Source organism: Brevundimonas sp., from assembly GCF_024711105.1.
GTDB lineage: Bacteria > Pseudomonadota > Alphaproteobacteria > Caulobacterales > Caulobacteraceae > Brevundimonas.
In genome coordinates this window covers 1-55,054 of the sequence record NZ_JANJTL010000137.1, presented here as the reverse complement: position 1 = coordinate 55,054, position 55,054 = coordinate 1, and the positions used below count along the sequence as shown (strand labels likewise).

Sequence of the window (55,054 nt, the reverse complement as noted above, 5' to 3'; positions counted from 1 at the left end):
GAAGGGGTCGGAAGACCAGGCCTCGGTCGGGCCGGTCGGGACAACGTCGGTGTGGCCGGCGAAACAGAGGTTCGGCGAAGCGGTCCCGCGCCGGGCGTAGAGGTTCTCGATCCCCTCGAAGGTCATCCGTCGGCACGCGAAGCCGAGCGCCTCCAACTCGGCCTGGACCAGGTCCATCGCCCCTTCGTCGGCGGGCGTCACGGACGGCTTGCGGATGAGCGCGCGGGTCAGCAGAACAGGATCGACAACGGCCATGCTTCGGCTCTTAAGCCGAGCCGCGGAGCGAGAGAAGGCTCATGCCCAAGATCGACATCGAAGCCGCGCCGAGCCGTGACGGCACGGCCTATCCGGAACCCTTCGATCAGCCATGCCGGGCCCGGCGGCGAAGGAAGCTGGGCGACGCCGCGGGCCTGACCCAGTGCGGCGTCAACCGGCTGGAGCTGGACCCGGGCGTCTGGACCTCCCAGCGTCACTGGCATGCGGCCGAGGACGAGTTCGTCTGGGTGGTCGAGGGCGAGGTGGTCCTGATCGACGATGGCGGTGAGACCGTGCTGCGGGCCGGCGATTGCGCAGGCTTCCCGGCGGGTCAGGCGAACGGCCATCACATCGTGAACCGAAGCCACCCGACGGCCGTTCTGCTCGAGGTCGGGACACGCCGCCCCGCCGAGGACCGCGTTGAGTATCCGGACATCGACATGACCTACACCGGCGGCGAGACCTTCTACCGGCGCCGCGACGGCACGCTCTATCCCGGCAGCACCGGCCGCAAGACGTGACCGACGCGCCCGAGGCCTCGCGGCCGGTCACACCGGAGACGGCCGAGGCCGTCCACCTCAGTCCGGACCCGTTCCGCAATCGGGACTTCCGCCTGCTGTGGTTCGGGCGGATGATCGCTGTCCTGGCCATTCAGATCCAGTCCTCGGCCCTGCTGTGGCAAGTCTATGAGATCGCGCGGCGCGATCATCCGGTGGAGCAGGCGAGCCTCTATCTGGGGCTCGTGGGCCTGGTGCAGTTCCTGCCGCTGCTCGCCCTGACCCTCCCGGCCGGAGACCTGGCTGACCGGACGGACCGCAAGCGCACCGTGCTGGCCTGCATCGCCGTCGAGGCCCTGTGCGCCGTGGCCTTCCTTAGCCTGGCGATCCACGGCGCGCCGGCGCTGTGGATGCTGCTGTCGGTCGCGGCGCTGTTCGGGGCGGCCCGCGCCTTCCTGGCCCCCGCCAGCCAGGCCATGCTGCCGCGCATAGTGGGGCGCGAGGCCCTGCCGCGCGCCATCGCGGCCCAGTCCCTGGCCTTCCAGCTTGGCGCGATCGCGGGGCCCGCCGTCGGGGGCCTGCTGCTCGGCATCTCCATCCCCTTCGCCTATGGAACCTCGGTGGTCATGTTTCTCGTCGGGGTGACCTGCATCGCCCTGATCCGCACCGACACCCGGCCCCGGCCGCGCGAGGCGGACGAGAACCGCTTCCACGCCATGCTGGAGGGCCTGAGGTACGTCTGGCGGACCAAGATCGTCATCGGGGCCATTTCGCTCGATCTGGTCGTGGTGCTGCTGGCGGGCGTGGCCCTGCTGGCGCCGGTGTTCGCGCGCGACATCCTGCACGCTGGGCCGGAGGGCTTCGGGCTGCTGCGAGCCTCCTTTGGGGTGGGGGCGCTGGTCATGGCGCTCTATCTGAGCCGCTGGCCTATCCGGCAGAGGGGCGGCCTGTGGATGTTCGCCGCCGTGGCCGTATTCGGCGCGGCGACCCTGCTGTTCGGCCTGTCGCGGACCGTCTGGCTCAGCGCCCTGCTGCTGCTCATCGGCGGGGCGGCGGACATGATCAGCGTGAACATCCGCCAGACCCTGATCCAGTTGGCCACACCGGACGAGATGCGCGGCCGGGTCAGTTCGGTCTCCATGCTGTTCATCGGGGCGTCCAACGAGCTGGGCGAGTTCTACTCGGGCGTCATGGCCCGGCTGCTCGGGCCGGTCGGGGCGGCGGTCTACGGCGGGATCGGCGCGCTGGCGGCCACGGGCCTGTGGGCCTGGATGTTCCCGAGTTTGCGCAAGGCGGATCGGCTGAGCTGAGCCTGAGGTTCTCGCGGTCCGGTCCACGATCAGGCCGCCGGCTGCGCCGCCATTCTCGCGGAACAAGCGCGGCCGTTCGGCGGTTAGGCCCCCGACTGCGCCGGCCTTCGCCGGCTCTCGCCTGGAGACCGCTACATGAACGAACCAACCCGCTACGAATTCATCGGCTGGGAGCCGCTGCTGGAAGTCTGGGCGCCGAGGGTGCTCGGCGCGATCCTGATTCTCGTGGCCGCCTGGTTCATCGGCAAGGCGGTCAAGCACGTGCTGGCCAAGGGCCTGAACAAGCTCCCCGGCGCAGACAAGGCCAATGAGGGCGCCGAGCCGCGTCACACCCTGGGCGCCCGCCTGGGCGAGGTCGGCTTTTGGCTTATCCTGCTGTTCGGCGTCGTCGCGGCGCTGGGCGTGCTGAACCTGCGCGGCGCGGTCGAGCCGCTGAACACCCTGCTGACCAATATCGCGGCCTTCATTCCGAGCATCCTCGGGGCGGCGCTGATCTTCTTCATCGGCTTCGTCGTGGCGACGCTGGCCAAGCGGCTGACGGTCGCCGCGCTGGACGCCGCAGGGCTGGATAACTGGGTCGAGAGGGCGGGCGTCACGCGCTCCACGGGGTCCACGGGCCTGACCAATGCGCTGGGCACGCTGGTTTTCGCGGTGGTCATCCTGTTCGCCTCGATCGCGGCGCTGCAGACCCTGAACATCACCGCCATCAGCGAGCCGGCGACGGCGGTGCTGACGACGGTGCTCGACGCCCTGCCGCGGGTTCTGGTCGCGGCGCTGCTGCTGGCGCTCGGTGTCTTCATCGCCCGCTGGGTGGCCTCGGTCATCGAGCGGGTGCTGCCGGCGACGGGCTTTGACCGCAGCATCTCGGCGGTTACCGGCCTGACCTCCATGGGCAAGCCGCCGGCCGACGGCGCCAGCGCGGCCTCGACGGGGCCTGGCCCCTATCCGGGCGCCGTGTCCTCGGCCTACGCCGCCAAGATGACCGGCGAGGGCGCGGCGCACACGCCGATGACGCCGTCCAAGCTGGTCGGCTGGGTCGTGGGCGTGGCCATCGTCCTGTTCTTCGCCATGGAGGCCCTGCGGCTGGTCGAGTTCGGCGCGGCCGCGGCCATCGTCCAATCGGTGCTGGAGCTGGCCGGTCGGGTGCTGGTCGGCGGGATCATCATCACCGCCGGCGTCCTGATCGCCGACGTGCTGGCCAATCTGATCAACCGAACGACCGGCGGGGCGGACCGCTTCGCCTCGACATTGGTGCGGTGGGCGACCATCGCGCTGGCCACGGCCATGGGCCTCAGCTTCATGGGCATCGCCGACGAGATCGTGGTGCTAGCCTTCGGCCTGATCCTCGGCGCCGCCGCCGTGGCCGCGGCGCTGGCCTTTGGGCTGGGCGGCCGGGAGTGGGCCGGCCGCATGCTGGATCAGTGGACCGGCAAGGCCCAGAAGATGCGTGGTGCGGCCAGCACCGACCGCGCTCCGCGCGGCAAGACCTCCATCGATCCGGAGCCCCGCCCCTTCAACGCGGAGCCGCCGCAGGACCGGGTCTAGCCTTCCAGGTCATCCGACCTCGACGCCGCCCGCCGGGATACCGGCGGGCGGTTTCGTTTCGTTCAGCGGCGGCGCGCCCGCAGCCAGCCGCCGAGCAGCACCATGCCGGTCTGGACCAGCAGGACGAAGCCGACGATAGCCGGCAGGTCCCAGCTGCCGTCCCAGGCCGCGAGCATCCAGCCGCAGAAGCCGAGACCCAGCACGAGCAGATTGACCGCACCGACCCAATCGGCCGCGTGCATGTCCCTGGCCGCCGCTCCGGCCACGATCCCCAGCACCGGCCCGGCAAGGCACAGCCCCATGGCCAGGGCGCGGGCCCGCCCGAGCTCGCCGGGGTCGTTGAACAGCGTCAGTCCCCAGGCCGCCGCGACGCTGGCGGCGGCGAGGAGCAGGCCGAGAGTCACGGCGCTGCTGAGAGGGCTCTGACGCACGTTCGGCTCCTTCAGATCAGGGGGCAGGCGGTGGCCCGAACTCGTTCTCGCCGACGTCGCCGAGTCGAGCTGAACCGCTAGGCCGTGCAGGGTACCGGAGAACAGCGGAGGCGCCGACGAACCCTAGCGTCCAGACCATGACCACCCAGAAGGCCCATGGCGGCGCGTCCGGATACACGATCAGTAGGGCAAGCGGTCCAAGCAACATCACAAACCAGAGCAGTCCCTTAAGGGCCTCCTGATGCATGTGGCGGCCAACGTCGTGGAGGCGGCGGGTCATGCCCGATGCCAGCAGAAGGACCGCGATCGGAATCACAGCGAGCGGAAGCAGCGACGCCGGGCGAGGCGCATCTGCCATGACCAACAGGATTGCGCCGAAGAGGCCAAGAGCTCCGAGAGCGAGCGCGAGGACCTGCCGCCGTCGCCATGCCGCGCGGCTTAGTCGCCCTTGAAAGCTGAAGAGGTGCATCAAGCCAGCCATCGTCGCCAGCTTAGCCTTCCCCTTTGGGGATCACCTAGTCCCGCAGCAGCTCGTTCACACCCGTCTTGGCCCGGGTCTGGGCGTCCACGCGCTTGACGATGACGGCGCAGTAGAGGCTCGGGCGGCCGTTGGGGTCGGGAAGGGCGCCGGGGACGACGACGGAATAGGCGGGGACCTCGCCGCGGAAGACCTCGCCGGTCGCGCGGTCGACGATCTTGGTCGAGGCGGACAGATAGACCCCCATGGCCAGCACCGCGCCTTCGCGGACGATGACGCCTTCGGCGACCTCGGCGCGGGCGCCGATGAAGCAGCCGTCCTCGATGATGGTCGGATTGGCCTGGAGCGGCTCGAGCACGCCCCCGATGCCGGCGCCGCCGGACAGGTGCACGTTCTTGCCGATCTGGGCGCAGGAGCCGACGGTGGCCCAGGTGTCGACCATGGTCCCTTCGTCGATGTAGGCGCCGATGTTCACGAAGGACGGCATCAGCACCACGTTGCGGCCGACGAAGGCGCCGCGGCGCACGATGGCGCCCGGCACAGCGCGGAAGCCCGCGTCCTCGAAGCGGCGCGCGTTCCAGCGGTCGAACTTGTTCGGGACCTTGTCGAACCACGGGCCGACCGAGGAGTGATTGTGGGTGTCGTCGGTCCCGCCCATCACCGCGTTCGGGTTCAGGCGGAAGGACAGCAGCACCGCCTTCTTGAGCCACTGATGGGTCGTCCAGGTCCCGTCGGCCTCGCGCTCGGCGACGCGGAAGCGGCCGTCGTCGAGCAGCTCAAGCGCGGTCTCCACGGCCTTGCGCGGGGCGCCGCGCGTCTCGGGCGAGAGATCGGCGCGCGCCTCCCAGGCGGCCTCCACATCGGCCTTGATCGCGGCGAGGTCGGTCATGCGGGCTCCGTCAGCGGCAGGGATTGCAGAAAGGGCGTCAGCCTCGGCGTGCGATGATGCACGAAGGGCGCGGTGGAGGCGAACGCGTGCGGGCCGACCAGCACGGTGGTCATGCCCAAGTCGGCGCCGGTCTTCAGGTTGCGCTCGGCGTCGTCGAAGAAGACGGTCCTGACCGGCTCGAAGGCGAAGACCTCCACGACCCTGGCGAAGGTCTCGGGCGCGGGCTTGGGGATCAGTCCGGCGGACTCGATGTGGAAGATCGCCTCGAACCGGTCGGCGATCCCCAGGCGGTCCAGCACGCGTTCGGCGTGGCCCGACGAGCCGTTGGTGAAGACCAGCTTGCGCCCCGGCAGGCGGTCGAGGATGCGGCCCAGCTCATCGTCCGGGGCGATGGCGTCCAGCGGCACGTCGTGGACCTCGTCGAGGAACTCCTGGACCGAGATGTTGTGCTCGGCCAGCAGGCCCGGCAGGGCCGCGCCATGGCGCTCGAACCAGCCGCGCTGGACCGCGCGCGCCTCGTCGCGCGGCAGGCCGGTGACGCGCATGACGAAGCCGGTGATCCGCTGGCGGATCAGATGCATCAGCTCCGTCTCGGCCGGATAGAGGGTGTCGTCGAGGTCGAAGAGCCAGGTGTCTATTTCCGGCGACCCCTCTCCCAGAGGGAGAGGGCGGCTCCACGCCGAGGAGCGCTGAAGGCGCGACGCGTCTTGCGTGGAGGGTGAGGGGTTTGGGCCTTGCCGGATAGGACTTACGCCCTCATCCCCCGCGCGGGCCTCCGGGCTGTCGCCCTCCGGTGCGCGGGTCCCCCTTCTCCCCTCGGGAGAAGGATTCATCGGGCGCACACGAGCGTTCCGGCGCCGTGCTCGGTGAACAGTTCGACCAGCATGGCGTGGGGCCGGCGGCCGTCCAGGATGACCACGGCCTCGACCCCGGATTCGATGGCGGCCATGCAGGTTTGCAGCTTGGGGATCATGCCGCCGGAGGCGACGCCCTCCTCGATCAGCCGACGTGCGTCCGCGATGGTCATCTGGCGGATCAGCTGGCCGTCGGCGCCGCGAACGCCCTCGACGTCGGTCAGCAGCAGCATACGCTTGGCCTTGAGCGCGCCGGCGAGCGCGCCGGCCACGGTGTCGGCGTTGACGTTGTAGGTCTGGCCGTCTTCGGCCACGCCGATCGGGGCGATGACTGGGACCCAGTCGGCGTCGGATTCCAGCATGCGCAGGATAAGCTTGGGATCGACGTTGGTAGGCTCGCCGACGAAGCCGAGGTCGACCTCGTGCTCGATCATGCTGTCGGGGTCGCGGCGGGTGCGGCGGGTCTTCTCGACGGTCAGCAGGCCGGCGTCCTTGCCGGACAGTCCGACGCCGCGCACGTCGGCGCCCTTGCCGGCCATGGTGATCAGGTGGGCGATCTCCTTGTTGACCGCGCCGGACAGGACCATCTCGGCGACCTGCATGGTGTCGGCGTCGGTGACGCGCAGGCCGTCGACGAAGCTGGACTTCACTCCGGCCTTTTCCAGCATGGCGCTGATCTGCGGACCGCCGCCGTGGACGACCACGGGGTTCACGCCCATCAGCTTGAGCAGGACCACGTCGGCGGCGAACTGCTTCGCCACCGCCGTCTCGCCCATGGCGTGGCCGCCGTATTTGATGACCACCGTCTGGCGGTCATAGATCTGGATGTAGGGCAGGGCCTCGGCCAGGGTCTTGGCGGTCCCCCAGGCGCGGTCTTCGGATTGGCGTTCGATCTCGTCCATCGGCGCGCGTTTAGGCGAGGGGAGGGGTCCTGTCACGCGGCAACCCGCCTCGGCGCCGGACGTTCCCGCATGCATGAAGGAACACGAGATCGACGACCGGGAGCTGGGCCCGACCGACCCGGCCGATCCGACCACCATCCAGGGCGTCGATCCGACCCAGTGCGCCGAGTGCCAGGGCGTCGGCAGCCTGCCGACCGGCGAAACCTGTCCGGTCTGCGAAGGCACGGGCAGGGCGAGCTATCGGACGGGTGGGGGCTAGGGCTCGCCAGCCCTGCGCTCGGGCGATAGGTTCGGGCGGTCACACGGAGGGCTCAGATGTTCATCTTGGCTTTCGCCGCGGTCGTCGCCGTACAGGACGCACCGCAGCCGGATCCCCAGACCTGGTACTGGCAGGCGGGAGGCTGCGCCGCCTCGGCCGCAATCGAAAGCGAGCACGCCGGGACCGCGCTGAGCGAAGCGGAACGCAGCGCCCTGACCGCCGAGATGATCGGCGGCGGCATGGTGATGGCCCAGATGGGTCCGGACATCGGCCGCACGCCTGAACAGATCGACTCGCAGGACGGCGAGGCGATGATGTCCTTCTTCGACATGATGCGGGAGCATCGGCGCGAGGCCTTTGACGCCCACCGCGCCTACTGCCGGGCGCTGCTGGCGCGCCGGCCCTGATCAGGCCTGGCAGGCCGCCAGGATCTCGGCGCGCAGTTCGGCCATGCCGAGGCCCGTCTCGGCGGAGGTGACCTGCACGCGCGGGAAGGCGGCGGGGCGTTTGGAGACGCCCTTCAGCGTCTTCTCGGCCATGGCGGCGGCCTCGGACGGCTTCATCTTGTCGGCCTTGGTCAGGACGATCTGGTAGGAGACCGCGGCCAGGTCCAGCGCGTCGAGCGCCTCGGCGTCGACGGATTTCAGGCCGTGGCGGGCGTCGATCAGCAGATAGACGCGCTTCAGGTTCACCCGGCCGCGCAGATAGTCGCGTCCCAGGTTCTGGAACTTCTTCGTCACCTGCTTGCCGGCCTTGGCGAAGCCGTACCCTGGCAGGTCCACCAGCCGGAACTGGCCGTCGGCCACGAAGAAGTTGACCTCCCGCGTGCGGCCCGGCTCGGACGAGGAGCGGGCCAGCTGCTTGCGGCCCGCGAGCGCATTGATCAGGCTGGACTTCCCGACGTTGGACCGCCCGGCGAAGGCCACCTCGGGCAGGTCCGGCGGCGGCAGCTGCTCGATCTTGGCCGCGCCCATCATGAACTCGACGGGCCGGGCGAAGGCGACGCGGGCCGCCTCCAGCTGCTCGTCGGTGAAGACGTCGGTCACGCCGGCTTCTTCTTGATGTAGCGGTCGATGAAGGTGTCGATCGGGTTCTCGGCCTTGTAGCGGTGCATGATCACGTACTGCTGGATGATGGTCAGCACGTTGGACCAGGCCCAGTAGAGGATCAGTCCGGCGGCGAACGGGGCCATGATGAAGGTGAACACGAACGGCAGGAAGGCGAAGATCTGACGCTGGGTCGGATCGGGCGCCGGCGGGTTCATCGCCTGCTGCAGCCACATGGTCAGGCCGTAGACGATGGGCAGCACGCCCAGATGCAGGGCGCCGTCCAGCAGGCCGCCGATGAGCGGCGCCGAGGCGGGGTTCCAGGGGATCAGGCCGAACGCCGTCCAGATGCTGGTCGGGTCGCGCGCGGACAGGTCCTGGATCCACAGGGCGAAGGGCGCGTGCCGCATCTCGATGGTGACGAACAGCACCTTATACAGCGCGTAGAAAATCGGCATCTGGATCAGCAGCGGCAGACAGCCGGCCAGGGGATTGATCTTCTCCCGCTGATAGAGCGCCATGATCTCCTGCTGCTGCTTGGCGGCGTCGTTGGCGTGCTTGGCCTTGATCTCCTCCATCTTGGGCTGGAGGTTCCGCATGCGGGACATCGAGGCATAGGCCTTGTTGGCCAGCGGGAAGAGCACGAGCTTGACCACGATGGTCAGCAGCAGGATGGCCACCCCGAAGTTGCCGACCAAACCGTAGAACCATTCCAGCACCATGAAGATGGGCTTGGTCAGGAACCAGAACATGCCCCAGTCGATGGCGTCGTTCAGACGCGGGGCGCCCAGCCGTTCGCCATAGGCCTCCAGCACCTCGTTGCGCTTGGCGCCGGCGAAGAGGTGGGCGGTTTCGGTGGCCGAGCGGCCCGGCTCGATGGTCCAGGGGCGGGACTGGAAGACGGTCTCGAAGACGCGCACGCCGCCCCGCTCAGCAGTGCGGAACTGGGCCTGGATCCGCTCGTCCTGCTCGGGCACGAAGGCGGTCAGCCAGTACTTGTCGGTGATCCCGACCCAGCCGCCGCGCGAGGTGAAGGACTCCGGCTCCGCCTCGTCTTCCCAGTCACGGTACTTGGCCTGGTGAAGCTGTCCGTCGAAGACGCCGATGGCGCCCTCGTGGATGATCATCTGGCGGCCCAGGTCATTGGGGATGCCGCGCCGCTGGACGGAGCCGAAGGGCGCGAGCGTCACCGCCTGGCCGGACCGGTTGTCGACGCGGTCGGTGATGGTGAAGAGGTACTGATCGTCCACCGCGATGGTGCGGGTGAAGGTCAGACCCGCGCCGTTGTCGTGCGTCATGACGATGGGCGAGCCCGGGGCCAGCCGCTCACCCGAGCGCAGCACCCACCGGGTGTCCGGCCCCGGCAGGTTGGCGATGTTGTCGCCGCGCCAGCCCGTATAGGCGAAATAGGCGTGCTCGACGCCCTCGGGGCGCAGCAGCTCGACGTTGGTGTCGCTGTGCAGCGTCTGGGCGTAGTCGTTCAGATAGAGGTGGTCGATGCGGCCGCCGGTCAGGCTGACGCTGCCCGGCAGGGCCGGGGTCTCGATCGGCACGCGCGGCGAGCGGGCCAGGGCCTCGCGCTCGCTGACGATCTGGGGCGTCGGGCCGCTGTCGGACGTCGTGCCCGGCTCGGCCGCCACCGTCTGGGTCTGTTCGGCCGCGGCGCGCGCGGCGGCCTGGCGGCGCTCGGCGGCCGGCTGGAGGACGAGGAGCTGGTAGCCGATCAGGATGGCCACGGCGCAGACGATGAAGATGATCGTGTTGCGCGTATTGTCGTGCTGCATGGGTCGCTTTCGCGTCGGACCGTTGAGCGCCCCCGGGATCACCGTCCGGCGCGTCGCCCTGGACGGGCGTCAGGTGAGGGGCTGCTTGTCGGCGGCGAGCCTTATCAGCGCGGTTTTCACATCGTCAAGCAAACGGGGCCATGGGCGCTCTGTGAGGCTCTGGCGCGCGATCAGCACATAGTCATGGCCGGGCAGGGCGTGGGTGGGCAACAGCAGGCGCGCGGCCTCGCGCAGGCGGCGCTTGGCGCGGTTGCGGACCACCGCCCCGCCGATCTTCTTCGTGGCCGTGAAGCCGACGCCGATGGCCGGGTCGCCGTCCTGGCGGTCGCGCATCTGCAGCAGCACCGAACCCGAGGGCCGCGCCTGGGCCTTCTGGCAGGCCAGGAACTGGGGACGGGTCTTCAGCCGACGCAAAACGACGCGCCCGGGGCCGGGCGCGTCGCTGGAATTCGTTGCGATGTCGTCCATCGGCCTTCGCGGCCGAACGGCCTTAGGCCGTCAGGCGCTTGCGGCCCTTGGCGCGGCGGCGGGCGACGATCTTCTGGCCGTTCTTGGTGGCCATGCGCGCGCGGAAACCGTGGCGACGGGCGCGCACGAGCTTGGACGGTTGGAAAGTCCGCTTCACGGGAAGGCTCCGAAGGCAATAAGCTGACGAGCGTCCGGACCGGAGTCCGTCGCAGGAGGCGGCGCGTATAGGCCGGGAGGGGCGTGGGTGTCAACCGGTGGAGGCGCCTGCCAGGCTATAGTCGGTCTAATGCCACCGCCACAGCGCACAGGGCGAAAGACGCCAGCCAAAGGGTCAGACCCACTCGTATTGGCTTCCTACCTAGACCCACTCCCCGTAGCCGGGCGAGAAGGGCCTGCCGCCAGGCCAGGAGCCCTTTAGGCTGGTCAGCCGCGCTCACGATGTGCACCGCAGCCAGAATCAACAGCAGTCCGGCGGCCTGCGCAAAAATCGCCAACATGAAGATCGACACGATGAGAGCTGGCGAACTCTCCATGCTGCCTGCTCCGCTGCGACTTGTGGGGGCGGTCTCGACGCCGCCTCGCCGCTAATACAGCACTCTGAACCGCAGTGCGCCGTCCACCGCCTTCAGGCCCTCCAGCGCCGCCGGGTCATAGTCGCCCTCCACATCCACGATGACGTAGCCGGTGCGGTCGTCGGTCTTGAGGTGCTGGGCGAGGATGTTGAGGCCGCCTTCGGCAAGCGCCCGGTTGATGGCGGCGAGCACGCCGGGCTGGTTGCGGTGGATGTGCAGCAGCCGGTGGGCGCCGGTGACTTCGGACAGGCGGACGTTGGGCAGGTTGACGCTGAAGGTCGTGTCGCCGCGGTTGAGGAAGCCGAGCAGCCGCTCTGAGGCGAAGTCGGCGATGGCCTCCTGCGCCTCCTCGGTCGAGCCGCCGATGTGCGGGGTCAGGATGACGTTGGGCAGGCCCTGAAGCGGTGTCGTGAAGCCGTCGGAGTTGGCCGCCGGCTCCTCCGGGAAGACGTCCACCGCCGCGCCGCCGAGCCGGCCTGAGCGCATCGCCTCTGCCAAGGCCTCGATGTCCACGACGTGGCCGCGCGACAGGTTGATGAACAGGGCGCCGGGCTTCATCCGGGCGAACTGGGGCGCGCCGATGAGGTTCGCATTCTCACGCCGGCCGTCGACGTGGACGGTGAGGACGTCGGCCTCGGCCAGGACCTCGTCCAGGCTGCGCACGCGCCGCGCGTTGCCGAGCGCCAGCTTCTCGTCGAGGTCGTGGAAGACGACCTTCATGCCCATGGCTTCGGCCAGGACCGAGAGCTGCGAGCCGATGGCGCCGTAGCCGACGACGCCGAGCGTCTGGCCGCGCAGCTCGTGGGCCCCGTCGGCGGTCTTCTCCCAGCGGCCGGCGTGGAGCGCCGCGGACTTGTCGGCGACCCGGCGGGTCAGGGCCACGGTCAGGCCGATGACCAGCTCCACCACCGAGCGCGTGTTGGAATAGGGGGCGTTGAAGACGGCCACTCCCTTCTCGGCGGCGGCGGCCAGGTCGATCTGGTTGGTGCCGATGCAGAAGGCGCCGACGGCCAGCAGCCTGTCCGCGGCGGCCAGAACGCGGGCGGTCACCTCGCTCTTTGAGCGAACGCCGAGCACGTGCACGCCCTGGATGCGCTCGATGAGGCGGTCCTCGGTCAGCGCGCCCTTCAGCGTCTCGACGGCGTAGCCCTCGGCCCTGAAGCGTTCGACGGCGCGCGGGTGGACGTTCTCAAGCAGCAGCACCTTCATCCGCCCGCGCGGATAGGAGAAGCGGGCCACGAAGCCTTCGGCGTGCAGGATCTCGTCCAGCGTCGAGGCGACGGCATCGGCGCGCTCCACCACGCGGTCGCGCGTCACGACCTCGGTGTAGGCCCAGAAGCGGTCGGCCAGGCCCGCCTCGCGGACGCGCCAGTCGCCCCAGCCGTCCCCGACCATGACCACCGGCCCGTCGAGCGCCAGCGCCCGCACCGCCTCGATCTTGCCGTCCTCGAAGGCCAGCGGATTTGAGCCGTCGGCGCCGACGACCCGGCCCGCGCCGTCATAGGCCAGGTCGTTGCAGTGGACGTGAGCGGGGTCGAGCCCCATGGCCTCGGCCACTGGCGCGATGATCTCGCGAAAGCCGGCCGACAGGATGTGGACCCGATCCGCGTGGCGGCGCAGGGCATCGAGGTTGCGGCGGACCGACGGGGTCAGGGCCGCGACCGCTTTGGCGGCCACGGCCTCCACATGGCCGCGGTCGGCCTCGACCAGGGCTAGTCGCTGCGTCAGGGCCTCGTTGAAGTCGAGGCGGCCCTCCATCGCCTCATCGGTCAGGCGCGCGATCTCGGCCCGGCGCGTATCCGCGTCCGGGCGGCCCTCGAGCGCGACCTCGGCCAGGGCCTCGAGGGTCTCGAAGCCGACCAGGGTGGAATCGAAGTCGAGCAGCAGGATGGGGAGGCGCCGCATCCGGCCAAGCTGGACCGCCGTTCGTCCGGCGGCAAGCCGGTATCAGCGGAAGCGGTCGCGCTCGTTCAGCGCCAGCGCCACGGCGCCCGCGACGGCCGCCAGCGCGGCCAGGGTCCCGACACCCTCGGCGGCGTGGTCCTTGGCGTAGCGACCGGCCCGGTCAAGCGCGGGCCGCGCCCGATCCGCCAGGTGCAGGTCGCAGAAACGACCGCCCAGGTCCAGGTCGCGCACGCGATCGCCGAGCCCCTCGGCCCAGCCCTCGGCGCGCTCGCGCCAGGCCTTGAGGCCCGTCGCCGGCTGGGCCTCGCGGCCGATCAGGCGCTGGGCCGCGACGACGCCGGCGGCGATCAGGAACACGCCGAACAGGCCGCCCACGGTCATGCGCGGATGCATCCGCGCCTGGGCCAGCAGACTCGAGCGGCGCACGAAGGGGTAGGCGGTCTCTTCCATCAATCCGTCCTCAGTCGGGTCCCACAGGGCGTCCTCGACCGGCCGCGCGCGTGCGCCGCGATCGAGGTGCATGAGGGGAGCGAGCAGGGCGAAAATCGGTTCCGCCACGCCGGGCAGAAGATGATGGAAGGCGGCCATGGCGCGCCCGCCGCCGCCGACAGTGATCTCGCGCACCGGCTTCTGGGCGCAGTGCAGGATGACGTCGGCCACCACGTGCGCCGCATAGACCGGCCCCGGATTGCGCATCGGCGCGCCGGTCAGGTTCAGGGCGTGATCCTTGTATGGGGTGTCGATGGCCGCCGGCTTGACCAGGGTCATCGAGATCGGCGCGCCCTCCCGCATCAGCTCCATGCGGAACGCGTTGATGAAGCCGCGCACCGCGTGCTTGGACGCCGAATAGACGCCCTGGATCGGAATCGGCGCGTCGCCGAGCACCGAGCCGACGGTGATGATCGAGCCGCCGCCGGGACGGTCGCGAAGGCGTTCTGCGGCCAGCAGCGTCCCGTTCACGACGCCCCAGTAGTTGGTCTCGAACAGGCGGCGGTGGTCCTCGGGCCGGGTGTCGCGGATGGGGCCGTAGATCGAAACCCCGGCGTTGTTCACCCAAGTGTCGAAGCCGCCGAACAGCCGCTCGCACTTGTCGGCGGCGGCGCGCAGGCCTTCGGCGTCGGCCACGTCGCAGACCGCATAGGCCGAACGGGCGCCGCGCGACTGGAGCTCTTCGCAGAGCGCCCGCAGGTCCTTCTCGCCGCGCGCGATGAGGAACAGCCGGGCCCCGCGCTCGGCGGCGCGCCGGGCGGTCGACAGTCCGATGCCCGAGGTCGCGCCGGTGATGACGATGGTCTGGCGCGCGAGCGGCTTGAGGGCGGGACGGCTCATGAGCTTGGCGGTTTCCAGCGAATGCGAACGAACGGGCGGGCGCGGAACCGGGTTCCGGCCTGTCCCCTTACCAGATGGACCCGCGGACCCTATCTGGCGCCGATGACCTTTTCGAGCACCCCGCCGTCGGACGACCTGACGGCCCAGTTCATCCTCCCCGGCCGGCCGGTGGTCGGGCGCCTGGTGCGCCTCGGCCCCCTGGCGAACGAGATCCTGAACCGTCACGACTACCCGGAACCGGTCGCCAACCTGCTGGGCGAATCGCTGGCGCTGGCGGCGCTGGTGGGGGCCTCGCTGAAGTTCGAGGGGCGGCTGATCCTGCAGGCGCAGGGGGACGGGCCGGTGGCCTATGTGGTCGTCGACTACGACACCAACGGCGCGGTGCGCGGCTACTGCAAGTTCGACGCGGAGCGGGTGACGGCCGCCAGCCAAGGCTTCGTGCGCCCGGGCGCCGAGACCCTGCTGGGCAAGGGCGCGTTCGTCATGACCATCGACCGGGGCCCCGACCTCGGCCGCAGCCAGGGCCTGACGCCGATCGAGGGCGAGACCCTGGCCCAGTGCGCCGAGCGCTATTTCGAACAGTCCGAGCAGTTGCCGACGCGGGTGCGGCTGGCCGTGGGCCAGGTGACCACCGCCGAGGGCACGGTCTGGCGGGCCGGGGGGATCATGGCCCAGATGGTCGCGGCCGACGACACGCGCGGCTCGACCGAGGAGGCCTGGGACAACGCCCGCGCCCTGATCTCGACCGTGGCCGACGACGAGCTGGTCGACCCGACGCTGGCGCCCGAGGCGTTGCTGTTTCGCCTGTTCCACGAGGAGGGCGTGCGCCTGCTGCCAGGCAAGCCGCTGCGCGCCGAATGCCGCTGCTCGCGCGAGCGGGTCGAGGTGATGCTGCAGGCCTTCGACGCCTCGGACATCTCCGAGATGGTCGAGCCGGACGGCCTGATCCACGTGACCTGCGAATACTGTTCGCGGACCTATATGCTGACGCCCGAGGCGGCCTCCGCCAGCGCCTGAGCCAGCGGGCTGACCGCCGGATGGGGCGGAACCGTCCGGCCATCCAGGCTGGCGACGGGCCGCACGCCTATCAGGCTGTTGGTCAGGAACAGGCCGGTGGCGCTCTCCAGCGCGGAGGATTCCAGGTGGCCCTCGCGCACGGCCAGGCCTGACTGGATCGCCAGGGCGATGATCCGGCCGCGCACCACGCCGTCGAGCATGCCGCAGTCCAGGGCCGGCGTGGTCAGGATGTCGTCCTCGAACCAGAACAGGTTGGCCGCCGTCGCGCACGCGACCTGGCCGCGGGTGTTCAGCATGACCGCTTCGTCCGCGCCGGCGTCCCGAGCCTCGCGGCGAGCCAGGACATTGTCGAGATAGGCCAGGCTCTTCAGGCGCGACGCGGGCGAGCCGTCGTTGCGGCGGAGGCTGGAGGAGATCAGCGCGGCCGGGCTCATCGGCGGCTCATAGGCCGTGGCGGAGACCAGCAGGCGGCCCTCCGGCGCATGGGGTCGGTCCAGCCCCCGCCCGCCGCTGCCCGCCGTCCAGGTCAGGCGCAGGGCGCCGACGGGGGCGAAGACGGACTGCAGCGCGTCGCGCGAGCGGGCCAGCGCCTCGCTCTCATCCGGGACGGGCAGTCCCAGCGTCGCGCAGCCGCGCTTCAGCCGATCCCAGTGGGCGTCCCAGTCGAGGATCAGCCCGCCTTCGGCCCGCAGGGTCTCGAACAGGCCGTCGCCCAGTAACAGACCGCGGTCGTCCTCGGGGATCATGGAGCCTCCGTCAGCGCCCGGCGCAGGCCGGCGATCTTGGCCTCGGTCTCCAGCCGCTCGGCCAGGGGTTCGCTGTCAGCAGTTATGCCCGCGCCGGCAAGGGTGCGGAAGCGCCAGCCGCCCGCGTCCTCGACGAAGGCCGCCGTGCGGATCAGCACCGAGGAGTCCATCGACCCGTCCGGATCGACCCGGAACAGCGAGCCGCACCAGGGTCCGCGCGGGCCCTCGAGCGCCGATATGACCCGCATGGCCTGGGTCTTGGGCGCCCCGGTGATCGAACCCGGCGGGAAGGTCGCGGCCAGCAGGTCGGCGGCGTCGGCGCCCTCGCGCAGATCGCCCTCGACGGTCGAGACCAGGTGCCAGACGTTCGGGAAGGCTTCGACGGCGAACAGGTCGGTGACCTCGACGGACCCGGGTTCGCAGACCCGGGCCAGGTCGTTGCGCATCAGGTCGACGATCATCAGGTTCTCGGCGCGGTCCTTGGCGCTGGATGACAGTTCGGCGGCCAAGCCGGCGTCCTCGTCCGGTGTGGCTCCGCGCGGACGGGGGCCCTTGATCGGCCGGGTGCGGACGCGGCGGCCCTGCAACTCGAGGAAGCGCTCGGGCGAATGCGAGACCAGCGCCCGATCCGGCAGCCGCCAGAAGGCGGCCAGCGGCGCCGGGCTGGTCGCCGCCAGCCGCTCGAAGGCGCCCCAGGGCGTCGCGCCGACCGCCAGTTCGCCTCGCCAGGCCTGGGCGATATTGGCCTGGAACAGCTCGCCCTCGCCGATGCGGCGGACCACGTCGGCCACGGCGGCCTCAAAGGCCTCGGGTCGAGCCTCCGGCTCGAAGGTGGCAGCAGGCGAGGCGGGGGCGTCAGCGGTCGCGGCCAGCCAGGCCAGGGCCGCCTCTGGGTCTCCGCCGCGGCCCGACACCGTGCCCGCCGCATGGTCGAGCTCCAGCCAGGCGGGATAGTGCCCCAGGATCAGGTCGGGCCAGTCGGGATCGCGCGGCAGAGCCACCGGCTCGACCCGCGCGCCGAGCTCGTAGGCGGCGAGCCCCAGGACCATGCCCGTGGACGAGGCCAGGAAGTCGCGGATCGTGGTCTGGGCGTCGGAGATGTCGTCGGCGGCCAGCGTCAGGGTCCGATCCGGCCGGCGCAGCAGGAAGGAGCGCGTCGCGCCTTCGGAGCCGTCGGACGCCAGCAGCGCGGCCCACGGCTCGTCGCCGAAGGGGCGCATGGCCGTCACCGGATCGATCGGCGTCAGGCGCACAGCCTTTCCGCCACTCGCGCGCGTGTCGCGGCGTCCAGGCCCAGGGCCTGTTCGAAATAGGCGTCCAGCGAGCCCGACACGCGGTCGATCTCGGCGAAGGCTTCTTCCAGATAGACGGCCTCAACCCCGAGGAAGGCCACGACGGCGTCGTGGGAGGGGCGCCGGCCGGTGAACTTCTCCAGCCGCTCGGCGATGTCCGGCGCCCGGTCGGCCAGCCGCACGGCGGTGTTGGTCAGCAGATAGTCCTCGACCATGTCGTCGGGATGCACGCCCACCATCCGGTGGGTGAGGGCCGCCAGGATGCCGGTCCGGTCCTTGCCCGCCGCGCAGTGGATCAGCACCGGTCCGTCGCCGTCGGCCAGCGCGCGGAAATAGCGGCCGAACAGATCCAGATGCGGCGTCTCATAGGGAATGCGGCGGTAGGCCTCCAGCATGAAGCGCCGGCCGCTGTCGAGCGTCAGGTCGGTCGACTTGAGGAACTGGATGTGCGGCGCCTCGGTCAGGTCGTCCTCATGGGGCGGGGCCTCGACCACCACGCCTGAAAAGGCCGCATGCCGCCGCGACGGCTGGCGCTCGCGTTCGACCGCGCGACGCAGGTCGATGACGGTGGCGACGCCGAAGCCGTGCAGCCGCTCCAGGTCCTCGTCGGTGGCCTCGGCCCAGTGGCCGGAACGGAACAGCCGCCCGCGATGCAGGCGGCGGGCGGCGGCGGTCGAATAGTCGCCGTAGTCGCGGACGTTCTCGACCTTGGAAAAGGGATGGATGCGCGGTCTCACCCGCGCATCCTTAGCCTTATTGGGAGGCGTCCTCCACCAGCGCCGTCATGGCCTGGAGGTAGCGGCCGAAGGCGGCCCGACCTTCCTTGGTGATCTTCGCCTGGGTGAGCGGCTTGCGGCCCACGAAGCTCTTGATCACCTCGACGTAGCCGGCCTCCTCGAGCTTTCGCAGATGAACCGACAGGTTGCCGTCGGTGACCTGCAGCCGGGCCTTGAGCGTCCCGAAGTCGGCGCTGTCGGCCCCGGACAGGAAGGCCATGATCCCGAGCCGGACCCGGCCGTGGATGACCTCGTCGATGGACTCGATGTCGAAACCGTCGCCCATGCTCACACCACGTCCGAGGGTTCCTGACGCATCAGGATGACGCCGGGCACGATGGTCAGCAGGACCAGGGCGGCCGCATAGGCCAGGTACTGGCTCGGATCGCCGGTCAGAAGCGCCAGCACGGGCGCCGCGACCCAGCCACCGATGGCGGCCACCCACAGCCACTTCTGCCGCGACATGGCCGCCGACACGGCCCAGCCGGCGCCGTAGAGCGCGGTGATCAGAGACGGGAAGAACAGCAGCGGAACCTCCGTCCCCGCGCGCCAGGCGAGGATGGCCATCGACAGGCCGAGGACGAAGCAGCACAGGCCCACGCCCATCCAGGCGGTTGAGGAGGCGCGGTTGGCCGGCGAGAAGGCGCCGGGGCGCGAGCCCAGCCGCGACTTGAGGACGAACAGCGCCGCCAGGAAGATGACCACGGCCCCGATCCAGAGGTAGCCATACGCTTCGGGGCCGACCGCCAGGACCTGGGTGTCGATCATCCAGTGCACGATGGAGGCGGGCGCGAAGATCAGCCCGGCGGCCACGAGGATGGCGCCGCCCAGCAGCGGTCCGCGCGAGCCCTCGTCGGCCAGCGCCTTCATGTAGGTGATGTCGTCCCTGAGGGACTTGATCTGGTCGTCGGTCACGGTGGTGTCTCCCGGTGGATGGCCTCGATGTAGCAAAAGCACTTTACGATGTAAAGTAGATTTGCGCGGGCGGCTCGCTAGGGTGTGCGAATGCTCCAGATGAACCACGTCGCCTACGCCCGGATGGACCTCTGCAATCCGGTCAGCGCCTCGGCGCTGGAGGCCATGCTCGACCGCACCGATCTCGGGTCCGGCGACCGGGCGGCCGAGCTGGGCTGCGGCAACGGGGCCGCCGCCGGCCTGCTGGCGGCGCGGGGGCTGGCAGTGGAGGCCTTCGAGCGCGATCCGGTGCTGGCCGCGATCGCGCGAGACCGCTCGCAAGGCGTGACGGTGCGCGAGGGTGAGGCCGACGTGCTGGCGGCCGAAGGGGCGCCGTGGCGCCTGCTCGCCGCGCTCGGCTCGACGGGGCTGGGGAATTTCACTCGGCTGGCGGCTTGGCTGGAACCGGGCGGGTGGCTGCTCTGGGGCGACCTGTTCTGGAAAGGCGAACCCGATCCGGCGCTGAACGCCGTCATGGGACGTCCCGACTACGCCACCGACGCCGGCTGGCGGGCGCGGGGGCAGGCGGCGGGGCTGGAGCTTGTGGCCGCGCGCATCAGCCCGGACGAGGATTGGGCCGCCTACACCGGCGCCCTCGAGGCGGCGGTGGCCGGCTGGGCGGCGGAGACCCCGCACCACCCCGACCGGGAGCGTGTCCAGCAACGGGCCGCCCTGTTGCTGGACTACTGGCGCTCGGCCGGCCGGCCGGCCCTGGGGTTCGGCCTCTACCTGTTCAGGAGGCCCTGATCCCAACCCTTCGTTAACCACGCGCCCGGCAAAATCCGCCGGGTTCGTCGGGAGTGAAGCGTGAACGGGGTCGAGGTTCTGGACGTTGGGCGTGACGCCCTGTGGCTGACCATCCAGCTGTCGGCGCCGGTGCTCATCGTCGGCCTGGTGGTCGGCGTGGTCATCGGCCTGATGCAGGCCCTGACCCAGGTTCAGGAAGCCACCCTGATCTATGCGCCCAAGATCCTGGCGATCTTCGTGGCCCTGCTCGTCTTCCTGCCGCTGATGGGCGCGCTGCTCGGCGGCTTCTTCCAGCAGATCGCAGGCCGCATCGCGGGCATGTGAGATGGAGCCCTACGCGGCGTCCGAGGAGGTCTGGCGCGCGGCCCTCATCTTTTCGCGCGTGGGCGCGATCATCATGCTGCTGCCGGGCATCGGCGAGTCCTACGTCCCGCCGCGCATCCGTCTGGCCTTCGCCCTGCTCCTGACCCTGGCCCTGACGCCGGTGATAGGTGTCGGACTGCCTGCGCTGCCGGAGACCACCGGCGGAATGTTCGGGTGGATCCTGCGCGAGCTGATCATCGGGCTGATGATCGGCTCGGTGATCCGCATCTTCCTGTCGGCCCTGGGCGTGGCGGGCGAGGTGGTCGCGCTGCAGTCCACCCTCAGCTTCGCCCAGACCGCGAACCCGCTGCAGGCCCAGCCCGGCACGACCCTGGCGGCGTTTCTGACCCTCCTTGGCGTGGTGCTGATCTTCGCGACCAACCTGCACCACCTGTTCATCGCCGGCATCGCCGGCAGTTACCGGCTCATCACGCCGGGTGAGCCCCTGATGATGGGAGACGCCGCCGAGCTGGCGATTCGGACCGTGGCGGATTCCTTTGCGCTGGGCATCCAGCTGGCGGCGCCGGTGATCGTCTTTGGCCTGATCTTCAACCTCGCGGCCGGACTCGTCGGCCGGGTCATGCCGCAGTTTCAGATTTTCTTCGCAGCCGCGCCGCTCAATATCCTGCTCGGCCTGTCCGTGTTCGCCCTGTCGCTGGGCGTGCTCGGCATGGTGTTCATCGACCGCTACCGGGCCTTCCTCCAGCTGTTCGCGGGGGGCTAGGCCATGGCGGAAGACCAGGACCCAGCATCAAAAACAGAAGAAGCAACCCCACGGAAACTCGAGGAAGCCCGCAAGAAGGGCGACGTCGCCAAGACCCCGGACCTCGCCAGCTGGCTTTCGCTGGCGGCGGCGACCGGGGTGATCCTTTGGACCGGCGGCTATTTCGCCCTGGGCCTGGCCGAGCAACTGGTTCCCTTCATCGCCAGCCCGCACGCCATGCTGGGCCTGCTGGACTCCGGCGGCGGGACGGAGATCGCCCGCATGGCGATCTTCGCGGCGGCTCCGGTGCTGGCGGCGGTCATGGGCGCGACCATCCTCGCCGGCGCCGGGGGCAACCTCATGCAGTCCGGCTTCCTCTGGACCTCGGACAAGCTCAAGCCCGACCTCAGCCGCGTCTCGCCCATGAAGGGCTGGCAGCGCATCTTCGGGCCCGACGGCCTGGTCCAGTTCCTCAAGACGCTGCTGAAGCTGATCGCCACGGGGGTCATCGCCTGGTTGACGCTACAACCGCACGCGGCCGAGCTGGCCGGACTGGCGGCCATGCGGCCCGCCTCGGTCCTGCCCTTCGCCCTGGAGATGGCCGGCAGCCTGATGACGGCCATCCTGGCCTTTCTGGGGGTCACCGCCGGCCTCGACTGGCTGTGGCAGCGTTTCCGCTTCGCCCAGAAGATGCGCATGAGCCGCGAGGAGCTGAAGGAGGACTTCAAGCAGTCCGAGGGCGACCCGCACGTCAAGGCGCGTCAGAAGCAGATCCGCATGGAGCGGGCGCGCCGGCGCATGATGGCCGCGGTGCCCGAGGCCACCGTCGTCATCATGAACCCGACCCACTACGCCGTGGCGCTCAAGTACGAGGCCGGCGAGACCCCCGCGCCGATGTGCGTGGCCAAGGGCGTCGACAGCCTCGCGCTCAAGATCCGCGCCGTCGCCGAGGAGGCGGGCGTGCCGGTGGTCGAGGACGCGCCGCTGGCCCGCGCCCTCTACGCCACGGTCGATGTCGACCAGACCATCCCGCGCGCCCACTTCGAGGCCGTGGCAAAGGTCATCGGCTTCGTGCTCAGCCGTGGGCGGAGGAACCGGTGATATGATCCCCAAGACCGATTCGCCCGGGCGAGGCCGATGAGCACCAACGTCAAGAAGGCTGGCGTCGACCCGTGGCTGTTCGCCGCCGCGCCGCTGTTCATGCTCGCGGTGGCCGCCGCCGCCTATCCGGCCTTCCGCGCTGACCCGGTCTCCGCGCCCGGCATGATCCTGCTGGCCGGACTGACGGCGACCGCGCTGATCGGCCTGTTCGCCTTCGGCCGGGTGTCGGAGGCCACGCCCGAGCTCGAGGCCGACGACCTGCTTTCGGCCCTGGAAGAGCCCGCCGCCATATGCTCGGCGGACGGCCGGGTGCTGGCGTCCAACGCCGGCTGGAAGATGACCGCGCCGGGCCTGCGGCGGCTCCCGCGGGGCCGCGCCGCGCCCGGCCTCTACATGGCCTTCGGAGAGGCGCGCGAGGGCCGCACCGGCCGCGCCTCGGCGCGACTGGAGTCCAACGAGCTGGAGCTGCTGGTCTCGGCCGCCGGGGTCGACCGCTATCTGGTGCGCGCCGCGCCGGAAGGCGTCTTGTCCCCGGCCCTGCCGGTCATCGGCCAGGACATGACCCGCACGCCCGACACCGCCGGCGCCCGCGCCGCCGCGGCCGGCGCCCCCTTCGGCTCGGCGGTGGTGCGCGGCCTGGACCTGTTCGACGGCGACATCATTGAGGCCAACGCCGCCCTGCCGGTGCTGCTGGGTCCCAAGGCCCGCAACGGCGCGCGTCTGTCCGACCTGTTCGAGGCGGCGGGCCTGGCGGAAGCGCGCGAGAAGATCGCCGCCGGTTCGGTGGGGCCACTGGAGCTGACGGCGCTGGGGGCCGGGCCCGCCCGCACCCTGCACCTCTACATCGCGCCCGAGGACGGCGACCGCCGCGTCTGGCTGTTCGACGTCTCCGAACAGAAGGCGCTGGAGCTGCAGCTCGGCCAGTCGCAGAAGATGCAGGCCATCGGCCAGCTCGCCGGCGGCGTGGCCCACGACTTCAACAACCTGCTGACCGCCATCCAACTGCGCCTGGACGAGCTCCTGTCGCGTCACCCGGTGGGCGATCCCTCCTACGAGGGGCTGAACGAGATCCGCCAGACAGGCGTGCGCGCCGCCGACCTGGTCAGGAAGCTGCTGGCCTTCTCGCGCAAACAGACCGTGCGCCGCGAGCGGCTGGACGTGGGTGAGCTGATCTCCGAGTTCGAGGTCCTGCTGCGCCGCCTGCTGCGCGAGGACGTGAAGCTCGAGACCGCCTACGGCCGTGACCTGCCGGTGGTACTCGCCGACAAGAGCCAGCTGGAGACGGCGGTGATGAACCTCGCCGTCAACGCCCGCGACGCCATGAAGGGCCATGTCGGCCCGGGCGAGGCGGTGGTGCGCATCCGCACCTGCCGGCTGACCCCGGCCGAGGCCCGCGCCCAGGGCTGGGCCGACGCGCCCGAGGGCGACGTGGCGCTGATCGAGGTCTCGGACAACGGCCCCGGCGTGCCGGCCGAGCTGCGCGCCAAGATCTTCGAGCCCTTCTTCACCACCAAGGCGGTGGGCGAGGGGACGGGCATGGGCCTGGCCACCGTCTACGGCATCGTCGAGCAGGCGCGCGGCCACATCGCGCTAGGCGAGGCCGAGGGCGGCGGCGCGGCCTTCCGCATCTTCCTGCCCGCCGCCAAGGCCGCCGAAGAAGGCGAGATCAAGCCCGCCGCCAAGGCCAAGCCCCAGCCGCGCGACCTGTCCGGCGCCGGCCGCATCCTCTTCGTCGAGGATGAGGACATGGTCCGCGGCATGGCGGCCCGCCTGCTGCGCGCACGGGGCTACGAGGTCATCGAGGCCGCCGACGGCGAGGAGGCCCTGCTGCTCGCCGAAGAGCACGCCGGCACGATCGACATGCTCATCTCCGACGTCATCATGCCCGGCATGGACGGCCCCAGCCTGCTCCGCAAGGCGCGCGGCTACCTGGGCGACGCACCGGTGATGTTCATCTCCGGCTACGCCGAGGCCGAGTTCTCGGACCTGCTCGAGGGCGAGGAGGGCGTCTCCTTCCTGCCCAAGCCGATCGACATCAAGACCCTGGCCGAGCGCGTGAAGCAGGAACTGCGCGCGGCGTAATCTAACGACGTCATCCCGGACGGCCCGCAGGGCCGATCCGGGACCTAAACGCAGGCGGAGCCGTGGCCTCGTCCGAAAAGCTGTTCACCGTCTATCTCATGACGCACCGCCCCCGGGGCGTGTTCTACTTCGGTGTGACCTCCGACCTGCTGTCACGAGTTCTCCAGCACCGCGCCGGCGCCTACGAGGGCCACAGTCGCAAATGGCGCTGCCGGCGACTGGTCTGGTACGAGACCTTTCCCGATGCAGACTCTGCGATCTCTTTCGAAAAGCGCCTCAAACGGTGGCGGCGCGAGTGGAAGATCGCCATGGTCGAAAAGACCAACCCCGACTGGTGCGATCTCGGTCCTGAGATCGGCGCCGGAGAGGCCAGCGTTTAGGTCCCGGATCGGCCCCATGGGCCGTCCGGGATGACGGAGAAGATGATGTCGCATCGCCTTGGATTGCTTTTCGCCACAGGCCTATTCCTGCCGGCCGCCGCGCTGGCGCAGGAGATCGATCCGGACCGGCTGAACGCCCACACCCGCGAGCTGGCCTCGGACGCCTTCGCCGGCCGGGGGCCGGCCAGTCCGGAGGAGCACCTCACCACCGACTACATCGCCGAGCAGTTCCGCGCCCTGGGCCTCGAGCCGGGAGGGGACGACGGGACCTTCTTCCAGGTCGTGCCGCTCAGCCGCACGCAGCAGTCCGGACCCGCTGTCATCACCGCCGAGGGGCTGAACGGCTGGACGCGCGCCTTCGAGCGCGGGCCGGACATCCTGGTGGCCAGCGACCGGCCCGTGCCGCGCATCACCCTGACCGACGCGCCGGTGGTCTTCGCCGGCTATGGCGTGGACGCGCCCGAGCGGGACTGGGACGACTTCGGCGACATGGATCTGACCGGAAAGATCATCCTGGTCATCGTCAACGACCCGGACTTCGGCGCGCCCGAGGGCCACCCGGTCGAGGGCCTCTTCGACGGCCGGGCCATGACCTACTACGGCCGGTGGGTCTACAAGTTCGCCGAGGCCGCCGAGCAGGGCGCAGCCGGTGTGCTGGTCATCCACGACACCGCCGGCGCCGGCTATCCCTGGTCGGTCCTGCAGAACTCCTCGGCCGCGCCGGACTTCGACATCGTCCGCGAGAACTGGGAGGCCGAGCGCGTCCCGGTCCAGGGCTGGATCCAGAGCGAGGCCGCCGCCGAACTGGTGGCCGCCGCCGGGCTGGACCTGGCGGCCCTGCGCGAACTGGCCCGCAGCCGCGATTTCGAGCCGGTGGAGCTCGAGGGCGTCACCCTGTCGATCGACTTCGGCCAGACCTTCGACCGGGTCGAGACCCGCAACGTCGTGGCCGTCCTGCCCGGCGACACGCATCCGGACGAGACCGTGATCTACGGCGCCCACTGGGACGCCTACGGGCGCGGCACCCCCGACGCCTCGGGCGACGACATCTATAACGGCGCCGTGGACAACGCGACCGGCGTCGCCGGGCTGATCGAACTGGCCCGCGTCTTCGCCGAAGGCGACCGCCCCGAGCGCAGCCTGATGTTCATGGCCTGGACGGCGGAGGAGGCCGGCCTGCTCGGCGCCTATCACTACGCCGCCAACCCTCTGCGGCCCCTGGAGACCACGGTCGCCAACATCAACATGGACTCGCTCCTGCCCGGAACCGAGACGCCGCCCGAGGTGGTGGTCATCGGCCTGGGCAAGTCCAGCCTGGACGGCCTGCTGGCCGAGCACGCCGCCGAGGTCGGCCGGACCATCATCACAGACCCCGCGCCCCAGGCGGGCGGCTTCTACCGCTCGGACCACTTCCCGCTGGCGCTGCGCGGCGTGCCGGCCCTGTTCGCCGCCGCCGGCTTCACCGGGTCGACCCCCGCCAGCCAGGACTATGTCCAGAACCGCTATCACCAGCCGTCCGACGAGTGGGACGAGACCTGGACCATGGAGGCCGCCGCCCGCGACCTGACCCTTCTCCACGCCGTCGGCCTGCATCTCGCCAACAGCCGCCTGTGGCCGACCTGGAACGAGGGCGCCGAGTTCCGCGCCGTCCGCGAGGCGTCCGCGGAACAACGCGAGCCGTGACGGAATTCTTCCGTCCGTGCGTTTGACCAGCACACAAATCGGATCGTCCCTGATGAAACTCACCCGCCGCGCGCTCGCCGCCGGAGGCGCCCTGTTCGGCATCGGCCTGGGCCAAGCCGCCCGCGCCCAGTCGACCGGCGCCTTCGCCGCCGCGCGGGACTATTCCGAGAGCCGCGAGGGGGTCTCCCTGCTGATCGAGCAAGGCGGCCAGACCCTGTTCGAAGCCTATGCGAACGGCGGCGGGCCGGACCAGCCCTGGGAGCTGGCTTCCGGCACCAAGAGCTTCTCGGGCGTGCTGGCCTGTTCGCTGCAGGCCTCGGGCCTGCTCGACATCGACCGGCCCTGCGCCGACATCCTGACCGAATGGCGCGACGATCCGGCCAAGGCGACGGTCACCACCCGCCAGCTCCTGACCCTGACCGGCGGCGTCGTGTCCGGCGGTTTCGGGCGTCCCACGCGTTACGAGGAGGCGGCCGCCGCTCCGCTCGCCTTCGCGCCGGGTGAGCGGTTCGAATACGGGCCGGGCCCCTATCAGGTGTTCGGCGAGATGCTGCGCCGGATCCTGCGCCGCGACGGCTATGACGAGGACGTGCTGGGCCTCATCCGGGCGCGGGTGCTCGACCCTGTGGGCGTGCGCGATCGCGGCTGGCGCCGCGTCGGCGGCCAGCCGACCCTTCCGTCGGGGGCGCAGCTGACCGCGCCGGACTGGGCGAAATGGGGCCGCTGGGTCATGGACGGGGCCGGCGGCCTGGACTTGGCGCCCTGTTTCCAGGGGACGCCCCAGAACCCGGGCTACGGCCTGACCTTCTGGCTGATGCGCCCCGGCCTGATCGCGCCGCGCCGCCGCTACGGCATGGGCGAGGAGGCCGCCGGGATCGCCGACCAAGGCGAGGACATCCGCGCCGCCGCCGGCGCCGGAGACCAGAAGCTCTACCTCATCCCCGACCGCGACCTGGTCATCGTCCGCCAGTCCCGCGCCGTGCCGTTGGCCCTGCGGGGCCGGGCGCCGCAGTGGTCGGACCTGGATTTCCTTAGGCTGGCGCTCAACGACCTGTAGTAGCGTCAAATTCTCCCGCTCACCCCGGCGAAGGCCGGGGTCCAGATCATAGGACGCCGGCGGATGGCCTTCTGGGTCTACATCATGGCCAACCAGCGCAACGGCACGACCTACATCGGCCACACCGACAACCTCTACGTTCGGACGCTGCAGCATCGCGATGAGACCTACGGGGGCTACACCGCCGAATACGGCTGCAAGCTCCTGGTCTGGGCCGAAGAGCATCCGAGCCGCGAGAGCGCTTTCACCCGCGAGCGGCGCTTGAAGGAGTGGAAACGTCCGTGGAAACTGCGCCTGATCGAGGAGAACAATCCGACTTGGCGGGATCTCTTCGATGAGATGTTCCGGGTCGGGAAAGATCCGGATGAGTGGGAACCTCCCTCAGACTGAGCCTTACGATCTGGGCCCCGGCCTTCGCCGGGGTGAGCGGTAGGTCGAGGGAGACCGCCCTACCAAGCTTTCACTCGTCTAAGCTGCGCCGGGGGCCTAACGTCCGCCGCGCTCTGGCAGCTGGGAGGCTGAAAGCCATGTTTGATCGTCGCCGATTCCTCATGACCGCCGCCGCCGGCGCGGCGCTGGCGGGCGTGTCCGGCCAAGGCGCCCTGGCGCGCCAGACGGCCTCCGACCCGGCGGTGGCCGCCGCCGCCAACGATCTCTACGAGCGCATCTTCCAGCAGGCCCTGTCGACGAGCCCCGAGGGCCTGACCAGCCTGGGCCTGGACCGCACGCCCGAGTTCGCCTGGGCGCGCACCCGGCTGGACGACCGGACCGAGGCCGAAATCCTCCGCCAGGCCGAGATCAACCGCGGATTCATGGCTGAGCTGAACGCGCTCGACCGCTCGCGCCTGCACGGCATGGACGCCATCAACTACGACACGGTGAAGTTCACCGGCGACACCGCCGAGGAAGGCTTCCGCTTCCCGTACGGCGCGCGCGGCTTCCCGCAGGCCTATGTCGTGAACCAGCTGGCCTCGGCCTACACCAGCCTGCCCGACTTCCTCGACAGCCAGCATTCCATCGAGAACGCCGCCGACGCCGACGCCTTCCTGGCGCGGGTCGAGGCCTATGGCACGGCGCTCGACCAGGAGACCGAACGCGCCGTCACCGACGCGGGCCGCGGGGCTCCTCCGCCCGGTTTCGTCATCGACAAGGCGCTGCTGCAGCTGCGCGAGGTCCGGGCCGTTCCGGCGGACCAGTCGGTCCTCGCCCAGTCCATGGCCCGCCGCGGCGCCGAGGCCGGGCTGGACGCCGGCTACGCCGAGCGCGCGGCGCGGCTGGTCGAACAGGCCGTCTATCCGGCGCTGGACCGCCAGATCGCCGCGCTGGAGGCCATGCGTCCGACCGCGACCCACGATGCCGGCGTGTGGCGGCTGCCCGACGGCGAGGCCTATTACGACTGGGGCCTGAAGTACTTCACAACCACCAACATGACCGGCGAGCAGGTCCACGAGATGGGCCTCCAGCAGGTGGCCGAGATCGAAGGCCGCATGGACGCCCTGATGCGCGAACAGGGCCTGACCCAGGGCACGACGGGCGAGCGCCTGTCGGCCATGGCGCGGGATCCGCGCTTCCTCTATCCGAACACCGACGAGGGCAAGGAACGCCTGCTGGCCGACCTGAACCGGCAGATCGAGGCGATCACGCCGCGACTGACGCCCCTGTTCGGCCAGCTGCCGCGCGCCTCGGTCGAGGTCCGCCGCGTGCCGCCGTCGATCGAGGCCGGCGCGCCGGGCGGCTACTACCAGGGCCCCGCGCTGGATGGCTCGCGGCCGGGCGCCTACTACATCAACCTGCGGGACACGGGCGAGAACCCGACCTGGACGCTTCCCACCCTGACCTATCACGAGGCGAATCCGGGCCACCACTGGCAGATCGCGCTCGCGCTCGAGGCCGAAGGCATACCGATGCTGCGCAAGGTGATCGGCTTCTCGGCCTATTCGGAGGGCTGGGCGCTCTACGCCGAACAGCTCGCCGACGAGATCGGCATGTACGAGACCGACCCCTGGGGGCGGATCGGCTACCTGCAGTCCTACCTGTTCCGCGCCGTGCGCCTGGTGGTCGATTCCGGCATGCACAAGCACCGCTGGAGTCGCGAACAGGCCATCCGCTACATGACCGAGCACCTGGGAGAGCCGGAAAGCCCCTGGGTCACCGAGATCGAGCGCTACTGCGTCTGGTCGGGCCAGGCCTGCTCCTACAAGGTCGGCCAGACCGTCTGGCTGAACCTGCGCGAGGAGGCCCGCGCCGCCATGGGCGACCGCTTCAGCCTGCGCGGCTTCCACGACCAGGGCCTGCTCGCCGGCGCCATGCCGATGGCGGTGTTGGAACGCCGCATCCGCGAGTGGTCGGGGGCTTAATCCAGGTTCTTCGCCCCGTCAGGGGAGAAGAGGGCCCCGCGCACCGGAGGCCGTAGGCCGCAGGTCCGCGCGGGAGATGAGGGCCTTAGCCCAGCCCAGTGGAATTTCCCTCACCTCCCGCCCAATCGCTTCGCGTTCCGCTCAGCGTGGCGGGGCCCTCCTCTCCCGCTGCGCGGGCGAGGGATGGCTAAAGCCGCATCCCGTCGGCCTGGCACAGGCGGTTGTGGATGTCGGTGGCGGCGATGGCGGCTTCGGCGGTGGCGACCGCGATCTGGTTGAGGCCCAGCACCACGTCGCCGGCGGCGTAGAGGCCGGGCACGCTGGTTTGCATGTGGTCGGTGACGACCAGGCGGCCGTCCTCGCTGCGCTCGGCGCCGAGCTGCACGGCCAGCTTGACGTTCGCGTCGGTGCCCAGCGCCGAATAGAGGACGTCGAAGCTGCGCGCCTCGCCCTCCCAGGACAGGGCGGTGATGCGGTCGTCCTCGATGTGGACCTCGTCGAAGGCGGTGTCGATCACCTCCACGCCCAGGGCCTCCAGGTCGCCGCGCCGGGCCATATCCTCCGGCTCGCCGACGTGGATCAGGGCGACCCGGTCGGAATAGGTGCGCAGGAAGGCGCATTCGCGCGCGCCCTTCTCGCCGCGGGCGATGACCGCGATGGACTTGCCGGTGGCCTCGTAGGCGTCGCAGATCGGACAGATGCGGACCAGGCCGCGTTCGATGGCGCGCTCGACGCCGGGCAGGGGCGGGCGGCGGTCCTCGACGCCCGTGGCCAGCAGCACCGCCCGGGCCCGCACCTCGCCGCCGTCCTCGAAACAGCCGACGAAGCCGCTGTCGTCGCTGACGGTCAGCTTGCGGATGCGGCCGGGCCGGATCTCGGCGCCGTAGCGTTCGGCCTGGTCGCGCATGCGCTTCAGGATGGTCTCGCCGCCCGCACCTTCCGGGAAGGCCGGCATGTTGTGGCTGAGCGGTATCCAGGCGGCGCGCGGCTCGCCTCCGTCGGCCACCACCGCGCGCCGGTGGAACCGCCCCAGATAGGTCGCGGCCGTCAGGCCGGCCGGGCCCGCGCCGACGATCAGGACGTCCGTCTTGACGGCGCTCACTTCTCGTCGGCCCAGACGGTCTTGTAGAGGTCGAAGCGGCGGTCCCTGAGGTTGCGAACGGTCCCTTGCGACTTGGCCCAGGCGAGGTCGGACAGGTCCAGGTCCGCGACCGTGACGGTCTCGACGTTCTCGCTGGCCTCCGCGGCTACGCCATCGCGCGCGAAGGGGAAGTCGCAGGGCGTCAGGATGCAGGACTGGGCGTACTGGATGTCCATGTTCTCGACGTTCGGCAGGTTGCCGACATTGCCGGACAGGGTGACGTAGCACTGGTTCTCGATGGCGCGCGCGGCCGAGCAGTAGCGCACGCGCAGATAGCCTTGCCGGTTGTCGGTGCAGAACGGCACGAACAGCATCCGCGCGCCCTCGTCGACGAGGCGCCGGGCCAGTTCCGGGAACTCGGAGTCATAGCAGATCAGCACCCCGATGGGCCCGCAGTCGGTGTCGATCGCGTGGACCCGATCGCCGCCCTTGATGTTCCACCAGTGCCGCTCGTTGGGGGTCGGGTGGATCTTCTCCTGCTCGTGGACCGACCCGTCGCGCAGGAAGACATAGGCCACGTTCTGGATGTCGCCGTCGTCGGTCTGGGTGGGGTGCGACCCGCCGATGATGTTGATGTTGTAGCTGACCGCCATCTGCCGCAGCGCCTCCACGAAGCGCGGGGTGTAGCGGGTCAGAGCCTCGATCGATTCCGCCGGCGTGAGCCGCTTGGGCTCCAGCGACAGCAGCTGCAGGGTGAACAGCTCCGGGAAGATCACGAAGTCCGAGCGGTAGTCCGAGGTGATGTCGACGAAATATTCGACGTTGGAGATGAACTCCTCGAAGCTGGCTACCTTGCGGGCCTGCAGCTGGACGGTCGCGACGCGGACGTTCTCCTTGACTGCGAAGGCCGCGCCCTTCTTGGCGTCCTGCTGCACGAAATAGGGATTGCGCCAGACCATGTGGGCCGCGTGTCCGTTCGATTCCGCGTCCGACGGCAGATAGCCCTTCAGCACGCCGACGGGTTCGAAGCCGCTGCGCAGGTGAAAGCCGATCACCGGGTCGTTCATCCGGCGCGCGGTGACCGCGTCCAGATAGGCTTCGGGCTCGGGATAGGGGTTCTTCTTCTTTGACAGGCCCGGCATGCGGCCGCCGAAGACGATGCCCTTCAGGTTCTGGGCCTCGCACAGGTCGCGGCGGGCGTCGTACAGCCTCTGGCCGATCCGCAGGCGGCGCCGGTCCGGGTCGACGCAGACCTCCATGCCATAGAACCAGTCCCCGTTCGGGTCGTGCCGCGCGGCGTAGCCGCCGCCGGTGATCTGGGTCCAGGTATGCGGCGACATCGCCGTCTTCTCGTCGATGCGGAATCCGGCCGCATAACCGACGATCTCGCCCTCGTACTCGACCACAAACTGGCCGTCCGGGAAGGCGGCGATCTGGCCGCGCAGCATCCCCGGCGAATAGGCCGGCATGGTCTTGTAGACCTTCGCCACCAGGGCGGAGATGTCCTTGACGTCTGAGGCGCGGGCGTTGCGGATCGTCAGGACGGCGGCTTTTCGTGTCTTGGTCATGACCCCTTAAACGCCGTGCGGCGCGAGGGGATCAAGGATCGGCCTTGCCGTTGAGCTCTCCGGCGCTCCATGGTGCGGGCCGCATCCGGGAGGAACCGCCGTGCTCAATCGCCGTCACCTGCTGCTGGGGGCCGCCGGCTCCGGCCTGCTCACCGCCTGCGGGACTCTGTCGACAGGCCCGGCTTCGCCGACGGGCACGGAGCGGCCGCCCGCCGCCACCATGGCGCGGATTCTCTATGACCAGATTTTCGAAGCCTTCCTGATCGCGTCTCCCATCGGGGCCACGGGCCTCGGCCTCGACGTCGGCGAGCGGGCCCACCTGAAATCCCGTCTCGACAGCCGGAGCTATACGGACCGGCTGAACGTGCTGAAGCCGCTGGCGGAGGCGGCGCCGGCGCTGGCGGCCATAGACCGCGCCCCGCTTCGCGGACGCGACCTCTCGGATTTCGACACGGTGGTCTGGATGTCCGACCGCGCCGTGGAGATCGCCGCCGTGCCCTTCGGCGGCGTCGACAGCTACATGTATCCCTGCCCCTATGTGATCAGCCAGCTGACGGGGTCCTATCAGGCCGTTCCGGATTTCCTCGACAGCCAGCACTCCGTCGAGACCGCCGACGACGCCGAGGCCTATCTCAGCCGGCTGTCGGACTTCGCCGAGAACCTCGGCCACGAGACCGAGCGAGCCGCTGTGGACGCCTCGGACCATCGCATCGTCCCGCCGGACTTCGTGCTCGACAAGGCCCTGACCCAGCTCGGCGCGCTGCGCGCCGGACTCGACGCCATGCTGGTCCAGCCACTAGTCCGCAAGACCGCCGAGGCCGGTCTCGCCGGCGACTGGGGGGGCCGCGCGGGCGGTATCGTTAACGGGCCCATCGCCTCGGCCCTCGACGCCCAGATCGCCCAGCTGCGCCGCATCCGGCCCTCGGCCATCCACGACGCGGGCATCGGCGCGCGCCGGGGCGGCGAGGCTTATTACGACCTGTGCCTGCGCTTTCAGACCTCGACCGGCCTCTCGCCCGCCGAGGCGCATCAGATCGGCCTGGACCAGGTCGCCCAGATCCAGGCCCTGGCCGACCCGCTGCTGCGTGAGCGCGGCTACACCGACGGCTCGGTCGGCGCGCGCCTGACCGCCTTCGGCCAGGACCCGCGCCACCTCTATCCGAACACCGACGAGGGTCGCGCCGCCCTGCTGGCCGACCTCAACCGCCAGGTGGAGGCGGTCACCGCCCGCATGCCTGAGGTGTTCGAGCGCATGCCTCGCGCCCGGGTCGAGGTGCGCCGCGTGCCGGTGGCGATCGAGCTCGGCGCGCCGCGCGGCTATGCGCAGACGGGTTCGCTGGATGGTTCGCGGCCGGGCGCCTACTACATCAACCTGGTGGACACGGCGATCTGGCCGCGCTGGGCGCTGCCGACGCTGACCTACCACGAGAGCCTGCCGGGGCATCACCTGCAGGGCTCGCTGGCGCTGGAGGCCGAAGGCACGCCCTTGCTGCACAAGACGCTCGGGTTCAACGCCTACGGCGAGGGCTGGGCCCTCTACGCAGAGCAGCTGGCGGCCGAGCTCGGCATGTACGACGACTTCCCCGAGGGGATGCTCGGCTACCACCAGTCGTTCCTGTACCGCGCCGCCCGCATCGTCATCGACACGGGCATCCATGCGCTCGGCTGGAGCCGCGAGCAGGCCATCGCCTACATGATCGAAACGGTTGGCCTCGCGCCCGGCGCGGCCGAGAGCGAGTGCGAGCGCTACTGCGTCTGGCCGGGTCAGGCCTGCGGCTACAAGATCGGCCACACCGAGATCGACCGAATGCGGACCGAGGCTCGCGCCCGCATGGGCGAGCGGTTCGACATCAAGGGCTTCCATTCCGCCGTGCTGGACGGCGGCGCGATGCCGCTGGACGTGCTGGAGCGGGTGGTGCGCGAGTGGTCCGAGCGGGCCTAGTCTGCGCCTTCAGACACCAGGCCATACTCGCGCAGCAGCTGCTCGACCATCAGCGGGTCGTCCACGATGGGCGGCTCGCCGAAGGCCTCGACCCAGCGGCGATAGAGCGGATGATCCGGCGACATGGCTCCCTCCCGGCGGCTGAGCGCGAACAACAGCACAGCCGACCGGAAGGTTGCGGGAAATCGTCCTTAACCGCCCGCCGTAGCTGTGGACGCCTCCCCGGCGGCCACGAGCAGGCCGTCCACGGGCTGGATCACCCCGTTGCTGGCCACCGTCTCCTCGCCCGTCAGCCGGCCGCTGGAGCCGTCGGGTGCCGTGACGATCACCGTCTCGCCCTCGCGCGTGAAGGTCAGCAGGGTGTCGGCCATGGTCCGCATCTGGACTTGGCCGCTCGATTCCCGCTCCAGCGCCGCCAGGATGTCGTCCCGGGTCGATGAGCCCGGCACGATGTGGGCGCGCAGCAGGGCCGCGGCCTGGGCGCTCATCGCCTCATCGTCGAGGTCGCCCGCGCCCTGCAGCGCCGCGTCCGACGGGACGAAGACGGTGTAGGGTCCCACCCCCTCCAGCACCGGGGCCAGCCCCGAGGACTCGACCAGGGCGTTGAACCCGTCGTGGTCGGCGTCCAGGCCGGCGGCCAGGGTCCGCGACGAAGGCTCGGCCATGCCGGTCCCGGCCTCGGCGGGCGTCTCCTCCACCCGCTGGCAGGCCGCCGTCGTAAGCAGGACCAGGGGCGCGGCCGCCCACAGCATCATCTTGCGCATCGACGGACTCCTCTAGGTCAGCAGCTGAATGACGGCCTGGACCAGCTGGGTGGTCGGATCCACCTGATAGACGTAGCCGTCGTTGTACCGGTACCAGCGGTCCGGCGTGTCCATGTACTGGCTGCGGTAGGCGTAGGGGACGTTGTAGACGTCATAGCCCGCCGGCATCGGCTGGCCGACCGTGAACGGCTGGCCGGTCACCAGCGCCACCACCTGCCGGATCGCCTGGGTCTGCGGATCGACGCCGTAGATCACGCCGTCCGCGTACCGGTAGTCGTACGGATCCCGTAGTCGGTAATAGTCCGTGTAATACCGCGGCGCCGGTTCATAGGCGTACTGCTGCGGCCAGACATTGCCGAGACCCAGCGCGCCGCCCAGCACCGGGATATAGCCCAGCAGCGACCCCTGGTTGTTCAGCCGGTACACATAGCCGTCATCGTAGCGGTAGACGTAGCGGTCGTCGCGATCCCAGCTCCAGAACCGATCATAGCGGCGCCAGGCGTCCTCGCGGTCGCGGGAGATGCGGCGCGCCTGGCCCGGAGGCAGGCAGCCGTTGTTGCGCCAGGCCAGGCCCGGAGGGCAGCCCTGGATCAGGCCCCTGTCCCGGTCGCGGATGATGACCACCGGCCGATCGTCGCGGCGATCCTGAAGCCGTTCGACTTCGCGGCGCACGTCGCGTTCGGCGCGGCGTTCGACCTCGCGCACCTCGCGGACCACCTGGCGCTGGCGGTCCTGGCTGCGCTCGGCGTCGCGGACGGCGCGCCCGAGCATCCCCTCGTCGGAGCCCCGGCCGCGGCCGCGGTCGTCATCGCCGCGATCATCATCGCCTCGGCCCCGGCCTCGGTCGTCCGGCTGGGCGCGGACGCGAACGACCTCCCGGTCATGGCCCCGCCCGCGGGTTTCAGCGCGGTCCGGTCCGCGCGCATCTCCGCCGCGTTCGGCGTGGTCGCCGCCGTGGCCGTTTCCCCGTCCCTGAGCGACGGACGGAGTGGCGACCGCCAGCCCCAGGGCGAGCGCGCTGGTGAGAGTGAGCAGTTTCGACATCTGGACCTCCTGGTCGGTGGCCCCTCCCTGTCAGGGAGCGGAAACGGGCGCCGTCGAACCCGGTTCCCCGCTGCGATGGCGCAGGCGCGACAAAAGCGGACGCACCACGGCCGAACCGAAAAAGAGAACATATTGCGAACCGGAACAAACCGTGCACATAGTCAGGCGTCGCAAGGGTGGGTCGGTAGCGGGCCTTTTCCGGAACGACTTGAGGAATCGTGGCAAAGGGAAACAAGGCTGTGGCGCAATCGGCATTGAGGCTCGTGGGTAAGGAAGACGGCGACAAGCAGCGCGCTCTGGAAGCGGCGCTCGCCCAGATCGATCGGGCGTTCGGCAAGGGCTCGGTGATGAAGCTCGGCAAGGCCGGAGTCGTGGCCGAGATCGAGTCCGTCTCGACCGGCTCGCTGGGCCTGGACCTGGCGCTCGGCATCGGCGGCCTGCCGGTCGGCCGGGTGCTCGAGGTGTTCGGCCCGGAATCGTCGGGCAAGACGACACTGGCGCTGCACACCGTGGCCGAGGTCCAGAAGAAGGGCGGCGTGGCCGCCTTCGTCGACGCCGAGCACGCGCTGGATCCGGTCTACGCCCAGAAGCTCGGCGTGAACCTGGACGACCTGCTGGTGTCCCAGCCCGACACCGGCGAGCAGGCGCTCGAGATCACCGACACCCTGGTTCGCTCCGGCGCCGTCGACATCGTGGTGGTCGACTCGGTCGCGGCGCTGACGCCGCGCGCGGAAATCGAAGGCGAGATGGGCGACAGTCTGCCGGGCCTGCAGGCGCGTCTGATGAGCCAGGCGCTGCGCAAGCTGACCGGCTCCATCTCCAAGTCCAAGTGCATCGTGCTCTTCATCAACCAGATCCGTCACAAGATCGGGGTGATGTACGGCTCGCCCGAGACGACCACCGGCGGCAACGCGCTCAAGTTCTACGCCTCGGTCCGCCTCGACATCCGCCGCACCGGCGCGATCAAGAACCGTGACGAGATCGTCGGCAACGCCACCCGCGTGAAGGTGGTCAAGAACAAGGTCGCCCCGCCGTTCCGCGAGGTCACCTTCGACATCATGTACGGCGAAGGCATCTCCAAGCTCGGCGAGATCATCGACCTGGGCGTGAAGGCCAACGTCATCGAGAAGTCCGGCAGCTGGTTCTCCTACGACAGCCAGCGCATCGGCCAGGGCCGCGAGAACGTGCGCGAGTTCCTCAAGGCCAATCCGGACATCGCCGCCTCGATCGAGCAGGCGGTCCGCGGCCACTCCGGCGAGATCGCCGAGGAGCTGCTGGGCGCGCCGGAGCCCGACGAGGGTCAGGACTTCGAATAGGACATCCCGGCGGCGGGCCAGCGGCCCGCCACCGACCCCGCGGTCCACCGCCGGGACCGGAGCCGCTCGCCTCACGGCGGGCGGCTCTTTCCTTTGGGCCCGGGAACCAGGAGGGGAGGTGGCGGCCAAGTTCGCTTCGAGCCCTTGCGCACACTTGCCGCCCCCGGCTTCTTGGCTCCCAGAGTCCGGTCGTGGGAGGCTCAGTCGTCCACGCTGCGAACGGCTATTGTGACGTTGTTGTTGATCAGCACGCGCTGGCCGGTGAGCGCGCGCACTTGGCCGCCACACTCACGATCCCGATCCCGATCCGGAAACTCCATAGTGTGACGGCTGTCGAACTGCTCGCCTCTATGCACCTCGATCTGACATGTGCGTTGGTCCAGCCAGGTCGCCATCTGGTCGTCCGGGGACACCTCGCCCCACCCATGCCGCCTCCGGAGCCCCATGTCCTCGCTCGGAAAGCGCCGAATGATTTGGCGGCGGGCCAAGTCGTAGACATCGAAGAAGGGCTGCTCACGAGCCCCTTCGCCGGCAAAAACGCCGACCATATCGTTGGATGACAGGCTCAGGTGCGCTGAGGAACGACCGGGCGCGTAGGGCAGACGCCAGGACTCGACAGGCTCGAAGGTGGCGGGGTCCATTCGCGTCGCTATCAGCTGCCTGCTGGGCCCCTCGCCTCCAAACACCGTGATCCCGCTCTGGGTCCAGAAAAGACCATCCAGGGCCGGGAGCCAGTTGCTGGCGCTGTCATCGGGCACTGCCTCATCCGTGTGGTCGGTGAGCTGGCCCTGCCGGTCGATGGCGTAGACATGGCCCGTTCCCGCGCGTGTGATCGGCGGCTGATTGGCGATGAGCCCGACCACAATCTGGCCGCCATCCGGCGAGACTGCGAAGGAGGCGACCGTCACGAGATGCGTATCGTCGAAGGGCAGCCATACGTCTTGGCGCTCTGGCGGTGCGGTAAATGGTGCAGACCACCTGTAGATCGACACGAACGGTTGCGCTGGATCGAACGCCGAGCCAGGAGCGCAGAGCCAAATCAACTCTCTCCCCACGAACCGAACGTCCCCCGATGTGTCTCTCGAATGGCAGGGCGTGCCATTCCGGTCGAAGACAGCCACGCGCCGGTCGTTGACCAGGTCTCCAACCTCCAGCCCCATGGGTCGACAGTCGAAGTCCCGCGCGAAAGCGACGTAGCGGAGATCCTCAGACACGACTGCTGGTTCGATCGTCAGCGCCCCGCATTCGGTCCGGTAGGTCAGGTCTCGCGCCAAATTAGCCTGTACGACCGTCACCGTTTGAGATGCACATGCGCTCCCTATCGCCACCATCGCAGCCACACCGACCATGCGGGAAGCCCTCAAAGGCTGAAGGAGCGGCAGGGTGACCATGCTGAGAACGCTAATCCAGATCGGCCAGTGGGGACCCCGCCCAGCGTTGCACGGCCAATGTTCGCTTTCCATCCATAGCGGACGTTCAGAACGGCCCCATTCAGGTGCGCCAGTCCACCAGGTTCAGGTGAACACCCCGTCGAAGCCAAGCTCGAAGGGCTCCCGCTTTGAAGTCGGGGAAGTCCCTGTGCTCTCGACAGAAGCCAAGTTTCTCGACGCCGCGAACGCTCATCCCCTGCGGTGGCCCTTACACTACCGGGATGCCCGCCGCCCTCGTCCGATCATCCCTCCACCCGCTCTTCCCAGATGGCAGTAAATGGCAGTTGCAGTGTTTTTTGCGGACTGCAGGTCCGCCCGTCACCGGAACGGAACCACCTGGTTGTCCACGTCGTGGCCGATGTCGGCGCGGCCCAGCCAGTCGACGCCCGAGACCTCGCACCAGTGCCGCGCGATGGCTTCCTCGTCCTGGCCGAAGTCGGGGTCGTTGGCCGGGATGTCCGAGCAGCGGCCCAGCATCAGCCCGACGGCCTTGCGCACCGTAGGGTTGGAGCTGACGTGGAACAGGCTGCGGTCGATCCGGTAGTGGTGCTCCGAGACCTCCTCCAGCATCAGGACGCGGCCGGTCAGGTCCGGCTCCAGCGGCGTGCCCAGCAGGTTGGAGAAGACCGTCAGGTTGAAGGCCAGGCTCGACCGCTTGAGCGCCGCGGGCTCGCAGGCAGCCTCGTCGCCCTCGACCAGCCAGTCCAGCGCGCGCGTGATCGCCGCCTCGCCGCCCGGGCGGACCACGTCGTTGCACATCGGGCCGTGGGCCACCCGGGTCGCCCCGGCCCTGAACAGGCCGGCCATCAGGAAGCCGAGGTCGCTGTAGCCCAGCCAGGGCTTGGCCAGCGCCTCGGGCGTCAGCCGCTCGACCGCGGCTTCTGCGATGCGGTTGGAGCCATAGCCCCCGCGCGCGAACCAGACGGCGTCGAAACGCGCGTCGTTTCCGACCTCGACCACGGCTTCCAGCCTGGCCCTGTCGTCCCCGGCGAAGTGCCCGTGCGAGAGGAAGCACTGCGGATGGAAATGGAGTTCGACCGGTCGTCCCGGCCGCGCCCCGGCGATCGCCTTGACCCGCTCGGCGGCCTCGGGCGTGAAGCGGCCTGCCGGCGCGACGACAGCTATGCGAAACGGCGCCTCGGCCAATGATCGTCTCCAGATTGCCCGCGCCGGTCGCCCCTTCTAAGGAGGCCCGATGAGCGAGACCTCTTACTTCTTCTGCGGCGTCGGCGGCAGCGGCATGGCGCCCCTGGCCCTCATGATGCGGGCAAGAGGCTTCGCCGTCGAGGGCTCGGACCGGGCGCTGGACCAGTCCCGCGGCTCGGCCAAGTTCGACTTCCTGAGAAGCCGCGGAATCGCGCTCCATCCGCAGGACGGCTCGGGTGTAACCCGGCCGGACCAGCTGGTCGTGGCGTCGGCCGCCGTCGAGGACACCGTGCCTGACCTCGTCGCCGCCCGCGCCGTCGGTGCCGAGGTGCGCCGCCGGCCCCAGCTGTTGGCCGAGCTGTTCGGCCAGGCCTCGTCCCGAGTGGGTGTGGCCGGCACCAGCGGCAAGTCCACCGTCACGGCCATGCTGGCCTGGATCCTGGATCGCGCCGGCCTGGATCCGTCCGTCGTCAACGGCGCGGACATGCGCAACTTCGTCACCGAGGAGACGCCCTTCGCCTCGGCCCGCGTCGGCGGGCCGGACCTGTTCGTCGCCGAGATCGACGAGAGCGACGGCTCCATCGCGCTCTATTCCCCGACCGTCGCGGTCGTGAACAACGTCAGCCTCGACCACAAGTCGATGGACGAGCTGCGCGAGCTCTTCGCCGCCTTCACCGGCAAGGCCGACATCGCCGTCCTGAACCTCGACAACGACGAAACCCGCCGCCTGGCCGAGGCGCGACAGGAAGGCATGATCACCTACAGCCTGTCCGACCCGGCCGCGAACCTCCTGGCCTGCGGGCCGCAGGAGCGGCCCGACGGCGTCGACTTCCGCCTGGCCGAGGACGGCCGTTCGCACATCGTCCGCCTGCTCACGCCGGGCCTGCACAATGTCTCCAACGCCCTGGCCGCCGTGGCCGCGGCGCGCGCGCTGGGGGTGCCGGTCGACCAGGCGGCCGAGGCCCTGTCCGGCTTCCGCGGTGTGCGCCGCCGCCTGGAGGTCGTGGGCACGTCCGGCGGGGTCACCGTCATCGACGACTTCGCTCACAACCCCGACAAGATCGCGGCCACCCTCGCCACCCTGCGCGCGTTTCCGGGCCGGCTGCTGATCATGTTCCAGCCCCACGGCTACGGCCCGATCCGCCTGATGCGGGCCGAACTGGCCGAGGCCTTCGCGCAGGGCCTCGCGTGCGACGACCTGCTGCTGATCCCCGAGCCGGTCTATTTCGGGGGGACCGCTGACCGCAGCGTGGGCTCCGCCCACCTCGCCGAGGACCTGCGCGGCCTGGGCGTCCAGGCCGAGGCCCTGCCGGACAGGGACGCCTGCGCCGGGCGCCTGATGGAGCTGGCCCGCCCCGGCGACCGGATCATCGTCATGGGCGCCCGCGACGACGGCCTCACCGTCTTCGCCGAGGAGATGCTGCGCCGCCTCGGGTGAGTTTGGCGGGGAACATTGCCTGCGCCGCTCCGGTTGCCCCCGCGAGCAACGCAGGAGCCCTCCCATGAAGCCGAAACTGAAGCCCCTCAAGGACCAGGTCATCGTCATCACCGGGGCCAGCTCCGGCATCGGGCTGGCCACCGCGCAAAAGGCCGCCAAGGCCGGCGCCGCCGTGGTCCTGGTCTCGCGCAACGAGGCCGAGCTGGAGCGCATCGCCGAGGACATCCGCCTTGTGGGCGGCCGGGCCATCGCGGTCGCCGCCGACGTCGGCGAGCAGGACGAGATAGCGGAGGTGGTCGAGGCCGCCACCGAGGCCTTCGGCGGCTTCGACACCTGGGTCAATGACGCCGGCGTGGGCCTCTACGGAGAGCTCAGCCAGGTCCCGCTGGCCGACCAGGAGCGACTGTTCAAGACCAACTACTGGGGCGTGGTGAACGGCTCGCTCGCCGCCGCCGGCCATCTGCGTGAGCGCGAGGGCGGCGGCGCCATCATCAACCTCGGCTCCATCCTGTCGGACATGGCCGCCCCCCTGATGGGCGCCTACACGGCCTCCAAGCACGCGGTGAAGGGATTCACCGACGCCCTGCGCATGGAGTTGCGGGCCGAGGGTGCGCCCATCGCCGTGACCCTGATCAAGCCGGCCAGCATCGGCACGCCCTTCCCGCGCCACGCCCGCAACTACATGGAGGGCGAGGCCCAGGTGCCCCAGCCGGTCTATGCGCCGGAGGTCGTGGCCAACGCCATCCTGCACGCCGCCCAGTTCCAGAAGCACAGCGTCACCGTAGGCGGCGCTGGCCGCCAGATGGTCATGCTCAAGAACATCTCGCCCAAGCTGGCCGACCGCTTCTACGGCTGGATGATGCCCAAGGTGCAGCAGTCCAGTGACCCCAAGACCCCGGGCGACAACCTGCACGCCGCCGGCTCGGACGGAGAGGTGCGCTCGGACCAGCTGCAGCGGCCGTTCAGCGTCTATACCGCCGCCCACAACCATCCGCGGCTGACCGCGGGCCTGGGCCTGCTGGCCGGCGCCGCCGTCACGGCGCTGGTGTTCCGCAAGGCGCCGAAGCCCGTTCGGATGGCCGCGCTCGGCTATGTCGCGCGCGGTCCGCTGAGGCGTCTCGCGGCCTGATTTCATCCGCCGTTAACCACGTTCCCGCAGGAGTGAAGGCCAGCACTCGGGGCCAGTCTTGCGTCATCTCGTCTCCGCCGTCCGGGCCGTCGATCCGCTTGTCGTGACCGGCAAGGTGGCCGCCGTGTCCGGCCTGCTGATCGAGGCCCGGGGGGCGCTTTCCCGGCTCTCGGTCGGCTCGCGCGCCGAGATCGGCCGCTCGGGCGGGCAGGAGGCCCTGCCGGCCGAGGTGGTGGGCTTCCGCGATTCCAAGGCGCTGCTGATGCCGTTCGGCCCGGTCGAGGGCGTGGCGCCGGGCTCGGACATCCGGGTCGTGGCCGACGCCGCGGTGGTCCGACCGACCACCGCCTGGCTGGGCCGGATCATCGACTCCTTCGGCAATCCGATCGACGGCAAGGGGCCGCTGCCGCGCGGGCGGACGCCCTATCCGCTCAGGGCCTCGCCGCCGGCGGCGCACTCGCGAGACCGGGTGGGCGAGCGGCTGGACCTGGGGGTGCGGGCGCTCGACTGTTTCGTAACCACCTGCCGGGGCCAGCGGCTGGGCATCTTCGCCGGCTCGGGCGTCGGCAAGTCGGTGCTGCTGTCGATGCTGGCGCGCGAGGCCTCTTGCGACGCGGTCGTGGTCGGGCTGATCGGCGAGCGGGGCCGCGAGGTCCGCGAGTTCGTCGAGGAAACGCTGGGCGAAGCCGGCCTGCGCCGCTCGATCGTCGTGGTCGCCACCTCGGACGAGCCGGCGCTGAAGCGGCGCCAAGCGGCCTACATGACCATGGCGTTGTCGGAGTTCCTGCGCGACCAGGACCTGGAGGTGCTGTGCCTGATGGATTCGGTCACGCGCTTCGCCATGGCGCAGCGGGAGATCGGCCTGGCCGCCGGCGAGCCGCCGACGACGAAGGGCTATACGCCGACCGTCTTTTCCGAGCTGCCCAAGCTCTTGGAGCGGGCGGGGCCGGGGCCGGTGCGGGCGGACGGGCGCAGGGGCGGGCCGATCACCGGCCTGTTCACCGTGCTGGTCGACGGCGGCGACCACGACGAGCCGATCGCCGACGCGGTGCGCGGGATCCTGGACGGGCACATCGTCATGGACCGCAAGATCGCCGAGCGCGGCCGCTTCCCGGCGGTGGACGTCCTGAAGTCGGTCAGCCGGACCATGCCGGACTGCCAGTTGCCGCAGGAGCGCGAGCTGAACCGGCGGGCGCGCCAGTGCCTGTCGGCCTACCAGAACATGGAAGAGCTGATCCGCATCGGGGCCTATCGGGCCGGCTCGGACCCCATCGTGGATCGGGCCATCGCGTTGAACCCGGCGCTCGAGGGCTTTCTGACCCAGGCCAAGGACGATGTGACGCCTCTTAACGAGTCGTTTGCGCGACTGGAGGCCATACTGAACCAAGGCATGATCAAGGAGCCGTCCTAATGACCCAGTGGGCCCAGTCGCTCATCCGCATCTCGGGCTATGAGGTCGAAACGCTCCAGAAGCGCCTGGCCGAGATCGCCACGCGCCGGGCCACGGCCGAGATGCGGCTGGCGGTGCTGGACGCCGAGCGCGAGCTGGAGACGGATCACGCCCGGGCTGACGCCTCCCAGCGCGGCCTGCTGGAGGCCTATCTGGACGGCTGGAAGATCCGCAAGGACAGCGCCACGACCGAACTTCGCGCCATGGAGATGGAGGAGGAGGGCGCCCGCGACGCCCTGATGGCCGCCTTCGAGGAGCTCAAGAAGTTCGAGCATGTCGCCGAGGTGACCCGGCTGAACGAACTGGCCGCCCTGGCCCGCCGCGAGAGCGCGGCCATGGACGAACAGGCCATCCTGAGGGCCGGCCGGGCCTGAGGCCCTACCAGCCTTCCGCCCGATAGACGACCTCGCCGTCGACGACGGTCAGCAGCGCGCGGCCGTTCGGGATGGCCTCCACCGGCGCGGTCATCAGGTCCACGTCGAAGACGGTGAAGTCGGCCTCGTAGCCCTCACGGATCATGCCGAGCTGGTCCTCGCGGAAGGAAGCGTAGGCCGGCGCCGTGGTGAACAGGGCCAGCGCCTGGGCGCGGCTGACGGCCTCCTGGGGACGCCAGTCGGGCCCCTGGAAACCCTGCAGGTCGCGGCGGGCCACCGCGGCGTAGAACTCGATCAGCGGCGAGCCGCGCTCCACCGGGGCGTCGGAGCCGCCGACGACCACGGCGCCGTCCTCGATAAGGGTCCGCCAGGCGTAGGCGCCTTCGAGCCGGGCGTCGCCCAGGCGGGCCGGGGCGAAGTGCAGGTCGCCGATGGCGTGACTGGGCTGCATCGAGGCGATCACGCCGTCGTCCTCGAAGCGATGCAGGTCCGAGGGCCGCACGATCTGGGCGTGCTCGACGCGCCAGCGGGCGTCCGGCGTGACGCCGGCGGCCTCGTACCAGTCCAGCACCTCGTCATTGCCCCGGTCGCCGATGGCGTGGGTGGCGATCTGGACGCCCGCCTCAAGCGCGCGCCGATAGGCGGGCAGGACGGCCTCGGCGGTGGTCTGCATAAGGCCCCGGGTGTGGGGGGCGTCGGCATAGGGTTCGAACAGGGCCGCGCCGCGTGAGCCAAGCGCGCCGTCGGCATAGACCTTGATCGAGCGGGTGATGACGCGGCCGTCGCCGGTGGCGCGCGGCCCGCCGTCCAGCAGCGGCTCCGCCTCGGCCAGGTCGACGGCGTTGTAGACCCGGATGTCCATGTCGCCCTCGCCGGCCATGGCCTCCATGATCGCCACGTCGTCCCACGCCACGCTCATGTTGTGGACGCCGGTCCAGCCCTGGGACGCATAGACCTCGACGCCGGTGCGCAGCGCCTGCCGGCGCGCCTGCGGCGTGTCGGCGGGGCGCAGGGCCTCGACCATCGGCATGGCCGCGTCGATCAGGACGCCGGACGGCGCGCCGTCCGCCTCGCGCTGGATCTCGCCGCCGTCGGGCGCGGTGCTGGCCGAGGTGATCCCGGCGGCCTCTAGCGCGGCGGTGGAGGCGGCGAGCGCGTGGCCGTCGGCGCGGACCAGGACGACGACCCGGCCGGGCGCGGCGGCGTCGAGGTCCTGCCGGTTCAGGAAGCGGCCCTCGGGCCAGTGGGTCTCGATCCAGCCGCGGCCGAAGATGGGCCCCTCGGGGTTGGCCTCGGCCCAGGCGGCCAGCCGCCGCATCGCCTCGGCGACCGAGGCGGAGCCTTCGAGGTTGAGGGTCATCTCCCGCTGGCCGATGCCGATCAGGTGGGCGTGGCCGTCGGTGAAGCCCGGGAACATCGCCGTGCCGCGCAGGTCGATCCGTCGGGTGACCGCATCGGCCAGGGCCTCCGCGCCGGCGCGATCGCCGACATAGAGGATGACCCCGTCCTCCACCGCCACGGCCTCGGCCGTGGGCCGGGCCTCGTCGCCGGTGTGGATCGGCCCCCCGAACAGGATCAGGTCCGCCTCCTGGGCGGAGGCTGCCGTGGCGAGCGCCAGGGCGGCGGCGGACAGAAGCAGGGTGCGCAGGGTCATGGGCGGGTCATAGCGCGAGGCCGCGGCGGTTGGGAGGGGCGTTCGGGCCTGAGGCTCTCCCTGATTTTGCATCCCGGCCAAGTGAAGCGCAGAGCCGGGACAACGGGGCGGCGGCGCGGTTGTCGCGGACAGCTGCTATCCGGCTTCCGGGATGACAAGAACGGGGCGCGCGCCAGGCCCCAAAGCGGACATTCCGAGAGTCCGCTTTCGACCCATAGCGGACATTGGAGCGCGGCTTTTGGGAACCGATCCCGATCTTGGGGGCTTCCGCTCAGGAGCCATCGCTGTGACGGGCCATCAGCCGAATTTGCTCAAGGATATCAGGCGGCGCTTTGTCGGGTGCTTCGCGCAGTTCTGCCTGCCATGTCTTTTCACCAACTCCGATATCAGAGCCGCCCCGCACTAAGTGGTCCGCGAACGCAGACATGGCGATCATGTGCCGATCTCTTATACGTTCCACCTGTCCGTATCCGGGAAATCTCAATTTGGCTCTCCGCCGATTGAGCAGATATTCGAGAATATCGATCCGAACACCGGAATTAAGGTCGATGTATACGAACGAGACACCCGACCAGTCCCAAAATATCTGGATGGCATATCCGCGACCAACTAATAGAAAACCATCATCGTAATCGCTCAAGGCTAAGCCGAAGCGAGTAATTGCCGATGAAAGCGCGTGCGCGGCGTCTCGCTTTGAAATCAGCATTGCATCACCATAAACCCCATTCGGCAGCGATAGCCGTGTCCGCTTTCCACCCTTAGCGGACATCCGAAAGCCGGGCTAATGGTGGGTTATGCTGCCCTTCACTCCACTTGAGACCCATGCGCTCCGATTCATCTGCGAGGCGGGAGTGCAACTCACAGCGGCTCAGCGGGAGGCGCTCTGGACGCTGCTCAACACCGCCAGCCTAGTGGAACGTGAGAACACCGGACACGGCTTCTACACCGCGTTTCAAGTTGATCGGACCCTCGGGTCGCCCCTTGGTGATGTCAGCATGATCAACGGCCCCTCAGTGGCTCTGGTCGGGCATGGAGAGGGGAACCGGATGGACTTCATCCTTTGGGCTGAAGGAGGCTTCCCCTCAACGCTGGAGGGGTTCCAGCACGGCGACCTTGCGGGTGAGACCGTGGACTTGCGGCAGGTTGACCTCGCCGCCCTTCAGTTCCAGCCGACATAGCGCGCCAATGTCCGCTTTCCACCCATAGCGGACATTCAGCCCCGCCACTCTCACCCCCCGCTCAGCCGCGCCGAGGCCGCTTCGATCCTGGCCTGGATCTCGCGCATGAACTCGGGGCGTTTGAGGCCGGCGGGGATGGGTTCGAGGAACTCGAAGACGACGTGGCCGGGGACGAATTTGATCCCCTTGGCGGGCCAGTGCTCGCCGGAGTTGGTGGCGACGGGCCAGCAGGGGGCTTCGAGGTCGCGGTAGATGGCGGCGACGCCGGGCTTGTAGGCCGGCGCCGCGCCCGGGAGCTGGCGGGTGCCTTCGGGGAAGATGATGACCTGGCGGCCGTCCTTCAGGCGGTCGCGCGCCTTTGAGGTCATGTCCTTGAGCGCGCGGGCGTGGGCGGCGCGGTCGACGGGGAGCATGCCCGTCTTGAGGGCGAACCAGCCCAGGAACGGGGCGTACATCAGCTCCTTCTTGAAGACGAAGCACGGGTCCGGGAGCACGGCGAAGGGGACGACCACGTCCAGCATCGACTGGTGCTTGCCGGCGACCAGGGCCGCGCCCGACGGGCGGTGCTCGAGCCCCCGGAACTCGACGGTGACGCCCATGATCCAGCGCAGGCCGAACATGACGACCGCCGACCAGATCTTGATGACGCCCATGGCGTAGCGATGGGGCAGCAGCAGCGCCGGTGACAGGCCGATGGCGACCACCGGCATGGACAGATAGAGCCAGGCGGCGAACAGCAGCCTACGGATTTCAAGCATTCACGGCCGCCTTGGTCGCCGCGCCCTGGGCGGCCGCGGCCTCGTCGCGCTGCTCCGGGAAGAGCCGCAGCACCGCCTCGCGGACCAGGACCACGAGGTATTTGGAGTATTCGAGCGTCATGCGCCGCATGCCCTGGCCCGAGCGCCACCAGTCCTCGGTGTCGAGCGACGGCGTCTCGACCGGATAGGGGATCAGCTCGGCGTCGCGCATCAGGCCGCGGATCTCGAGCAGGGCGCGGGGCATGTGGTAGTCGCTGGTCACCACGATGAGGCTGTCGAATCGCTTGGCCTCGGTCCAGGCGGCGATCTCCTGGGCGTTGCCGAGCGTGTCCTCGGCGTCGAAGCCGAGATCGACGCAGCAGTCGAACAGGCGGTTGGGGCCGGGGGTGAGGGCGCGCAGCTCCTCGCGGCGGACCTCGCGGTTCACGCCGGAGACCAGCAGCCGCGAGCCCCGGCCGTCGAGCAGGAGCTGCATGGCGGTGGTGATGCGGGCGTCCGAGGCGCCGGTCAGCACCACGATGCCGTCGGCGCGGCCGGGATCGACGGCGGGCGTCGAGCGCTGGACCCGGTCGGCGAAGGCCATCAGGCCCGCGAACCAGATCACGGCGATGACGACAAGGAAGGCGAGAAACCGCATTCCGCTCAGGTCTCCAGGTCCGCGCCGTCGCGCAACAGCCCCGCTACGGTAAATCGCGCCGCCACCGCCGCCAAGCCGGCCAGGATCAGTGGGGCGGGCGCCGTGATCAGAAGGTCGCTCCAGGCGAGCGGCAGGGCGGGGGTGAAGCCGTCGCCGCCGCCGATCAGGATCAGCACGGCTGCGACCGCGCAGGCGACCAGGGCGCCGGCGGCGCCGGCCACGGCCGCCAGCCAGGCGAAGCGGGCCTGGAACAGGCCTGCGATGAAGTCGTCGGTGGCCCCGGCCAGACTGAGCGTGGCGATCAGGCCCCGGCGCGCGGCCAGGCCCGCCCGGCTGGCGAAGACCACGGCGGCGGCGGCGGCCAGGGCCGCGAGCAGGCCGAGCACGACCGCGCCGATCGTGGCGGTCAGGGCGGCGCGCTCCACGTCGGCCAGCCAGACGGAATGATCGTCGACGCGGCCCTCCAGCCCGGCCTCGGCCAGGGCCCGGTTCAGCGCCTCGGGCCGGGCCGGGGCGTCGGGATCGAGCCGGATGGTCACCAGATGGGGCAGGGGCAGGTCCTGGAGCACCGCCTCGCCCAGCCAGGGGCGCAGAAGGGCCTCGGCCCGCTCGCTCTCGAGGGCCGCGGCCTCGGTGACGCCCGGAACGCCCGACAGGACCTCGGCGGCGCGGGCGGCGGCCTGGGCGCCCGTCTCGTCCGGGCGGGGGCTGATCTGGACGGTGGCTTCGGAGCGGATGTCGCGGACCCAGCCGCGCGCGGCGCGGTCCGAGGCCGAGGCCGCCATGGCGCCCAGGCAGGCCAGAACGCAGAGGATGGCGACCACGGCGAACAGGGCCACGTCGCGGCCGTCGCGGGCGGGCAGCAGCGGGCCCGGACGATAGGCGGTTCGGCTCATGCGGCATTCCGGGTCAGGCGGCCGTGCTCAAGCCGCAGTTCAGGGATGCCCGAGCGGCCCACCAGTTCGCGGTCGTGGGTGGCGATCAGGACGGTCGCGCCCAGCCGGTTCAGCTCCACGAACAGCTTGAGGATGCGCAGGGCCATGTCGTGGTCGACGGCGCCGGTCGGCTCGTCGGCCAGGATCAGCCAGGGCCGGGCGACCACGGCGCGGGCGATGGCCAGCCGCTGCTTCTCGCCGGCCGAGAGGGCGGGCGGGAGGCTGTCGGCCCGGGCGGCCAGCCCGACCCAGGCGAGGAGTTCGCTGACATCCTCCTGATAGGCGCGCGGCTTCTGGCCGGCGACGCGCAGCGGCAGGGCGACGTTGTCGAATGCGCTGAGATGATCGACCAGGCGAAAGTCGTGGAACACCACGCCCATTCGGCGGCGAAGATGGGCGCGCTCGGCCGCCCCGATTCGCGCGGTGTCGCGACCGAACACCTCCACCGAGCCCGAAGTGGCCCGGGCGCCGAGATAAATCAGCTTCAGCAGCGAACTCTTGCCGGCGCCGGACGGGCCGGTAAGGAAGTGGAAAGAGCCGCTCGGCAAGGTAAACGCGACATCCCTCAGCACTTCCGGCCCCTCACCGCCATAGCGGAAGGCCACGGAGTCGAAACGGACGGCGGGGCTCGTGGGCGCGACGGCTTGGGCGGACATGACGGGACGGACGATCTCGGGGAGAGCAGGCGTGAGCACGCCTGTCCGCACATGATACTTTCCTGTCCCGACTGTTCCACACGCTATTTCGTTCCCGACCAGGCGGTGGGGCCGAACGGCCGGACCGTGCGCTGCACGTCGTGCGGCCATGCCTGGCGGGCCGAGGGCGAAGAGACGCTGGAGCTGGTGGCCGATCCCGAGGTCGGAGCCATCGGCATGGCCAGCGAGCCGCTGACGCCCGAGGCGCCCCTGACCGGCCCCGAACTGCCCAAGGTCCTGCGCGCCCGCGCCGAGGAACAGCGCCGCCTGAAGAAGGCCATCGTGCACGGCGCGGTCTGGGCCTTCATGGGCGCGGTCGGCCTGGGGCTGATCGGCTCGGCCTATCTGTTCCGGGTCGATGTGGTGGAGGCCGTGCCGCGCGCGGCCGCGGCCTATGCGGCGGTGGGCCTGCCGGTGAACGTTACCGGGCTGGAGTTCGAGGAGGTGGTGGCCCGTGCGGGGCCGCCGGGTTCCGGCGCCGTGGAGGTGACCTTCCGTGTCCGCAACGTGCGCGCCGAGCCGCGCCGCGCGCCGCCCGTGCGCGTCGCCCTGCTGAACGGGGAGGGCGGCCGGATCGACACCCGCATCGTGCAACCGCCGGCCGAGCCCATCGCGCCGGGTCATGTCCTCTATCTCAGCGCCACCATTCCCGATCCGCGCGGCCATGGCGCGGACGTCGACCTGGCCTTCGCGCCGGAGCTGCGGCGCACGGCGCCCCCGGCCCTGCCGGCCCGGGACGCGCCCTCGGAAGCAGCGGAGCACGCCGAAGAGGCCGATCCGGGCCTGAGGCCGGCGCTGGACGTCGACCACGGCCCGATCCCGGAAGCCGAGCCCCTGCCGGTCGAGGAAGCGCACGCCCTCGACAGCGAAGACGCCGAGGCGGTATCCACCGCCGGGCATGGCTGAGCCCCTCCCGACCCCCGAAATCCTGCTTTCCGAAACCGAGATCGCCCAGCGGATCGACCGCATGGCGGCCGAGATCGCCCCGCGCGTGACCGACGACACGGTGGCCGTCTGCCTGCTGACCGGCGGCATCTGGTTCGCCGCGGACCTGACCCGGGCGCTGGCCCGGCGTGGACGGCTGGTGCGGTTCGAGGCCCTGTGGCTGGCCTCCTACGGCGACGAACAGCAGAGCAAGGGCCGGGTCGAGATCCGCGCCGACACCCAGAGGGACCTGACCGGCCGGCAGGTTCTGCTGCTGGACGACGTGTTCGACACCGGGCTGACCATGGCGTTCGCGGCCGAGCACCTGAAGACGCGTGGGGCTTCCGGGGTCCTGACCGCCGTCTTCGCCCGCAAGCCCTGGCCGGAGCCGCGGGCGATCACGCCGGACTTCGTCGGCTGGGAGGCGCCGGGCCGCTATCTGGTTGGCTACGGGCTCGATTCGGCCGGCCGCATGCGCGGCCTGCCCGGCATCGGGGCGCTGGATTAGGCCCTAGTAGCGGCTGCCCCGGACGTCGCGGTCGCGGCGGTCGTGCCAGCGCGACGGGTCGGCGCGGCTGCCCGCGTTGTTGGTCCCGATGTTGTCATAGGCCGGATAGTAGCCGCCGGTCGGGCCGACCGTGCCGAACAGGGGGTCGCCCGACACCGCCAGGCAGGCCTCCGGCCCCGGCGCGCCATAGAGGTTGGCCATGATCTCGAGCACGGCGCGCTCGACCAGGGCCCGCACCGCCAGCTGGACCGGCTCATGGCCGCTGGTTCCCGCCGACAGGTCAAAGGTGTTGCCGTTCAGGAAGTCGAACACGCCGAGCGAGACTTCGCGCCCGATCAGCTGCTTCTGATAGGAGATGACGTCGACGATCTCCTGGGTGCGGGTGTCGACGACGCGCAGGTCAAGCGCCACGTTCATGACCGCCCAGCGGAGCTGGAACAGGCCGCCGGTGGAGGGATCGTCCTGACCGGCGTTCTGGCCGCCGACCTCGGCGCCGGTGTTGCGGATGTTGAAATTGACCTCGGTGACGCCGCCCTGGATGACGTAGTCCGAGCCGGGCACCGAGCCGGCGATCAGCCGGCGCGGTTCGGCTGGGCCGCCCGGGGTCTCGGCCTCGCCCTCGCCCAGGATCATGGCGCCGGAATAGCGCATCTCCATCTCGGAGACGGAGGTGTCATAGCGCTCGACCTGGCGCGCGCCCGCCTTGCCCAGCGCGGTGATGGCCATGAGCGAGGCGCCCTGGGTGATCACCCGGCCGTTCTCGCCGACCTGGCCGGTGTAATCGGCGATGCGGCCGACCGCGATTCGCGGCGAGGGCCGGCCGTTGGCCCGGGCCCAGTCCGCCAGGCAGTACAGGGCGGGCGAATAGGGGGTCGGATTGGCGATCACGGGCGCCGAGCCGATCGGCTGGGCGTACATGCCGCGCGAACCGGCCACCGGGGACGTGCACGCGGCGGCCGCGAGGCCGGCCGCGGCGACCACCGCCACGGTCCGGACCTTGTTGAGAGCGCTCAGTCGAATCATCCGGAACCGGTCCTGACGTCTTTCGGCGCACACCTTGGGCGCCTAGATGCGTGCCAAAGTGGGTCAAGGTTCTTAAGAAGCGTTTGAGATTCGCTAACCTCATCCGAAAGGCGCCCGAAGGCTTGGAAGCTCCGCAGAGGGAAAAGGCGTTCAACGCGCCGTGGCCGATCGTGACCGTGGCGCTGATCCTGGTCGGCCTCTACCTGCTCGAATCTCGCATGGGCGGCGTCGAGGCCTGGGGGACACGATACGGCCTGGTCCCATCCGACCTGGCCGACGGCCGGTGGCAAGGCGTCCTGACCCACATGGGGGTGCACGACGGCTGGGGACACGTGGGCATGAACGCGATCGGGGTGCTGGCCTTCGGCGCGCCCCTGGCGCGCAAGCTCGGCGAACGCCTTGGCGGGGCGCTGGCGTTCCTGGGCTTCTTTCTGCTGTGCGGCGTCTTCGCCGGCGTCGGCCACGCGCTGTTGCACATGAATGCGCCGGTGAGCCTGGTGGGCGCGTCCGGGGCTGTCTTCGGCCTGATCGGAGCGGCGACGCGGCTGATGACGCCGGACGGACGGCTGCAGCCGCTGTTCGCGCGCCGGACCCTGACCGTCGCGGGTGCGTGGGTCGGGGCCAACCTGATCATCGGCCTGATCGGCTATGATCCGGGCACCGGCGTTCGAGGCGTGGCCTGGGATGCCCACATCCTGGGACTCGTGGCCGGTCTGGTGCTGGTCGGGCCATGGCTCAGGCTATTCGGCTCGCGAGACACGCCGCAGCCGGCCGACCCTTTCGAGGCGCCTCCGCCGTCCGACGCGCGGTCAGGTCCGTGGGGCCCCCGTTAGGCGGACAGGATTTGCGTCGAACCCGGGATTGAGCGACGGTGTTCTCCTTAAAGGAGGTCTGGCCATGCTCATCGCCGAAATCCTGAAGGACAAGGGCTCCGACGTTTTCCGGGCGGCGCCCGGCGACACGCTCGGCGACACGGCCCGCCAGCTCGACGACAAGCGGATCGGCGCCCTGGTGATCTGCGAGGGCGATCGGGTGGTCGGCATCCTGTCGGAGCGGGACCTGGTTCGGGCGGTGGCGCGCGACGGGCAATCGGCCCTGGCCAGGCCGGTGTCGTCGTACATGACCGCCGATGTCGTCTTCGCCGAGCCCACCGAAACGGTCGACACCCTGATGGAGCGGATGACCGACCGCCGGATCCGCCACCTGCCCGTGCTCCAGGACAAGCGGCTGGTCGGCGTCGTTTCGATCGGCGACCTGGTCAAGACGCGCATCGCCGAAGCCACCTTCGAGGCCGAGAGCATGAAGGCCTATATCGGAGCGGGTTGAGCCGGACCCGCGGTAGGCGAAAAAGCCGCCGAAAGAGTCATTTGGCGCTTGCGTCCGCCAGAGCGCGCCCGTATATCGCCGCCTCGCTCGGAGACGGGCGGCGACACGAAGAACCGGAGCCGAAAGGCTCTTGCTTTTCCCGCCGGCCGAACATATCTTCCGCGCTTCAATCGAATCGCTTGACCGTACGGGGCAACCCCTGGGAGGCCCAAGCGATCTTTTTGTGTCTAACGATCTCCGGATCGAGGGCCGCAAAAAAAGCTGGAAACAGCCGGTTGACTTCGAAATCGGCGGCGACTAAATCGCCGCCTCCGCCGGCCACCGGGCGTTAAACGGGTGGGGCCACTCCGGTGGTTTCGGTCTTTGACATCGTTGATTTGGAAAGAGAAACGCAGGCGGCGGTGTCCTGGCGATGGCTTCGAGCCATCTCGACACTGACGAACTTGCGGTCTCTTGAAGACACCATGAATACCGATCTTCGGATCGGCGTTTGTGGGAACTCGTCAAGAAACTATGCAAACCAGAACGCAACCGGCCTTCGGGCCGATGATCTGGAGTCAATGTCAACTCAACTTGAGAGTTTGATCCTGGCTCAGAGCGAACGCTGGCGGCAGGCCTAACACATGCAAGTCGAACGAACCCTTCGGGGTTAGTGGCGGACGGGTGAGTAACACGTGGGAACGTACCCTTAGGTTCGGAATAACTCAGGGAAACTTGAGCTAATACCGAATGTGCCCTTCGGGGGAAAGATTTATCGCCTTTGGAGCGGCCCGCGTCTGATTAGCTAGTTGGTGAGGTAAAGGCTCACCAAGGCTACGATCAGTAGCTGGTCTGAGAGGATGACCAGCCACACTGGGACTGAGACACGGCCCAGACTCCTACGGGAGGCAGCAGTGGGGAATCTTGCGCAATGGGCGAAAGCCTGACGCAGCCATGCCGCGTGGATGATGAA

Annotated in this window: 58 protein-coding genes, 1 rRNA gene and 1 pseudogene (1 of these 60 cut by a window edge); 28 read left to right on the top strand and 32 right to left on the bottom strand. The window is 70.0% G+C overall.

The window, feature by feature from the left end; translation table 11 throughout:
* Positions 1-255, bottom strand: partial view of a succinyl-diaminopimelate desuccinylase gene (gene dapE, locus Q0M60_RS10410; RefSeq protein WP_296819011.1) — the start only. Its footprint begins 891 nt before the window's first position; only the first 255 of its 1,146 coding nucleotides appear in the window; it begins with the start codon at positions 253-255; its stop codon lies beyond the left edge, outside the window.
* 41 nt (positions 256-296) lie between these two features.
* On the opposite strand from dapE, the gene Q0M60_RS10405 reads away from it, so the two are divergent.
* The 3 genes from Q0M60_RS10405 to Q0M60_RS10395 all read left to right on the top strand — a co-directional run bounded on the left by Q0M60_RS10405 (position 297) and on the right by Q0M60_RS10395 (position 3,607).
* Positions 297-776, top strand: a complete 480-nt coding sequence (locus Q0M60_RS10405) for a cupin domain-containing protein (protein ID WP_296819009.1) — start codon at positions 297-299, stop codon at positions 774-776.
* Positions 773-2,062: an MFS transporter gene (locus Q0M60_RS10400; RefSeq protein WP_296819007.1), complete on the top strand. Its 1,290-nt coding sequence runs from the start codon at positions 773-775 to the stop codon at positions 2,060-2,062. Before Q0M60_RS10405 ends, Q0M60_RS10400 begins: the two co-directional genes overlap by 4 nt.
* Positions 2,063-2,197: 135 nt before the next feature.
* Entirely contained in the window at positions 2,198-3,607 is a 1,410-nt protein-coding gene (locus Q0M60_RS10395) for a mechanosensitive ion channel (RefSeq protein WP_296819005.1), read from the top strand.
* Between the two features lie 62 nt (positions 3,608-3,669).
* Here Q0M60_RS10395 and Q0M60_RS10390 read toward each other — a convergent pair whose 3' ends face one another.
* The 5 genes from Q0M60_RS10390 to argB form a co-directional block, all read right to left on the bottom strand.
* Positions 3,670-4,038, bottom strand: coding sequence for a hypothetical protein (locus Q0M60_RS10390; RefSeq protein WP_296819003.1), 369 nt, complete (start codon positions 4,036-4,038; stop codon positions 3,670-3,672).
* Between the two features lie 16 nt (positions 4,039-4,054).
* A complete protein-coding gene (locus tag Q0M60_RS14455; protein WP_366855819.1) occupies positions 4,055-4,507 on the bottom strand; it encodes a DUF805 domain-containing protein in 453 nt (150 codons plus the stop codon).
* 46 nt (positions 4,508-4,553) lie between these two features.
* Complete coding sequence (gene dapD, locus Q0M60_RS10385) at positions 4,554-5,405, bottom strand: 2,3,4,5-tetrahydropyridine-2,6-dicarboxylate N-succinyltransferase (RefSeq protein WP_296819000.1); 852 nt, start codon at positions 5,403-5,405, stop codon at positions 4,554-4,556.
* Entirely contained in the window at positions 5,402-6,043 is a 642-nt protein-coding gene (locus tag Q0M60_RS10380) for a pyrimidine 5'-nucleotidase (protein WP_366855823.1), read from the bottom strand. Before Q0M60_RS10380 ends, dapD begins: the two co-directional genes overlap by 4 nt.
* Positions 6,044-6,234: 191 nt before the next feature.
* The gene (gene argB / locus Q0M60_RS10375; RefSeq protein ID WP_296819015.1) at positions 6,235-7,152 is read right to left on the bottom strand and encodes an acetylglutamate kinase; all 918 of its coding nucleotides are present in this window, start codon (positions 7,150-7,152) and stop codon (positions 6,235-6,237) included.
* A gap of 82 nt (positions 7,153-7,234) precedes the next feature.
* Here argB and Q0M60_RS10370 point away from each other — a divergent pair, with 82 nt between their 5' ends.
* Together Q0M60_RS10370 and Q0M60_RS10365 are read left to right on the top strand one after the other, a co-directional pair.
* Positions 7,235-7,420 carry a hypothetical protein gene (locus Q0M60_RS10370; RefSeq protein ID WP_296818998.1) on the top strand — a complete coding sequence of 62 codons (186 nt, stop codon included), beginning with the start codon at positions 7,235-7,237 and terminating at the stop codon, positions 7,418-7,420.
* A gap of 56 nt (positions 7,421-7,476) precedes the next feature.
* Positions 7,477-7,827 carry a hypothetical protein gene (locus Q0M60_RS10365; RefSeq protein WP_296818997.1) on the top strand — a complete coding sequence of 117 codons (351 nt, stop codon included), beginning with the start codon at positions 7,477-7,479 and terminating at the stop codon, positions 7,825-7,827.
* Here Q0M60_RS10365 and yihA read toward each other — a convergent pair whose 3' ends face one another.
* The 7 genes and pseudogenes from yihA to Q0M60_RS10335 form a co-directional block, all read right to left on the bottom strand.
* On the bottom strand, positions 7,828-8,466 hold the full coding sequence (gene yihA, locus Q0M60_RS10360; protein ID WP_296818994.1) for a ribosome biogenesis GTP-binding protein YihA/YsxC: 639 nt from the start codon (positions 8,464-8,466) through the stop codon (positions 7,828-7,830).
* Positions 8,463-10,250: a membrane protein insertase YidC gene (yidC, locus tag Q0M60_RS10355; RefSeq protein ID WP_296818992.1), complete on the bottom strand. Its 1,788-nt coding sequence runs from the start codon at positions 10,248-10,250 to the stop codon at positions 8,463-8,465. Before yidC ends, yihA begins: the two co-directional genes overlap by 4 nt.
* Positions 10,251-10,319: 69 nt before the next feature.
* Positions 10,320-10,718 carry a ribonuclease P protein component gene (gene rnpA / locus Q0M60_RS10350; RefSeq protein ID WP_296818990.1) on the bottom strand — a complete coding sequence of 133 codons (399 nt, stop codon included), beginning with the start codon at positions 10,716-10,718 and terminating at the stop codon, positions 10,320-10,322.
* Between the two features lie 22 nt (positions 10,719-10,740).
* Positions 10,741-10,875: a 50S ribosomal protein L34 gene (rpmH, locus tag Q0M60_RS10345; protein WP_296818987.1), complete on the bottom strand. Its 135-nt coding sequence runs from the start codon at positions 10,873-10,875 to the stop codon at positions 10,741-10,743.
* Between the two features lie 427 nt (positions 10,876-11,302).
* Positions 11,303-12,529 (bottom strand): phosphoglycerate dehydrogenase, encoded by a 1,227-nt coding sequence (serA, locus tag Q0M60_RS14450; RefSeq protein WP_366855821.1) that lies wholly within the window; start codon positions 12,527-12,529, stop codon positions 11,303-11,305.
* A gap of 138 nt (positions 12,530-12,667) precedes the next feature.
* Positions 12,668-13,195: pseudogene (locus tag Q0M60_RS14445) on the bottom strand (HAD-IB family phosphatase); the annotation flags it as partial.
* Between the two features lie 42 nt (positions 13,196-13,237).
* On the bottom strand, positions 13,238-14,524 hold the full coding sequence (locus tag Q0M60_RS10335) for an SDR family oxidoreductase (RefSeq protein ID WP_296818983.1): 1,287 nt from the start codon (positions 14,522-14,524) through the stop codon (positions 13,238-13,240).
* A 102-nt stretch (positions 14,525-14,626) separates the two neighbouring features.
* Here Q0M60_RS10335 and Q0M60_RS10330 point away from each other — a divergent pair, with 102 nt between their 5' ends.
* The gene (locus Q0M60_RS10330; RefSeq protein WP_296818981.1) at positions 14,627-15,541 is read left to right on the top strand and encodes an Hsp33 family molecular chaperone; all 915 of its coding nucleotides are present in this window, start codon (positions 14,627-14,629) and stop codon (positions 15,539-15,541) included.
* Here the strand turns inward: Q0M60_RS10330 and Q0M60_RS10325 are convergent.
* From Q0M60_RS10325 to Q0M60_RS10305, 5 genes are read right to left on the bottom strand one after another with little or no spacing between them, the layout of a single operon-like run.
* Positions 15,502-16,287, bottom strand: a complete 786-nt coding sequence (locus Q0M60_RS10325; protein WP_296818979.1) for an aminotransferase class IV — start codon at positions 16,285-16,287, stop codon at positions 15,502-15,504. The two genes, Q0M60_RS10330 and Q0M60_RS10325, sit on opposite strands and share 40 nt — an antisense overlap.
* Positions 16,284-17,540 carry an anthranilate synthase component I family protein gene (locus Q0M60_RS10320; RefSeq protein ID WP_296818977.1) on the bottom strand — a complete coding sequence of 419 codons (1,257 nt, stop codon included), beginning with the start codon at positions 17,538-17,540 and terminating at the stop codon, positions 16,284-16,286. The genes Q0M60_RS10325 and Q0M60_RS10320 overlap by 4 nt, the downstream gene beginning before the upstream one ends.
* Positions 17,531-18,316: a tyrosine-protein phosphatase gene (locus Q0M60_RS10315; protein ID WP_296818975.1), complete on the bottom strand. Its 786-nt coding sequence runs from the start codon at positions 18,314-18,316 to the stop codon at positions 17,531-17,533. The genes Q0M60_RS10320 and Q0M60_RS10315 overlap by 10 nt, the downstream gene beginning before the upstream one ends.
* A 16-nt stretch (positions 18,317-18,332) precedes the next feature.
* On the bottom strand, positions 18,333-18,641 hold the full coding sequence (locus Q0M60_RS10310) for a transcriptional regulator (RefSeq protein WP_296818973.1): 309 nt from the start codon (positions 18,639-18,641) through the stop codon (positions 18,333-18,335).
* 2 nt (positions 18,642-18,643) lie between these two features.
* Positions 18,644-19,270, bottom strand: a complete 627-nt coding sequence (locus Q0M60_RS10305) for a hypothetical protein (protein ID WP_296818971.1) — start codon at positions 19,268-19,270, stop codon at positions 18,644-18,646.
* Between the two features lie 99 nt (positions 19,271-19,369).
* Here Q0M60_RS10305 and Q0M60_RS10300 point away from each other — a divergent pair, with 99 nt between their 5' ends.
* The 10 genes from Q0M60_RS10300 (at position 19,370) to Q0M60_RS10255 (ending at position 29,782) form a co-directional block, all read left to right on the top strand.
* Positions 19,370-20,056, top strand: coding sequence for a hypothetical protein (locus Q0M60_RS10300; protein WP_296818968.1), 687 nt, complete (start codon positions 19,370-19,372; stop codon positions 20,054-20,056).
* A gap of 60 nt (positions 20,057-20,116) precedes the next feature.
* Entirely contained in the window at positions 20,117-20,380 is a 264-nt protein-coding gene (gene fliQ / locus Q0M60_RS10295; RefSeq protein ID WP_296818966.1) for a flagellar biosynthesis protein FliQ, read from the top strand.
* Between the two features lies 1 nt (position 20,381).
* The gene (fliR, locus tag Q0M60_RS10290; protein WP_296818964.1) at positions 20,382-21,143 is read left to right on the top strand and encodes a flagellar biosynthetic protein FliR; all 762 of its coding nucleotides are present in this window, start codon (positions 20,382-20,384) and stop codon (positions 21,141-21,143) included.
* 3 nt (positions 21,144-21,146) lie between these two features.
* Entirely contained in the window at positions 21,147-22,223 is a 1,077-nt protein-coding gene (gene flhB / locus Q0M60_RS10285) for a flagellar biosynthesis protein FlhB (protein WP_296818962.1), read from the top strand.
* A gap of 36 nt (positions 22,224-22,259) precedes the next feature.
* Entirely contained in the window at positions 22,260-24,305 is a 2,046-nt protein-coding gene (gene cckA, locus Q0M60_RS10280; protein WP_296818960.1) for a cell cycle histidine kinase CckA, read from the top strand.
* 62 nt (positions 24,306-24,367) lie between these two features.
* A complete protein-coding gene (locus tag Q0M60_RS10275) occupies positions 24,368-24,685 on the top strand; it encodes a GIY-YIG nuclease family protein (protein WP_296818958.1) in 318 nt (105 codons plus the stop codon).
* Positions 24,686-24,730: 45 nt separating this feature from the next.
* The gene (locus Q0M60_RS10270; RefSeq protein WP_296818956.1) at positions 24,731-26,368 is read left to right on the top strand and encodes a M28 family peptidase; all 1,638 of its coding nucleotides are present in this window, start codon (positions 24,731-24,733) and stop codon (positions 26,366-26,368) included.
* Positions 26,369-26,420: 52 nt separating this feature from the next.
* A complete protein-coding gene (locus tag Q0M60_RS10265) occupies positions 26,421-27,425 on the top strand; it encodes a serine hydrolase (protein ID WP_296818953.1) in 1,005 nt (334 codons plus the stop codon).
* A gap of 63 nt (positions 27,426-27,488) precedes the next feature.
* A complete protein-coding gene (locus Q0M60_RS10260; protein ID WP_296818950.1) occupies positions 27,489-27,815 on the top strand; it encodes a GIY-YIG nuclease family protein in 327 nt (108 codons plus the stop codon).
* 137 nt (positions 27,816-27,952) lie between these two features.
* On the top strand, positions 27,953-29,782 hold the full coding sequence (locus Q0M60_RS10255; protein WP_296818948.1) for a DUF885 family protein: 1,830 nt from the start codon (positions 27,953-27,955) through the stop codon (positions 29,780-29,782).
* Positions 29,783-29,969: 187 nt separating this feature from the next.
* Here the strand turns inward: Q0M60_RS10255 and Q0M60_RS10250 are convergent, their stop codons facing one another.
* On the bottom strand, positions 29,970-30,884 hold the full coding sequence (locus Q0M60_RS10250) for an NAD(P)/FAD-dependent oxidoreductase (protein ID WP_296818946.1): 915 nt from the start codon (positions 30,882-30,884) through the stop codon (positions 29,970-29,972).
* Positions 30,881-32,431, bottom strand: coding sequence for a GNAT family N-acetyltransferase (locus tag Q0M60_RS10245; RefSeq protein ID WP_296818944.1), 1,551 nt, complete (start codon positions 32,429-32,431; stop codon positions 30,881-30,883). The genes Q0M60_RS10250 and Q0M60_RS10245 overlap by 4 nt, the downstream gene beginning before the upstream one ends.
* Before the next feature lie 100 nt (positions 32,432-32,531).
* On the opposite strand from Q0M60_RS10245, the gene Q0M60_RS10240 reads away from it, so the two are divergent.
* Positions 32,532-34,373, top strand: a complete 1,842-nt coding sequence (locus tag Q0M60_RS10240) for a DUF885 family protein (protein ID WP_296818941.1) — start codon at positions 32,532-32,534, stop codon at positions 34,371-34,373.
* Here Q0M60_RS10240 and Q0M60_RS10235 read toward each other — a convergent pair.
* From Q0M60_RS10235 to Q0M60_RS10225, 3 genes are all read right to left on the bottom strand, one after another.
* On the bottom strand, positions 34,370-34,498 hold the full coding sequence (locus Q0M60_RS10235; protein WP_296818939.1) for a hypothetical protein: 129 nt from the start codon (positions 34,496-34,498) through the stop codon (positions 34,370-34,372). The genes Q0M60_RS10240 and Q0M60_RS10235 overlap by 4 nt on opposite strands.
* 66 nt (positions 34,499-34,564) lie before the next feature.
* The gene (locus tag Q0M60_RS10230) at positions 34,565-35,137 is read right to left on the bottom strand and encodes a fasciclin domain-containing protein (protein WP_296818936.1); all 573 of its coding nucleotides are present in this window, start codon (positions 35,135-35,137) and stop codon (positions 34,565-34,567) included.
* Between the two features lie 12 nt (positions 35,138-35,149).
* Entirely contained in the window at positions 35,150-36,181 is a 1,032-nt protein-coding gene (locus Q0M60_RS10225; protein WP_296818934.1) for a hypothetical protein, read from the bottom strand.
* A gap of 239 nt (positions 36,182-36,420) precedes the next feature.
* On the opposite strand from Q0M60_RS10225, the gene recA reads away from it, so the two are divergent.
* On the top strand, positions 36,421-37,497 hold the full coding sequence (recA, locus tag Q0M60_RS10220; RefSeq protein ID WP_296818931.1) for a recombinase RecA: 1,077 nt from the start codon (positions 36,421-36,423) through the stop codon (positions 37,495-37,497).
* Between the two features lie 200 nt (positions 37,498-37,697).
* Here the strand turns inward: recA and Q0M60_RS10215 are convergent, their stop codons facing one another.
* Both Q0M60_RS10215 and Q0M60_RS10210 read right to left on the bottom strand, forming a co-directional pair.
* Entirely contained in the window at positions 37,698-38,888 is a 1,191-nt protein-coding gene (locus Q0M60_RS10215) for a hypothetical protein (RefSeq protein ID WP_296818928.1), read from the bottom strand.
* Between the two features lie 357 nt (positions 38,889-39,245).
* Positions 39,246-40,073, bottom strand: coding sequence for an LD-carboxypeptidase (locus tag Q0M60_RS10210; protein WP_296818925.1), 828 nt, complete (start codon positions 40,071-40,073; stop codon positions 39,246-39,248).
* A gap of 49 nt (positions 40,074-40,122) precedes the next feature.
* On the opposite strand from Q0M60_RS10210, the gene Q0M60_RS10205 reads away from it, so the two are divergent.
* From Q0M60_RS10205 to Q0M60_RS10190, 4 genes are all read left to right on the top strand, one after another.
* Positions 40,123-41,511 (top strand): Mur ligase family protein, encoded by a 1,389-nt coding sequence (locus Q0M60_RS10205; RefSeq protein ID WP_296818923.1) that lies wholly within the window; start codon positions 40,123-40,125, stop codon positions 41,509-41,511.
* A 64-nt stretch (positions 41,512-41,575) separates the two neighbouring features.
* Positions 41,576-42,640, top strand: coding sequence for an SDR family oxidoreductase (locus Q0M60_RS10200; RefSeq protein WP_296818921.1), 1,065 nt, complete (start codon positions 41,576-41,578; stop codon positions 42,638-42,640).
* A gap of 58 nt (positions 42,641-42,698) precedes the next feature.
* Positions 42,699-44,051, top strand: coding sequence for a flagellar protein export ATPase FliI (fliI, locus tag Q0M60_RS10195; protein ID WP_296818920.1), 1,353 nt, complete (start codon positions 42,699-42,701; stop codon positions 44,049-44,051).
* The gene (locus tag Q0M60_RS10190; RefSeq protein ID WP_296818918.1) at positions 44,051-44,464 is read left to right on the top strand and encodes a flagellar FliJ family protein; all 414 of its coding nucleotides are present in this window, start codon (positions 44,051-44,053) and stop codon (positions 44,462-44,464) included. Before fliI ends, Q0M60_RS10190 begins: the two co-directional genes overlap by 1 nt.
* Positions 44,465-44,468: 4 nt before the next feature.
* Here the strand turns inward: Q0M60_RS10190 and Q0M60_RS10185 are convergent, their stop codons facing one another.
* Positions 44,469-46,118, bottom strand: coding sequence for an amidohydrolase (locus tag Q0M60_RS10185; RefSeq protein ID WP_296818916.1), 1,650 nt, complete (start codon positions 46,116-46,118; stop codon positions 44,469-44,471).
* Between the two features lie 271 nt (positions 46,119-46,389).
* Positions 46,390-46,824: a hypothetical protein gene (locus tag Q0M60_RS10180; RefSeq protein ID WP_296818914.1), complete on the bottom strand. Its 435-nt coding sequence runs from the start codon at positions 46,822-46,824 to the stop codon at positions 46,390-46,392.
* Between the two features lie 88 nt (positions 46,825-46,912).
* Here Q0M60_RS10180 and Q0M60_RS10175 point away from each other — a divergent pair, with 88 nt between their 5' ends.
* Entirely contained in the window at positions 46,913-47,296 is a 384-nt protein-coding gene (locus tag Q0M60_RS10175; protein ID WP_296818913.1) for a hypothetical protein, read from the top strand.
* A gap of 50 nt (positions 47,297-47,346) precedes the next feature.
* Here Q0M60_RS10175 and Q0M60_RS10170 read toward each other — a convergent pair whose 3' ends face one another.
* Genes Q0M60_RS10170 through Q0M60_RS10155 form a run of 4 tightly spaced genes read right to left on the bottom strand, consistent with a single transcriptional unit; the run spans position 47,347 to position 50,282 of the window.
* Positions 47,347-48,054, bottom strand: a complete 708-nt coding sequence (locus tag Q0M60_RS10170) for a lysophospholipid acyltransferase family protein (protein ID WP_296818911.1) — start codon at positions 48,052-48,054, stop codon at positions 47,347-47,349.
* Complete coding sequence (locus Q0M60_RS10165; RefSeq protein WP_296818910.1) at positions 48,047-48,691, bottom strand: YdcF family protein; 645 nt, start codon at positions 48,689-48,691, stop codon at positions 48,047-48,049. The genes Q0M60_RS10170 and Q0M60_RS10165 overlap by 8 nt, the downstream gene beginning before the upstream one ends.
* A gap of 5 nt (positions 48,692-48,696) precedes the next feature.
* Complete coding sequence (locus Q0M60_RS10160; protein WP_296818909.1) at positions 48,697-49,587, bottom strand: FtsX-like permease family protein; 891 nt, start codon at positions 49,585-49,587, stop codon at positions 48,697-48,699.
* Positions 49,584-50,282, bottom strand: a complete 699-nt coding sequence (locus Q0M60_RS10155; protein ID WP_296818907.1) for an ATP-binding cassette domain-containing protein — start codon at positions 50,280-50,282, stop codon at positions 49,584-49,586. Before Q0M60_RS10155 ends, Q0M60_RS10160 begins: the two co-directional genes overlap by 4 nt.
* 51 nt (positions 50,283-50,333) lie before the next feature.
* Between Q0M60_RS10155 and Q0M60_RS10150 the strand changes: the two genes are divergently transcribed.
* Together Q0M60_RS10150 and Q0M60_RS10145 are read left to right on the top strand one after the other, a co-directional pair.
* Complete coding sequence (locus Q0M60_RS10150; RefSeq protein ID WP_296818905.1) at positions 50,334-51,227, top strand: MJ0042-type zinc finger domain-containing protein; 894 nt, start codon at positions 50,334-50,336, stop codon at positions 51,225-51,227.
* Positions 51,220-51,753, top strand: coding sequence for a phosphoribosyltransferase family protein (locus tag Q0M60_RS10145; protein WP_296818903.1), 534 nt, complete (start codon positions 51,220-51,222; stop codon positions 51,751-51,753). Before Q0M60_RS10150 ends, Q0M60_RS10145 begins: the two co-directional genes overlap by 8 nt.
* 3 nt (positions 51,754-51,756) lie before the next feature.
* On the opposite strand, the gene hfaB is transcribed toward Q0M60_RS10145, so the two are convergent.
* Complete coding sequence (gene hfaB / locus Q0M60_RS10140) at positions 51,757-52,776, bottom strand: holdfast anchoring protein HfaB (RefSeq protein WP_296818901.1); 1,020 nt, start codon at positions 52,774-52,776, stop codon at positions 51,757-51,759.
* 122 nt (positions 52,777-52,898) lie between these two features.
* On the opposite strand from hfaB, the gene Q0M60_RS10135 reads away from it, so the two are divergent.
* From Q0M60_RS10135 to Q0M60_RS10125, 3 genes are all read left to right on the top strand, one after another.
* Positions 52,899-53,609 carry a rhomboid family intramembrane serine protease gene (locus Q0M60_RS10135; protein ID WP_296818899.1) on the top strand — a complete coding sequence of 237 codons (711 nt, stop codon included), beginning with the start codon at positions 52,899-52,901 and terminating at the stop codon, positions 53,607-53,609.
* A 64-nt stretch (positions 53,610-53,673) separates the two neighbouring features.
* Entirely contained in the window at positions 53,674-54,102 is a 429-nt protein-coding gene (locus Q0M60_RS10130; protein ID WP_296818897.1) for a CBS domain-containing protein, read from the top strand.
* A gap of 569 nt (positions 54,103-54,671) precedes the next feature.
* Positions 54,672-55,054: ribosomal RNA gene (locus tag Q0M60_RS10125) — 16S ribosomal RNA — on the top strand; the annotation flags it as partial.

Excerpts from the sequence above, each read along its gene's own strand:
- Q0M60_RS10335 (WP_296818983.1), bottom strand. The coding sequence starts at position 14,524 with ATGAGCCGTCCCGCCCTCAAGCCGCTCGCGCGCCAGACCATCGTCATC.
- Q0M60_RS10180 (WP_296818914.1), bottom strand. The coding sequence starts at position 46,824 with ATGCTGATTTCAAAGCGAGACGCCGCGCACGCGCTTTCATCGGCAATT.
- Q0M60_RS10325 (WP_296818979.1), bottom strand. The coding sequence starts at position 16,287 with ATGATCCCCGAGGACGACCGCGGTCTGTTACTGGGCGACGGCCTGTTC.
- Q0M60_RS10185 (WP_296818916.1), bottom strand. The coding sequence starts at position 46,118 with ATGACCCTGCGCACCCTGCTTCTGTCCGCCGCCGCCCTGGCGCTCGCC.
- hfaB (WP_296818901.1), bottom strand. The coding sequence starts at position 52,776 with ATGATTCGACTGAGCGCTCTCAACAAGGTCCGGACCGTGGCGGTGGTC.
- Q0M60_RS10405 (WP_296819009.1), top strand. The coding sequence starts at position 297 with ATGCCCAAGATCGACATCGAAGCCGCGCCGAGCCGTGACGGCACGGCC.
- Q0M60_RS10310 (WP_296818973.1), bottom strand. The coding sequence starts at position 18,641 with ATGGGCGACGGTTTCGACATCGAGTCCATCGACGAGGTCATCCACGGC.
- Q0M60_RS10265 (WP_296818953.1), top strand. The coding sequence starts at position 26,421 with ATGAAACTCACCCGCCGCGCGCTCGCCGCCGGAGGCGCCCTGTTCGGC.
- rnpA (WP_296818990.1), bottom strand. The coding sequence starts at position 10,718 with ATGGACGACATCGCAACGAATTCCAGCGACGCGCCCGGCCCCGGGCGC.
- yidC (WP_296818992.1), bottom strand. The coding sequence starts at position 10,250 with ATGCAGCACGACAATACGCGCAACACGATCATCTTCATCGTCTGCGCC.
- Q0M60_RS10170 (WP_296818911.1), bottom strand. The coding sequence starts at position 48,054 with ATGCTTGAAATCCGTAGGCTGCTGTTCGCCGCCTGGCTCTATCTGTCC.
- Q0M60_RS10130 (WP_296818897.1), top strand. The coding sequence starts at position 53,674 with ATGCTCATCGCCGAAATCCTGAAGGACAAGGGCTCCGACGTTTTCCGG.
- Q0M60_RS10365 (WP_296818997.1), top strand. The coding sequence starts at position 7,477 with ATGTTCATCTTGGCTTTCGCCGCGGTCGTCGCCGTACAGGACGCACCG.
- Q0M60_RS10145 (WP_296818903.1), top strand. The coding sequence starts at position 51,220 with ATGGCTGAGCCCCTCCCGACCCCCGAAATCCTGCTTTCCGAAACCGAG.
- Q0M60_RS10255 (WP_296818948.1), top strand. The coding sequence starts at position 27,953 with ATGTTTGATCGTCGCCGATTCCTCATGACCGCCGCCGCCGGCGCGGCG.
- Q0M60_RS10270 (WP_296818956.1), top strand. The coding sequence starts at position 24,731 with ATGTCGCATCGCCTTGGATTGCTTTTCGCCACAGGCCTATTCCTGCCG.
- Q0M60_RS14455 (WP_366855819.1), bottom strand. The coding sequence starts at position 4,507 with ATGCACCTCTTCAGCTTTCAAGGGCGACTAAGCCGCGCGGCATGGCGA.
- Q0M60_RS10190 (WP_296818918.1), top strand. The coding sequence starts at position 44,051 with ATGACCCAGTGGGCCCAGTCGCTCATCCGCATCTCGGGCTATGAGGTC.
- Q0M60_RS10160 (WP_296818909.1), bottom strand. The coding sequence starts at position 49,587 with ATGAGCCGAACCGCCTATCGTCCGGGCCCGCTGCTGCCCGCCCGCGAC.
- flhB (WP_296818962.1), top strand. The coding sequence starts at position 21,147 with ATGGCGGAAGACCAGGACCCAGCATCAAAAACAGAAGAAGCAACCCCA.
- Q0M60_RS10165 (WP_296818910.1), bottom strand. The coding sequence starts at position 48,691 with ATGCGGTTTCTCGCCTTCCTTGTCGTCATCGCCGTGATCTGGTTCGCG.
- Q0M60_RS10245 (WP_296818944.1), bottom strand. The coding sequence starts at position 32,431 with ATGACCAAGACACGAAAAGCCGCCGTCCTGACGATCCGCAACGCCCGC.
- Q0M60_RS10155 (WP_296818907.1), bottom strand. The coding sequence starts at position 50,282 with ATGTCCGCCCAAGCCGTCGCGCCCACGAGCCCCGCCGTCCGTTTCGAC.
- Q0M60_RS10395 (WP_296819005.1), top strand. The coding sequence starts at position 2,198 with ATGAACGAACCAACCCGCTACGAATTCATCGGCTGGGAGCCGCTGCTG.
- Q0M60_RS10200 (WP_296818921.1), top strand. The coding sequence starts at position 41,576 with ATGAAGCCGAAACTGAAGCCCCTCAAGGACCAGGTCATCGTCATCACC.
- Q0M60_RS10175 (WP_296818913.1), top strand. The coding sequence starts at position 46,913 with ATGCTGCCCTTCACTCCACTTGAGACCCATGCGCTCCGATTCATCTGC.
- Q0M60_RS10300 (WP_296818968.1), top strand. The coding sequence starts at position 19,370 with ATGAACCACGTCGCCTACGCCCGGATGGACCTCTGCAATCCGGTCAGC.
- Q0M60_RS10215 (WP_296818928.1), bottom strand. The coding sequence starts at position 38,888 with ATGGTCACCCTGCCGCTCCTTCAGCCTTTGAGGGCTTCCCGCATGGTC.
- fliR (WP_296818964.1), top strand. The coding sequence starts at position 20,382 with ATGGAGCCCTACGCGGCGTCCGAGGAGGTCTGGCGCGCGGCCCTCATC.
- Q0M60_RS10230 (WP_296818936.1), bottom strand. The coding sequence starts at position 35,137 with ATGCGCAAGATGATGCTGTGGGCGGCCGCGCCCCTGGTCCTGCTTACG.
- cckA (WP_296818960.1), top strand. The coding sequence starts at position 22,260 with ATGAGCACCAACGTCAAGAAGGCTGGCGTCGACCCGTGGCTGTTCGCC.
- Q0M60_RS10205 (WP_296818923.1), top strand. The coding sequence starts at position 40,123 with ATGAGCGAGACCTCTTACTTCTTCTGCGGCGTCGGCGGCAGCGGCATG.
- dapD (WP_296819000.1), bottom strand. The coding sequence starts at position 5,405 with ATGACCGACCTCGCCGCGATCAAGGCCGATGTGGAGGCCGCCTGGGAG.
- Q0M60_RS10260 (WP_296818950.1), top strand. The coding sequence starts at position 27,489 with ATGGCCTTCTGGGTCTACATCATGGCCAACCAGCGCAACGGCACGACC.
- Q0M60_RS10330 (WP_296818981.1), top strand. The coding sequence starts at position 14,627 with ATGACCTTTTCGAGCACCCCGCCGTCGGACGACCTGACGGCCCAGTTC.
- Q0M60_RS10150 (WP_296818905.1), top strand. The coding sequence starts at position 50,334 with ATGATACTTTCCTGTCCCGACTGTTCCACACGCTATTTCGTTCCCGAC.
- Q0M60_RS10235 (WP_296818939.1), bottom strand. The coding sequence starts at position 34,498 with ATGTCGCCGGATCATCCGCTCTATCGCCGCTGGGTCGAGGCCTTCGGC.
- Q0M60_RS10225 (WP_296818934.1), bottom strand. The coding sequence starts at position 36,181 with ATGTCGAAACTGCTCACTCTCACCAGCGCGCTCGCCCTGGGGCTGGCG.
- Q0M60_RS10370 (WP_296818998.1), top strand. The coding sequence starts at position 7,235 with ATGAAGGAACACGAGATCGACGACCGGGAGCTGGGCCCGACCGACCCG.